Raw genomic sequence first — 57,671 nt, forward strand, 5'->3', positions numbered from 1 at the left:
ATTTCCCCCTGAGCCGGCATTTGCAACTGGCTGTTCATAAAAGTTAACATTCACTGCATCACTGTCCAAACAACCATTACTAACCTCTGTCCAGGTAAATTCATAAGTATCGTAGGCATCAACTGTTGCTGTTGCATTTGGTGAATTAACATTTGGTGAAAAAACTGCATTGCCTGAACCTCCTGTCTTTGTCCAGGTTCCTGTTCCAATACTTGGTGTTGCCGATAAAGTGAAATTCAAATCACATTCATCGCCTCCTGAACCTGCATTTGCAACTGGTTGCTCATAAAAATTAACAACTACATCATCAAAATCGGAACAGGTTCCATTTACTTCTGTCCATCTCAATGTAAAAGTTCCGTAAGTATCTGAGGTTACTACCGCATTGGGATCATTGGCATTAGGAGCGAAACTAAGACTCCCTGTACCTGATTGTTTTGTCCACGTTCCTGTTCCCATGCTTGGCGTTGCAGAAAGAGAAAAATTCAAGTCACATTCATTTCCTCCTGAACCTGCATCAGCTATTGGTTGTTCGTAAAAGTTAACATTCACTGCATCATTATCTGAACAACCGTTACTAACCTCTGTCCAGGTAAATTGATAAGTATCGTAGGCATCAACTGTTGCTGTTGCATTTGGTGAATTAACATTTGGTGAAAAAACAGCATTGCCTGAACCTCCTGTCTTTGTCCACGTTCCTGTTCCAAGACTCGGAACTGCAGATAAAGAAAAATTCAAATCACATTCGTCGCCTCCTGAACCTGCATTTGCAACTGGTTGCTCATAAAAATTAACAACTACATCATCAAAATCGGAACAGGTTCCATTTACTTCAGTCCATCTCAATGTAAAAGTTCCATATGTATCTGAGGTTATTATTGCATTGGGATCATTGGCATTAGGAACAAAACTAAGACTCCCTGTACCTGATTGTTTTGTCCACGTTCCTGTTCCCATGCTTGGCGTTGCAGAAAGAGAAAAATTCAAGTCGCATTCATTTCCCCCTGAGCCGGCATTTGCAACTGGCTGTTCATAAAAGTTAACATTCACTGCATCACTGTCCAAACAACCATTACTAACCTCTGTCCAGGTAAATTGATAAGTATCGTAGGCATCAACTGTTACTGTTGCATTTGGAGAATTAACATTTGGTAAAAAAACAGCATTGCCTGAACCACCTGTCTTTGTCCATGTTCCTGTTCCAAGACTCGGAACTGCAGATAAAGAAAAATTCAAATCACATTCATCGCCTCCTGTACCCGCATCAGCAATTGGAGGATCGAAATATGTAACTGTTAAAGTTGCAGCACTCGCAGTACAAGGTCCATTACTTATTTTCCACTGATATTCATATGTGCCATATGCATTAACTGTTGCAGTTGAACTCCCAGAGTTGATATCACTAAAAACAACAGTTCCAGGGCCTGAAATCTTAGACCAAACACCTGTTCCAACTGTAGGCGTATTTCCACCAAGAGGATCACTTGTTAATGTTCCGCAATTACTAATATCTCCGACAATACCTGCTTTTGTTGGTTCTTCATAGAAACCAATCGTTAAATCATCTGAAGCAGAACAAGTTCCATTAATAACTGTTAGTGTGAATACATAAACACCATACTCGCTAACATTTACATTTGAAGAAAAGGAGTTTGGAGTAACTATATCAGCAATACCTGGACCCGAAGTTTGTTTCCATTCAGGATTTCCAACACTCGCACTTAGCACTGTTAGTGTGCTGCTTAAAGTATTACAGAGATCTTTGTCATCCTCTGGGGCCGAAAAAACGGGCTGACTAAAAATAACATCTATCAAATCAGCATCAGAACAAGTTCCACTATCAACAGTCCATGCAAATCTATAGGTGCCAGGTGCCGTTACAGAAACAATAGTGGCAGGATCAGCAGCATTGGAATAACTCGCGGAGCCTGGACCTGAAACAATAGACCAGGTACCTGTTCCATTGATTGGTGCAGTACCACTAAATTTAAAATTTAAATCACAGGATTCCCCTCCTAAACCTGCATCAGCAATAATATCACCACATGGACCAGAAGCACAAATTTGAAAATTACCTATAGTATTTTCTTGATCGTATACCCTAATGTAAAGAATTTCTCCTGCTGCTCTACCAGAAAGTACAGCAGTTGTAATATACAAGCCTGAACTGGTTGGAGTATAACAGCCTATTTCAGTTAAACCTGTACATGATCCGCTATATACTGCAAAATTTACTTTGTCAAGCCACCCTGATGTTCTGTCAGAATATGTTAAAATTACCATTTCACCGGAACTTGGAACGACAGCAGTAAACCAAACATCGCTGCCAATATAACTTCCGCATGAAGGAACAGGTATCGTATTATCGGTAACCCAACTATCAGTAGCATCAATATTATTATATTGAGCTAATGAACAAGCTGAACTAACAGAAAGAGGTGTTGCATTACAGGGCAAATCATTCGTTGGCGAAGGAGGTGCCGGAAGTTCCCCCCAAAAGTCATCTTTTAAATTTCCACCAGCCGATAACCGGCTGAATGTTCCTATTACAACCGATACAAATAATAATAAAAAAAGTACTACAAAGAGTAAAGGTCTTTTCATTTATTAATTATTTGAATTTATTATCAATATTCCTTCGTAAGTGTAAAACTACAAAAATTACATATAATAAAGTAGGTACTATCAACCATTCAAATATTATATTTAATTATTTAATTCGATGTAAAGGCAATATAACTCCCTGATGTGAAGTACAATAACACCTTAGGTTTGTATGAGTTGACAAAGGAAAAGTTCTCCGAATGTTATTATTGATTCCACGAATCCTTACTATTCTTCCACTAAAAATAATGAAACATCCTTAATGTCAAGCTTTCAGGAGGCATTGGTCAAGAAAATAGCTTCTATAATTAAAATTACAGAAGCTATTTTACGAATGAAAGTAAAGCCCTTCAATTATTCATCGCGGATTGCGTCGATCGGACGAATCTCCATTGCCCGTTTAGCTGGAATTATCCCGGCAAAAATTCCAGCGAGAATTAAAATTCCCAGAGCAATTATTGCCACATTAAAATCTACCTCTGGATTTGTAAACATGGAATTATCGCCACCACCACTTTGAATGGCTTTATTTATAAGTTCCAAAATAATCACCCCAAAAACAAGTCCAAACCATCCGGCAATTGCGGTTAAAACAACCGACTCAGTTAAAATAGAGCTAATAATTACCGATGGAGAAGCTCCTAAAGCCCTTTGAATTCCTATTTCTTTTGTACGCTTCTTCACAATAAAAAGCATAATATTACTGACTCCAATTATCCCGGCAATAAGTGTTCCTATACCTACAATCCAAATTAATCCTGCTATACCAATAAATAGATTATTAATTTTAATAAATTCCTTTTCTATATTCTCGCTGCCTATTGCACGATCATCATCCGGGTGAACTGAGTGACGCCTTTTTAGTAAAGCCTTAACTTTCTCTTCAACATAGGTTGCGGTATATTCACTTTTAGATGTAATGGAATAATGGCCTACTCTATTCCCGTAATTATATGTTTTTTGAAGCGTTGAAAAGGGGATAAAAATGCATTGATTCTGCCATTCTCCCCATCCTTGATTGTGCATAGATTTAAAAGTGCCAACCACCTGAAAATAAACACCATTAAGCTTAATATATTCGCCTATTGGATTTTCATCTTTTTCAAACAATACCTCAATCACCCTTTCTCCAATTACCGCAATTTTTCGGGTATCATTAATATCAACCTGATTCAAAAATCGGCCATCGGTTATGATTACCGGATCAATTAAGTTCACTTCAGGGACATCACCAAGAATACTAAAAGCGCCGGTTTTTAAACCTCTGATGACATTATTATCACCATCACCGCCACGTGCCTGAATTCTGGGCGCCAACAGTTTTACTTCAGGGATATTATCCAGAATCGCTTTAGTGTCCTGATTCGTAAAATGATACCTGCGTCCCTGCTTATATCCTTTATAGGGTTTGCTTGTTGGTTGGGTCCAGATAAAAACTGAATTTGTAGCAAAATCCCCCATTCCATAATACACACCATTTTCAAGTCCTTTCCCGGAACCCAGCATAATAATAAGCATGAAAATTCCCCAAAAAACACCGAATGCAGTTAAAAAGGTTCTTAATTTATTGCTTTTAAGAGCCATATATACTTCAGTCCATCTATCTCGATCAAACATTCTGTTATTATTTTCAGATTAGTATTTTTATTCGTGAGCCAAAGCTTCTATTGGTCTAACATTAGCAGCTTTCCATGCCGGAAAAAAACCAGCCAGCAAGCCGGCAAAAACGAGTACTAAAGTTGCCTGTATGCCAACGCTTAAGTCGACTGACGGATTCATAAAAAACTCTATTTGAGTATGTGGTGCCAGTACTTCCAGTAGTATTACCCCTAGAACCAAGCCAATATATCCGGCAGCACTGGTAATTAAAACTGATTCGAGTAACACCAAACCAACTATTGAATTTGGAGTAGCTCCCAATGCTTTACGGATTCCTATTTCCTTGGTGCGTTCACGCACAACAATTATCATGATGTTGCTGACTCCTACAATTCCTGCAATAATTGTAAATATGCCTATTATCCAAACAAAAATTCGAATTCCGGAAAACAGAGCCATTGTCCGTTGATAGTTTTCCATATTGTTATTGATCCACATCGCTCTTCTGTCTGTCACATCAAATTTATGCCGGGTTGCAAATGATTTTCTTAAATACTGCTCCATGGCCTGAAGTGATTCAATATCCGGAGTATTTGTTGTGAAAGACATATTTGATATTCGATTGGCTCCGTTGAATACTTTTTGAGCCGTAGATATGGGAACATAAACGCGCTGCAAATCCCTTTCTGAGTAATCTGTAAAAGTTCCTATAACCTGAAATGGAATTCCGTTTATTTTTACGTATTTACCAATAGGATTTTCTCTTTTAAACAAGGCTTCTTCAACTACAGTGCTAATGGCTACTACTTTTCTGAAATTTTTAACATCTATATCATTTAAGAAGCGCCCTTTTATATTCGAAGTGCTCTCTAAAGTCTCTGTATCCGGGTGAACTGCAATAATATTGTAATTGACAAACTCTGTTTTGTAAGAAATTAAATTGTTCCTGAAAATGGAATACCTGGAACTTATTTTATCAATATCCAAGCCGGAATCTTTTGTTTTTTGATAATCATCATTGGTAAATTGAATTCTTCGGCCAGCCTTCATGCCGCTAAATGGAAGACTGGTTCTCCCACTGTAAATCCAGAGGCTATTCACAGCGTCTTGTTTGAATTGATCCAAAACACCATTTTGCAGACCATTACCCGATCCCAGTAAAATAATTAACATGAAAATACCCCAGGATACACTGAAACCGGTAAGAATAGTTCGGAGTTTGTTTTTTCGAATGGTTTCAAAAATTTCCTGCCACTTATCCAGATCAAACATGATTTCTAATTTAGAATTTCACAATACTTAAGTATAGACGCGCGAAGCATGCTATACGTTACAATTGTGATGTCCTGAAATTTTGGTGGTATTTAATAACGGAAGGTTTTCTTACTTGCAAGTTATAGAAAGATTTGAAAAAAATCAAAAAAAATAGTAACCCAAGCTATATATTGCGAATTGGCAGATAGGATTCTATCGCGGATACAGTATTCTTTTAATCTTATTTAACGTTCCTTAGCAGCTATTAACCATGCTATGCTTTATCTTTGGTGCATAGGTTTAGAAATAAGAATAAGTAGTTTTATCATAGATTGAGATTAAGGTTAAATTTTAGTTTAAAAGGATCAGTTGGTTGCTGATCCTTTTTTTTGTTAAAATTCCTTTTATCTAAGCCAGATATTCTGCAAACAGTTCGTTGAAAACTTCTCCTTTCGAGAGACGGCCCTTTACCAGACAGATTGTATATACTTTCCCCTTTGCACAAAGTTTGTTGTCAGATAAACGATAGATATCTTCATTAAAGACCAACTTCACTCCTTCCCGTTCAATGTTTAAGCGTACTTCGAATTCGTCGCCGCTGGTTAGTGAAGTTTTGTAGTCAATCTCAATTCTCGAAACCATAGCATCTGTTCCCTGTTCATGCAATGCTTTAAAATTAGTTCCTATGGATTCTAAAAACTCATGTCGTGCATGTTCCAAGTAATTCTGATAAACAGAGTTGTTTACAACTCCCTGAATGTCACACTCGTAATCGCGTACTTTAAACTTTAGATTGTATATGTAATTCACCATTAAATTGTTTTTTTATTGAAAGGCTAAATCTAGTAATATTTGAAGAAACCGCAATTAAAATAAGTGTTTCAACTTCTTATTACAATAGGAATATATAAAAAAAGAACTGCTGAGCGGGAATCTCAGCAGTTCAAGATTATAAAGCATATCAATTTATTACTTTACGATTAATTTTTTTGTCCAGCTTTTGCCATCAGCATCTACCTGTACCATATATATTCCGGTACTCAAACTACTCACATCAATTTCTTTTGATCCATCGGTATTGAATGTTCGAATTACATTTCCTGTAAGGCCAATAATCTTTACTTTCATTGTGCTTGAAATGCCGTTTAGTTCTATTTTAAAAAAATCACGGGTTGGGTTTGGATAGAGGCTGATTGTTACATTGTCAGCAATCGCCCGTTCTCTTTCACTCCTGCTATCCTGTACTTGTACTCCATAATCTTCTATTTCGCCATAGCTTGCATTTCCACAAGCCAAGGGCGTTGCATTATAGGTAACACGAATCCTCATTCGTGTTGTTCCTAAACTTGCATCATCTGGAACCGAAACGGCACCTACTGCCTGGCCTAGTCCACCACTAATACTAAAACTTAACGCATATTCTTCATCTGCATCCTCAAAATCACCATCCCGGTTCCAATCGAACCAAACGGTTACGTAATTGCGTGTATCCGGACGACCAATATTAACAGTCACGGCATAAGTCCCGCCTGGCTCAACAGATGCCAGTTGCGATGTGTAATCGGAATATTGATTACAGACTGAATTATTATTGATTGTTTCGAATACCACACCCGAAATATATTCATATGAACTGCATCCGTTTGTTGTTGCTTCGCAGTAATCTTGCTGAATTGGAGTACTTACTGTAATCAGATCAGTGACTGTTTTTGTATCTGTACTACCTGTTTTAGACGCAGTTAATGAAACAGAATAGGTTCCCTCTGTATCGTAGCTTACAGTTGGGTTTTGAGAGCTGCTTACAGTTGGAGTTCCTCCTGTAAAAGACCAGTTCCATGCCGTTGGATTGTTTGATGACAAATCAGTAAAACTAATGCTTTCTCCTTCATAAATGGAGGTTTTGTTTGCCGTAAAATTGGCAATTACATCGGTATCTCCCGATCCTGAAATATTTATGCTTGCCACATAAGGCATTTTATTATAGGCACTTACTGTAATTTTCACTGTTCCGCTTGCAGGTAAGGGACTGAAAGAGACTGTTGCCGTTCCGTTGCTGGTTTTTGCTGTCCCCAAAATTTCGCCGTTTAAGGTCAGGGAAACCCATGCGTCTTCGGTTGCACAAGTAACTGCTAATTGATTGCTGTTGGGAGCAATGGTGCCTGCATGACTTACTTGCAGACTGCCGGGAGTTTTGGTTCTAACCTGTAAAGATGGATCTCCGAATATGGTCCATGTATCCAACATGGTTTCTCCACCCGATCCGTAAACATCAACCATTTTAAACATTCCATTCAAAGCCAAACCGGCAAAGGTTCTACGAATATTGTTGGCGTAACTCTCCACTAAAATATCATTCATCTCAGTTTGGGCTATCATAGGCGGCACCCACGATTGATTAATGGTAGAAGCACAAATTGCAATAGCTCCTGCAGGCACACCATTGTTTGTGGCTCTTAACCATGCTTCGGCAAAGCAGGTGATTGATTTAAAGTTTCCATTCACACAAGCCACATCGAAAATAAAGGGAAGCTTGTTATTGTTGGTCAGGCTATTTACATTGGTGCTTGTGTATACCATACTCGCAAAACTGGTATTGGAACCATGACCTACATAATTGATTAAACTTTTGCCGGAATTCAGCAAACTGGTCAATTGGCTTGCACTTCCTCCATCCTGATAGCAGCGGGAGATACTATATCCGTACCCTTCCAATTTGTTTTCGATGGTATTCATGTGTTCAGCATCAGAAGGATTGGAACCTTCGTTCGAGGCAATTCCTACTCCTGAAGACAGCCATGTGTCGGCGGTAGTAACATCTCTCTCGTAATGAATCGTTCTATCAACCTGAGTTGTTACCTGACTTGCGTTTTCGGCAGAAAACCGCCCCACAAAGATGTCGATATAGTGATCATTACCAACAATAAAGCCATAATTATTATCCGAATCGCCGGCACTGGTATATGATGTAGGAACCTGCGGAGCATCGCCTACCAATAAAAGATAGGTCAATCCATGAGTGTTGTAGTAGTTGCTTACATAGGTTTTAATTGCCGAAGCATTACCAATTGTACTTACAGCAATCATTTCAACTGATATTCCTTTTTGTTTTTTCCAAGCCACAAAATCAGCCATCTCGTCCATGAAATCATCATAACAGATAATCAACATGTTTCCCGGAGCATCATTAAGAGCCGTGTATTTGGTGCTGTTACTGGTATAATTTAAAAAATGGTTTTGATATACTTTTTCGAAACCATTATCTGCAGTAGTTGATTTTGTACCTGACATTGCATTTTTTGTTGATATTCTTCCGCTTGGACTCACCTTCATCTCAATGTGAGTATAAATCCTGAGCTTTTTCTGAACAGGATTGTAAGCGATTGGCTGAACAACAACTGCCTGGCCACGAACGCTTCGCAATATATACGGTTCATTCATCGAAGCTAATACTGATGGATAAAATGCATCAGTCTGATAAATTTCTCCGTATTGATAGGGAATTGTTTTAGGATCGATATCTCTGGTAAGATTCCCTTTTGAAGGGATAATTTTAATATCGGTCAGTTCTATAAACTCTGAAGAAACAATCTCGACCTGCATATCGGCACTGGCAGGAATCATTATGGACCGGGCGAAACGAGGCAGTGCCGGATTTCCTTTTTCAAGAATATCACCCATACCATTTGCTTCAACCTTATAGGCATTTTCTGCTTCAATCCATTTAAGATCGTAAGAGTTCAACGTAAAATCAAGCACATAATCGTTGCCAACTGATGATTTCAGTGTCATCTCGTTTTTGTCGCTTCGATTATTCGGATCGATCTTAATGTGTTCCCGCTTTTGAGATAAAGCGTTAAATGTTGAAACCAGGGTAAGAGCAATGGCACATACCCAAAAAGAGTAAAATTTTGTTTTCATAAGTAAATTTTTAAATAGTTATCACTTGATAATAGATCGAATAAATTTTGAATGAATATTTAGTCTTAATACTCACTGTTTTCAAAATAACAAATCAATTACTACCCCTTTATTCCCCATAAAGCCAAAAGGTAACCCAAAAAAGCAATAAACTTTATTAGTTATTATCTCTCATAAGCATTTGTATATTCATCAAAGTACTATATTCATTAGCATTGAACTATATTAAATATATACTTTTTTTTATATAAAAATATATGCCTTATAATACAAATGATTGATTCAATTTGCAAAACACAACTACCCTATTATTTAAAATATATATAAGATAAATATCTTACACAGTTATGTTTGTTTTTTATTATCAGTAAGCAATACCAAATACATTTTGAATTGAACTTACTTTATTTCAGCTTCTGTATTGCAATTTCAAAAGGGCATACAAGCGTTTTTGTAATCCATATAAATTAAAATTTAGCATATTAATATTATATAGTTTGTTCATAATGTAATTATAATGTACATTCAAAAAATATTTTAAAAATAAAAACCAATACTTTATTAAGATGATTGAATATTATTTGCACTTAAATGCATTAACAGATGCTCCGGACGACTGCATTGCCAAACCTTCGCCAATTGGTGTTTTAACCCGCGAAGATTTAATTAAAGAATGTTTGTGCCGAAGGCACTGGAATTACCCCATACGAAGCTGAGAGTATGTTTAAGCGTATTGAAACTGTGGTAACAGAGAATTTGGAAAAAGGCTATTCCATCAATACGCCGTTACTAAATATTTCACCAAGTATTACCGGAGTGTTCACTAATTGGGATGACAGCTTTGATGGATCCCGTCACAAACTGCGTTTTAAATCATCACCGGGCGTATTGTTGAAGGCCGTTGCTGACTCGAGTAAACTTCACAAAATTGATCGTAAGAAAACCATCATAGATATCTATAGCTTTACGGATCATTCCATTGGTCAGGAAACAAACAGTCTTCTGCCTAATGGTGTGGGTGAATTAAAGGGAAAACGATTAAAAATGGATACTTCGGACGAAAATCAAGGAATATTCCTGATTGCTGAAGATGGCACAGAATATCGGGTTGCGGTATATGTAACCAACACCGACAGCACTCAAATTTTTCAAATTCCTGAATTAACTGCCGGCAATTACGAATTACAGGTAAGGTGTATTGCCAAAAACAACAAAAAGCTTACCATTGGGTATCACGACAAAACTCTTAGCGTAAAATAGTACATAGAAAGCCGGTTGATCCGGCTTTTATTTTACTTATTAAGCTCCTCCTATTTCATCAGGATAGTTTCCCTTGCACTGCTCCAAACTTTTCCCTTGCACCAGACAATACCTTTCCCTTGTGCAAGGGAAAGACCTTCCCTATAGGTAGGGAAATTCTTATTTCATTGTAAGGGATGCATCAACACAAAAGCCCCGACAGGTTTTAAAAACTGCCGGGGCTAAAATAATATAAAGTATTACAATGCTATCAGGTTTGCAAATTGCCGAAAAGCAATAAGCTTTTAAAAGAATTGATACCCTCACTTAGAGTGAGAGTACCAAAAGTTATATTTTACCACTCCTGCTTTTGATCTACGTAATCGCTGAAACTGTCAATTCCTAAATCTTCTATCGATTTTTTGCAGAATGAATAGATAAAGGCTGAAGCCAAACGCGCGTTGGTGATTAATGGTATGTTTAAGTCGATGGCAGTTCTTCTGATCAGGTAATCGTTATTCAACTCCGATTTGCTTAAGTTTTTGGGGATGTTAATCACCAAATCAACTTTGCGTTCTTTTATCAAATTCTGAGCTGTTATTTCAACATCTTCATCGGGCCAACCTACACTTTCGATGGTAATTCCGTTCTCTTCCAGGAATTTTGCGGTACCTCTTGTTCCATATAATTTGTGTCCTTTCTCTTCAAGCATCTTCGCACTTTTTAAAAGTTCCACTTTCGAGCGAATAGGACCACTGCTGATTAGGATTGCACTCTTCGGTATGCGGTAACCAACTGATAACATTGCTTTTAATATTGCATCGTAGTAATCAGCTCCTATACAGCCAACTTCACCGGTTGATGACATATCTACACCCAAAACCGGATCTGCTTTTGACAATCTTGAAAAGGAAAACTGAGAGGCTTTTATCCCAATATGCTCCAATTCGAACATCGAAGGTAAATTGTTTGGAATAGGAACATCTAACATTGCCTGAGTGGCAGTTTCGATAAAATTAAAGTTCATTACCTTCGAAACAAAAGGAAAACTTCTACTTGCACGCAGGTTGCACTCGATAACCTTAATGTCATTATCCTTTGCCAGTAACTGCATATTAAAAGGTCCGGTAATGTTCAGCGATTTTGCAATTTTACCAGCAATTTTACGAATTCTGCGAATGGTTTCGAAATACAGTTTTTGCGGTGGAAATACTAAAGTAGCATCTCCCGAATGTACTCCGGCAAACTCAACATGTTCCGAAATGGCATCAATAATAATTTCACCATTTTTGGCTACTCCGTCAAACTCGATCTCTTTTGCTTCCTGAATAAATTCACTAACAACAACCGGATACTGTTTCGATACCTGCGCAGCTAAATCCAGAAAATGGCCTAATTCATCCTTGTTCGAAACCACATTCATTGCAGCACCGGAAAGCACATAACTTGGTCTGATTAATACAGGAAAACCTACTTCATCAATAAAGTCATTAATCGCTTCCTTGCTGGTTAATTCATTCCATCTAGGCTGATCAATTTTCAATTCATCAAGCATAGCTGAAAATGTCTGTCGGTTTTCGGCTCTGTCAATCGATTCAGGAGATGTTCCCAAGACTTTTACACCTGCCTTGTGCAAACGCATTGATAGGTTCTGAGGAATCTGCCCTCCAACCGATACAATTACACCGCGGGGTGATTCCAAATCGATAATATCCAATACTCTTTCGAAAGAAAGTTCATCAAAGTACAACCGATCACACACATCGTAATCGGTACTTACCGTTTCGGGATTGTAATTGATCATTACCGATCGTAATCCTTCTTTGTTTACCGCGTTCAGCGCATTCACACTACACCAGTCAAACTCTACCGATGATCCAATTCTGTATGCACCTGAACCCAACACAATAACGGATTGATTATCGTCTGCATAAGTAATGTCATTTTCATCACCACTGTAAGTCAAATAAACGTAGTTGGTTTGTGCAGGGTACTCTGCTGCAAGTGTGTCAATTTGTTTAACAACCGGAACAATTCCTTTTGCTTTACGGTGTTTCCTCACCTCTAAAAGCTCCGATTCCATATCAGTTCTCTCTGGTTTCAAAACAAAGCGTGCTAACTGGAAATCGGAAAAACCGTATACTTTTGCTGCTTTTAGTAAAGTGTCAGGTAATTCCTGTAAGTTATTGTATTTCTGAAGATCCCATTTCAATTTTGTGATGTGTTCCAGTTTGCTAAGGAACCATTTATCAATTTTGGTAAGATCATGTATTTTGTCAATGGAATATCCTTTTTCAAAAGCTTGTGCGATAGAGAAAATACGCATATCAGTTGGATGCGTTAATTCCTGATCAACATCGTCGAACTTCGAATGAACATTCCCAACAAATCCGTGCATTCCCTGTCCAATCATACGCAAACCTTTTTGAACGGCTTCCTCGAAATTACGACCAACGGCCATTACTTCCCCTACACTCTTCATGCTGGAACCAATCTCTTTGGTTACGCCTTCAAACTTATTTAAATCCCAACGTGGAATTTTGCAAACTACATAATCTAATGCAGGTTCGAAACAAGCTGTTGTTGTTTTTGTTACAGCATTTTTAAGCTCGTGCAAGGCATAACCCAAACCAAGTTTGGCTGCAACAAAGGCCAAAGGATAACCGGTAGCTTTCGAAGCCAATGCAGATGATCTTGATAAACGGGCATTTACTTCAATTACACGGTAATCTTCCGAATTAGGATCAAGAGCATACTGAACGTTACACTCTCCCACAACGCCAAAGTGACGAATAATTTTAATGGCTAATGATCTTAGTTTGTGATACTCCGAATTGGTCAGCGTTTGCGATGGTGCAATAACGATACTCTCACCTGTATGAATTCCCAGCGGATCGAAATTTTCCATATTACAAACTGTAATACAGTTGTCATACGCATCCCTAACCACTTCATATTCTACTTCTTTCCATCCTTTTAATGATTCCTCAACCAATATCTGACTTGAATAGGACAAAGCATTTTCAGCCAACTTCTCCAATTCAGCCATATTCGAACAGAATCCGCTTCCTTGTCCACCTAAAGTAAAGGCTGCACGAACTATAATTGGAAAACCTAGTTTTTCTGCCGCTTTTAATGCTTCAGGAATGGATTCAACGGCGAAAGACTGTGGGGTTTTTACATCGATTCCTCGAAGCTCGTTGGCAAATATCTCTCTGTCTTCAGTTTTAATAATGGTCTCGATTGGAGTCCCTAAAACCTGAAGATTGTATTTCTTTAGCAATCCGGCATTGAAAAGCTGAATACCACAGTTTAATGCAGTTTGTCCTCCAAAAGCCAAAAGGATTCCATCAGGCTTTTCTTTTAAGATAACCTGTTCTACAAAATAAGGTGTAACCGGCAAAAAATAAATTTGATCGGCAATTCCTTTTGACGTTTGTACAGTTGCAATATTGGGATTGATAAGTACAGTATGAATACCTTCTTCCTTCATTGCTTTTAATGCCTGTGATCCAGAATAGTCAAACTCCCCTGCTTCACCAATTTTAAGTGCTCCGGAACCTAATACCAGTACTTTCTTTATGTTGTCTTTTATCATTTTTCTTAAGCTGAGAGCCATTAGCTTATCGCTTTTGGCTGTTAATTGATAATTGTTTTTCTTTAAAAATACCCTCCTCTGTTCTTCGGACATCTCCCCTGAAAGGGAGAATAAGAATAATGAGGCTTTTTTCAACTTTAAACTTTCTCTTTTTAACTTTTACCTTTATGATCTTCCATCATTTTAATGAAATCATCGAACAGAAATTCGGTATCTGTAGGGCCACTGGAAGCTTCGGGGTGAAACTGAGACGCAAAAAATGGTTTGTTTGTGTGCTTTAATCCTTCGCATGTGCCATCATTGGCATTAACAAACAATGGCTCCCACTCTTTTGGTAAGGTATCCATATTAATGGCGTACCCGTGATTTTGCGAAGTGATAAAACAACGCTTGCTTCCTTTCAGTACAACCGGCTGATTGTGACTACGGTGTCCGTACTTCAGCTTATAAGTATCAGCACCTGCAGCAAGAGCCATTAATTGTGTTCCCAGACAAATCCCCATAATTGGTGTATCCTGACCGAAAACTGTTTTTAGATTGGCGATTGCTTTTGTATTTTGTTTTGGATCACCAGGACCATTGGATATGAATAATCCATCGTATTCCTCCTGAGTAAAATCGTAATCGTGTGGAACTCTGATTACTGTGGTATCTCTTTTTAATAAACAACGGATAATGTTGTTTTTCACACCACAATCCAACAAAACTACTTTGTGTTTTCCATTTCCGTAAACAATTTTTTCCGGTGTGCTTACCTGAGCTACAAGATTCTCCAGATTTGGATCTTTCCATTCTGGTTCTTTGCCTTCAAAAACAATTTTGGCAAGCATACTGCCTTGCTCCCGAAGCTTTTTGGTTAATGCTCGGGTGTCAACACCGTAAATTCCTGGTATTTTGTGTTGTTTCATCCAGTCTCCAAGGCTTAAACTCGCATTCCAATGACTGAATTCCTCGGTATAATCGGACACAATAAATGCAGACACCTGAATTTTTTCCGACTCATAAAAGCGAAACAAATCATCTTCCTGCAATGTCCCCGGCACTCCATAATTTCCAATCAGAGGAAATGTACTAACCAGAATTTGTCCGCGGTACGAAGGATCGGTTAAACTCTCCGGATATCCGGTCATTGCAGTATTAAACACCATTTCTCCGGAAATGGATTCCTGGTAACCAAATGATGTACCGATATACTCCGATCCATCCTGTAAAATTAATTTAGCTTTTGTCTCTCCTGACATAAAAGTTCTATAAAATGGTTAAATATAAATTTCTTTTAAACTGGTCTAAATTCTATTCAATAAGTTCATGTAAGCCTCTTTGGTTTTGTTGAAATTAAAACCAACGAAAATCTCATTCATCTTATCTACAATTTTATCATTGCATAAATTGCCGATACTGCCTTCGTGAACATGATTCACTTTACCTTCGTATTTGAAAGTACCTTCTTCCACGATTTGTCCGATCTTTTTATAAGCATCGCGAAAAGGAACACCGTTAAGTACCATCTGGTTCACTTCTTCCACTGTAAACATGTACTTATAACGTTCATCCTTTAAAACATCTTTATTGATTTTCACTTCGGAAAGCATTATTCGTGTCATTTCCAAACAAGCAATCATTTTATCGAAAGCAGGCATAAAGAACTCTTTTGTAAGCTGATAGTCTCTATGATATCCGGAAGGAAGGTTTGACGTTACTGCCTGAATTTGTGCCGGCAACATCTGCAATGCATTTGCATGAGCCCGAATCAACTCAAAAACATCAGGATTCTTTTTATGAGGCATGATACTGCTTCCTGTTGTTAATTCATCAGGAAAACTTAAAAAGTTAAAATTCTGACAGTTATACAAACAGGCATCCATAGCTAATTTTCCAATTGTCATAGCCATATTTGCCAAGGCTGAAAGAACCGTAAATTCCATCTTTCCACGCCCCATTTGTGCATAAACTACATTGTAACTTAAATCTCTAAATCCTAGTAAGTCAGTAGTCATTTGCCGGTTTAATGGAAAAGAAGATCCGTAACCGGCTCCTGATCCTAACGGATTCTGATTAACCACTTTATAAGCAGCCTGCAACACCATCATATCATCTGATAAGCTTTCGGCATAGGCTCCAAACCACAAGCCAAATGAGGATGGCATAGCTACTTGCAGGTGAGTATAACCAGGAATTAAGACATCCTTATTCTCATTACTCTTTGCAATCAACTCATCAAAAAGTAATCTTCCTTCCCGAACAATTTCTTCCAGTTTGTTTCTTGTAAAAAGCTTTAAATCTAAAAGAACCTGATCGTTTCTTGATCGGCCGCTATGAATCTTTTTTCCAATATCACCTAAAGCTAAAGTCAACTGATATTCAATTTGAGAATGAACATCCTCTGTTCCATCATCAATCACAAAATCATTGTTTTTTATCGAGGAATAAATTTTCCGTAATTCTTCCTGAATCAATTTCAATTCTGTTTTTTCCAATAATCCGATGGATTCGAGCATTTCAATGTGTGCAAGCGATCCCAGCACATCAAACGCAGCAAGTTGCAAGTCCAATTCGCGATCCATTCCAACAGTGAATTGTTCAATTTTTTTATCAACTTTTACGCCTTTATCCCAAAGTTTCATAGTAATTCTCTTTAAAGTTAGGTGTTCGTGTTTAATCCGTTTTTTACTTCTTGTTAACTTAGCTGAGGTTATATTTTCAAACCGTTCAACAAGTTATAATATTTTTCAATTCCTTTTTCAATTTCGTCAATGTAGATGAACTCATCAGCGGTATGAGATCTGGCAGAATCTCCCGGACCCAATTTTAAGGTTGGAAATCCCTTCATAATAGCCTGATCAGATGTGGTTGGAGAACCGTAATATTTCATGCCTAAGTTCAATCCTGTCTGAATTAACGGGTGCTCCAATGGTATTCCTGAAGAATTCATTCTAAAGGATCGGGCTGTAACATTACTTTCCAACTTTTCTTTGATGATTGCAAATGCCTTTTCGTTAGAATAATGCTCATTCGTGCGAACATCAACTACAAATTTGCAGGATGATGGAATTACATTGTGCTGTTTCCCTGCATTGATCTGTGTTACTGTCATTTTTACTGCTCCCAGTATCTCAGATTCCAAAGCAAATTTATAAGAATGAAGCCATTCTATATCTCTCATTGCAATAGTTATTGAGTTAACACCCTCGTTACGGGCCGCATGTCCGGGAACACCAATTGCATCGCAATCCAGCACCATCAATCCTTTTTCTGCAATGGCCATTTCCATAAGTGTCGGCTCGCCTACAATTCCAACATCAATTCGTCCTATTTCTTCCTGCACCAGCTCAAAACCTCCGGTTCCTGATATTTCCTCTTCTGCAGATGCTACAAAAACACGGTTATAAGCCTGATTTGTTCCCTCTAATGCCAGAAAGCTTGCGAAAAGAGAAACCAGACAGCCACCCGCATCATTGCTCCCCAGTCCGTACAATTTGCCGTCGGACACCTCCGGATTGAAAGGATCTTTGGTATACTTTTCAGAAGGTTTTACGGTGTCTAAATGAGAATTTAGTAGCAAAACCGGCTTTTTATCATCAAAATCCTTATTGAAAGCCCATACATTATTTCCTTTACGGTGTACCTGATATCCAAAATCAGTTAGTTTCTGCTCCATTACATCTGCAACTTGATTTTCTTCTTTGCTGTATGATTGAATAGAAATCAATTGCTTAAGTGTGGTCAAGGCTATTTCAGTATACTTTTTTAAATCCATATGCATAAGCTAAGAATTAATAATTTGTGTTCCTGAGGAATGATTTGTCTCCATCGAAACAAAATTCCCGATTACAACCTCTTCCACTCCTTTTGATAAGGCATAAAATGCATTTTGTGTTTTGGGCAGCATTCCTGTATTAATCTTACCTAATTTCACCATTTCGGAGCATTTTACGTCAGAAAGAACAGGCATTACACTACTGTCATCCTCCGCATTCATTAATACTCCAAGTTTTTCGAAACTATAAATCAATTTCACCTTATAGAAACGACTTAAAGCAACGGCTACTTCTGTTGCTACTGTATCGGCATTGGTGTTGAATAATTGTCCCTTGCCATCATGAGTAATCGGAGCAATAACCAAAACCGAATTGCATTCAATTTGCTTGCATAAAGCCAGGGTATTCACTGCTGTAACATCACCAACAAAACCAAAATCGACCTTTGTATTGCTTCTTTTTTCAGCCCTGATCAAATCCAAATCGGCACCACACATTCCCATTGCATTTACTCCACGAGCCTGCAAAGCAGCAACAATATTCTTATTAATTAGTCCTGCATAAACCATGGTAACCAACTTCAGGTTTTCGGCATCAGTTATGCGTCTTCCATCCACCATTTTGGTTTGAACTCCAAGTTTGCCTGCTAAATCGGATGCTAGTTTTCCACCTCCGTGAACCAATACAATCTTGCCGTTTAAATTTGAAAATGCATCGAGAAAATCATTTAGTTTTTCGGTATCGTCAATTACGTTACCACCAATTTTTACAACAGTTAAATCTATCATGTCAATACAATTTGGGTTAGTTTTTGAAATGCTTGAATGAATTGATCCACCTCTTTTTTGGTAATTGAAAGTGGTGGCAGTAAACGAAGTGTTGTACTACCTGATGATCCTGTGAAAATTCCATATTCCTCAAGAAGTTGTTTCCTGATTTTAGGCATATCCTCAAGATCAATACCAATCATTAATCCTTTCCCCCTTATTGCTTTTATTGCTTTATTATCTTTTAATTCAGAGATTAAATAATCTCCTAATCTGTCTGCATTATCGATTAACTGTTCTTCTTCGATAGCCTCTAAAACAGCCATTCCTGCAGCACATGCCAAATGATTTCCCCCAAAGGTTGTTCCTAACATTCCGCTCCATGCTTTTATTGCAGGTGAGATAATTACTCCGGCAATTGGAAATCCATTTCCCATTCCTTTCGCTGTAGTTATAATATCTGCCTTAACACCTGCATGCTGATGTGCGAAAAATTTCCCTGTTCTTCCATAGCCTGACTGAATCTCATCCAAAATAAGCATTGCTTTGTGAGTTTTACACAAACTTTCGGCAGATTTTAAGAATTCAACCGATGGTTCAACAACTCCATTCACACCTTGTATTCCTTCAATAATCACTGCTGCAACGTCATTTTCCCCAAGAGTTTTTTCCAGTGCGGGGATGTCATTCATCTCTATAAAAACAACATCGTGTTTTACATTAAATTCTGATGATAATGCGGGATTATCTGTTATTGCTAAAACACCACTGCTTCTTCCGTGAAAAGCTCCTTTAATTGCAACAATTTTCGATTTACCTGTGTGAAAAGATGCCACTTTCAAGGCATTTTCGTTGGCTTCGGCTCCTGAGTTACACAAAAATAAATTGTAATCATCATATCCTGAAAGTGTACCCAATTTGCTGGCTAATTTCTCCTGCATATCATTTCTTACTGCATTCGAATAAAAGCCTAAACAATGAAGTTGGTGCTCCATTCTGAAAATATAGTGAGGATGACTGTGACCAATTGAAATCACACCATGTCCACCATAAAAATCTAAATATTTATTTCCTTTATCGTCAGATATGCTTGATCCTTTCCCATTAACCAGGTTTATATCGTAACAATTATATACGTTAAATAATTCCATTTCTTTCTTTTTTTAAAATCCAACCGGTTTTAAGCCCAATCCCAATATTTCCGGCATTCCGAATAATAAATTCATATTCTGAACTGCCTGACCAGAAGCCCCTTTCAATAAATTATCAATCACTGAAATAATCATCAGCTTGCTACCATGTTTTTCAAGATACAATACACATTTATTTGTGTTTACAACTTGCTTTACATCGGGCGATATGTTTGATATTGAAACGAATGGATGATTTTTATAATATGTTTTGTACTTCTCAACAGCTTCTTCAGCAGACCAATCACAATCGGTATAGATTGTGGCCATTATTCCCCGGCTAAAGTTTCCTCTAACGGGAATAAAATTGATTTCTTTATCGAAATTGGGTTGAAGTTGCAAAACCGTTTCTGTTATCTCAGCCAAATGCTGATGAGTAAATGCTTTGTATACGGAAACATTGTTGTTTTTCCAGCTAAAATGTGAAGTTGATGTTGGATTCTGTCCTGCACCAGTTGATCCTGTTATTGCAGTAACATGAACCTCCTCCTTCAATTTACTTTCATTAGCTAAAGGCAATAATCCCAATTCTATACATGTAGCAAAACATCCCGGATTGGCTATTTTATCAGCATTTGCAATTTTGGCTTTATTAATTTCGGGCAATCCGTAAACAAAACCTTTTTCATTTGCTTTTGGTCTGAAATCAGTACTTAAATCGATAATTTTGACAGCCTCAGGTAAATTATTCTCTTCCAAAAACAATTTGGTTTTCCCATGTCCCGAACAGATAAATAAAACATCAATTGCCTTATAATCAGCTTCGGAAAATGACAAATCTGTATCTCCTAACAAATCCCTATGGACATCTGATACCGGATGTCCCATATGACTTGTACTCTGCACGAAACTGATATTTGCCTGTGGATGCCAAATTAAAATCCGCAACAATTCTCCCGCCGTATACCCTGCTCCACCTATAATTCCTACATTCACCATAACTACTGTTTATTTACGGTGTAATAGATCTTCAATGAATTAGCCAGAATATTGGTAAATCCTTTTGCATCATCTGCTGTCCATCCTTTACTGCTTTCGCCGTACTGACCAAATAAATCAGTCATTAAGTCGTTAGGTGAAGTAATACCTTCTACAAAGAAATATTTTGGATTCAAATTTAAAATGGCTGTTCCTGTTACCTTTTTTTGAGTGTCAAGAAGGAAAGTCTCCATGTTTCTCATTACCGGCTCTAAGTACTGAGCTTCGTGCAACAACATTCCATAAAAATTGGCAATTTGCTCTTTCCAATGCATTTGCCATTTGGTAAGCGTGTGTTTTTCAAGAGTTTGATGAGCCTTAATAATCATTAAAGGCGCAGCAGCTTCAAATGCAACCCTTCCTTTTGTTCCAATAATTGTGTCACCAATGTGCATGTCTCTTCCAATGCCAAATTGAGAACCAATTGCTTCAATTTTTTTAATTGCATCCAAAGGATGTTGTACTTTTTCTCCATTCACACTAACCAATTCTCCCTTTTCGAATCCTATGGTCAGTTTCTCCGATTCGGTTTTAACAACCTGTTTTGGATAGGCATCTTCAGGAAGAGGTTGATCTGAAGTAAGTGTTTCTTTTCCACCGATACTTGTACCCCAGATTCCTGCATTAATGGAATATTTCATTTTTTCGAAATTGGCTGAAATGCCATTTTCTTTCAGGTAATTGATTTCTGTTTCCCTGCTCAACTGCATATCTCTGGTTGGAGTAATAATTTCGGCATTGGGAGCCATTATTTTAAAAATAAGATCAAATCTTATCTGATCGTTACCAGCTCCGGTACTTCCGTGAGCGATATAATCAGCATCAATGGAATGGGCATATTGAGCAATTGCCATGGCTTGAAATGCTCTTTCTGAGCTTACAGACAATGGATATGTATTGTTTTTTAAAACATTTCCCATTATCATGTATTTAATGCATTTATCGTAGTATTCTTCGGTAATATCAAGTGAGGCATGCTGAACAACTCCCAGTTGTTTTGTCCTGTTCTCTATTTCAGCTAATTCTTCATTGCTGAAACCACCTGTATTCCCCAATACTGTGTACACATCCATGTTTAACTCCTTAGACAAATAAAGTGCACAGTATGTTGTATCTAAACCTCCGCTATATGCTAATACTACTTTTTTCTTAGTTGATGTCATTATATTGTTATTTGTAGATTTTCAAAATCTTGTTGATAAATTGATTAAATTGCTTTCCTTTCAGAATAATTACTTTTTATCCTTTTTATTGGGATCATACAGCATACCTGTACACAAACACATTTTCCGATTGGTTCGCTGCAATATGTCATAATTCACACAACCACTGCATCCTTTCCAAAATGTATCATCTGTAGTCAGCTCCGAAAAGGTAACTGGTCTGTATCCTAATTCTGAATTGATTTTCATTACAGGAAGACTGGTGGTGAGTCCAAATATTTTGGCCTCAGGATAACGTTTTCTGGATAACTCGAATGCTTTAGCTTTAATCATTTTAGCTAAACCTACAGCTCTGTAATCAGGATCAACAATTAGTCCCGAATTAGCTACATACTTGCCGTGTTCCCAAGTTTCTATATAACAGAAACCAATCACTTTATCCTGATCAAAGGCAATAATTGCCTTTCCTTCCTGAATTTTTTGTACGATGTACAAAGCTTCTCTTTTAGCAATTCCGGTACCGCGGATTTTCGCAGCACTCTCAATCATATCACAAATTTCCTGGGCATATTCGTAATGCCTTAAACCTGCTATAATGACACTTAATTTTTGCTCAATTTCCATTGAAGTATCTATCATTTTATTCTAAATAATCTAAATTTCCCAAAAAAGTGCTACTGCTGTTAAGCACAACCACCTGTTATTTAATTCTACAAAAAAATCCGCTCTTGCGGTCTGGTTGTTTTGTTCCCGAAAACAGCGTCTTCGAAAGTCTAAGGAGTTGAAAAAATTCATTTTTTTTAGTTTTTAGTTTATACAAAAAAAGCTTACCGTCCGAAAACAGTAAGCTTGTTAATTATGATATTTCAATAACAGAAATAGCAAGCTCATCCGTTCCCCCTGGGTAACAGTTACTACGCAAATGGCGTCGGCTTTGTGTATAGATAATTTGCTTCATTTCTATTTGTGATTATATAGTTTCAAAAAAAAGGCTTACCGATAAAAACGGTAAGCCTTTTAAATATTGCTGCTAATCATTGATTACAAGACAATACGACACCAACCGCTTTTCCTAAAGGAGCGCTCTGTCTTCGTCGTTGTATGTTGTAAAATAAAATCATTTGATGTTTTTTTCTGTTGTTTCAAATTCAAAAAAAATGCTTCCCGATATGGAAAGCTTGGAAAATTAAATATGCCAGAGCTTACACCTTATCGTTTGGATAAAGATCTAATAAAGCGTCGTCGAATAATTTGTAAATTTTCCATACCTGTTCTTATTTGTTGTCTACAAAGATAAATGCAAAAAACAGTAATATCCTAATAAAACCATCTTTTTTTTAGTTCATCCTTATTTAAAACCTTTGCGTATAAATTTCATTGTGTTTTTAATGAAATACCATCAATAATCAGCACTCATCTTTCTGAAATTTCATGTTTTTTAGTAAAGATGACGGATGGAATTCAATCAAACAATTTAGATGAAATCATATCTTTTAGTCTAAATAATAGTGTATTATAGTTTTTTAACAGTTCTAAATTCATTTTTTTAGCAACCATTTATAAATTGCGCCGTAGAATTGCTTTAGTATCTAAATTTAAAAAGATTTGAAATTATCATGGAGTTAAAAAAAATTGTTGGATTTGTGTTGTTGGGCTTAGCTGTTGTTACTTTCTTCCTTTATCTCTCCTTACCTTTTATTCTATCGGGTTCTAATAAAATCATTCTGTTAACGGCATCCGTTTACCTTTTGAATAAAGTTTTCTTTTATTCTTCAATTTATATTTTAGGAAAACAATTCATTTCCAAGTTTGGAAAATATTTACCCAAATGGATTGAAAGACGATTGTTAAAATTATTAAAAGTTCAACCTGTTGTTGAAACAAACAATAAGTAATCTTCTTTTTAGCATTAAACATAAATTTCAAAAGACAATTCCTTCGCTTTCTTTTCAGACAAATGTCTCTTATTTTTATAAATGCCTGAATATCATGCAAACCTTTGCAATGATAATTATCATGTTTTTTTTACTTTTCAAACGTTTCCGCCCATATACTTAACAATAATAATTGCATATATAGATTTAATTGTGTTATATTTGCTCAACGGATTAGACAAGCAAAAAATTGATCACCTCCATCTTTGGGTGTTTCTTGAATTAAGGCAACGACTCTCGGATTTATAAAAGTCGTTACTAAATGATATGGAATGGGGATTTCTATTCATTTCTTAAGGTCCTTAAGTTTAAAAGATAAAATCATTTCCTGGCTTCGCACTAAAAATTGCCTATGCGAAACCTTAGACCAAAACAGCAGGGTCTTTACGACCCTCAGAACGAACATGACAATTGTGGGATTGGCTTTGTAGCCAACATTAAAGGAAAAAAATCTTTCGAGATTATTACCCGTGGACTGGAGGTGCTTTGCAATATGGAACACCGCGGCGCGCGTGGTGCTGATAATGTAAGTGGTGATGGTGCCGGTATTTTAATGCAATTGCCTCACAGTTTCTACAAAAAAATTGGAATCAAGCTTCCTTTAGCAGGAAGATATGGTACCGGTTTAATTTTCTTACCAAAAGACGAAACCGAAGAAAAGTTCTGTCTTGAAGTTCTTATTCAGATTCTGGAAGAAGAAGGATTGGAATTTCTTCAATTACGTGATGTCCCAACGGACACCAATGCAATTGGTGAAATTGCAAGACAATCAGAACCAGTGATCAAACAAATCTTTGTTGGTGGAAATTACGAACAGGATGAATTGGAACGACGACTCTATTTAGCTAGAAAACAATCTGAAAGTTATATTCGCGCAACTAAAATGAAGGAAAAGGAGATGTTTTACATTCCTAGTCTTTCGTCTAAAGTTTTGGTATATAAGGGAATGTTTGCAAGCGACCAACTGGGGAAATATTATAGTGATCTTCAGGATTCCCGTATGGAAAGCGCTATTGCAATGGTTCACTCACGTTTTAGTACCAACACATTCCCTTCCTGGGATTTAGCTCAGCCATTTCGTATTGTAGCTCACAATGGTGAAATCAATACAATAAAAGGAAACCGTTTGTGGATGCAAGCCCGTGAATCTCTTTTAAAATCGGAGATGTTTGGTGATGACATCAAAAAACTATTCCCGGTTGTTGAACCAAACAAGAGTGATTCTGCCTCTTTCGATAATGTGCTTGAATTTTTATTCTTAACTGGAAGAAGTCTGCCGCATGCCTTGAGTATGATGGTGCCGGAATCGTGGAATGAAAAAAATCCTATCCCTGATAGTTTAAAAGCATTTTACGAATATCATTCCACTTTTATGGAGCCTTGGGATGGACCAGCTTCGTTGGTGTTTTCTGATGGCCGTTATATTGGCGGCACATTGGATAGAAATGGATTGCGCCCTTCCCGTTATGTGATTACTCAGGATGACATGATTGTAATGGGTTCTGAAGTGGGTATTCAACAATTTAAAGCCGAAGAAATCAAAGAAAAGGGTCGTCTAAGACCTGGTAAGCTATTGCTTGTTGATACTCAGTTAGGAATCATCATTCCTGACCAGGAGGTAAAATCACAACTGACTTATCGTAATCCTTATCAAAACTGGCTAAAAGAGAATCGTTTGGATTTAAAGGCTATTCCTGTTGAAAAAAGGGTTCCTTCAGATATTGGAGATCATTTTAACATTTGCCAGAAGACCTTTAACTATTGCAAAGAAGATTTTGAAAGAGTTCTTCTTCCAATGGCAACGGGTGCACAAGAGCCTGTGGGATCGATGGGTAACGATGCTCCGATACCGGTATTGTCGCCAAAACCTCAATTGTTTTTCAATTACTTCCGTCAATTATTTGCTCAGGTAACCAATCCTCCAATTGATTCAATTCGGGAGAATCTGGTGATGGATCTGACCAATTATATAGGATCAGTTCAGAAAAATTTATTGGATGAAACAGCTCAGCATTGTAAGTTAATTCGATTCAAAAGTCCGTTAATTACTAATACTGATCTTGGCAAGATAAAGAAACTTAAGCATGAAGAATTCAGACATCAATCCATTGATATACTGTTTAAAGCATCTCAAAATGGTGCTGGCTTGGAAAGTGCTCTGGATTCTATTTGTCTGTTAGCCGAAAAGGCTGTTGATGAACAGAAAAATTACATTATTCTTACGGATCGGAATATGTCCGAATCAATGGCTCCAATTCCTGTTCTTTTAGCTGTAGCAGCGGTTCATCATCATCTTATAAAGAAGAGAAAGAGGATGCAGATTGGTCTCGTTGTGGAAACGGGTGAGGCTCGTGAAGTAAATCATATTGCCTTACTGATTGCATACGGGGCTAGTGTTATTAATCCATACATGAGTTATGCGGTTATTGACAAATTGGTGAAAGATGGAAGAACCAATCTTGAGTATAAAACGGCTCGTAAAAACTATATAAAAGCCGTTGATAAGGGATTGCTAAAAGTGATGTCTAAAATGGGAATATCAACCATTGGCAGTTATCTTGGTGCCCAAATTTACGAGGCTTTAGGTGTGAGTAAAGATGTTATTGACAAATACTTCACAGGTACAATTTCCAGGATTGAGGGAATTGGATTAAAAGAGATTTCAGAAGAAATTCTTTGTCATCACAAGAAAGCTTATTCAGAAGAGGATCCTTTCAATAATCAGGATTTGCTCACCAATAATGGAAATATTCACTACAGAAAAAATGGTGAGCCTCATAGCTGGAACCCTGAAACAATAGGATTGCTGCAATGGGCAACCAGAACAAATGATTTCAAAAAATTTAAGGAATACAGCACAATTGTAAATAAAGAAACTGCTTCTCCCAATTTTTTAAGAGGCTTCTTTGATTATAAAAAGAATCCTATTGATATCAGTGAAGTAGAACCGGTTGAAAACATCATGAAAAGATTTTGTACTGGTGCCATGTCTTATGGTTCCATTTCAAAAGAGGCTCATGAAGCTCTGGCTATTGCAATGAATAAAATTGGCGGCAGAAGTAATACCGGTGAAGGAGGAGAAAGTTCAAAACGCTTCTATTCAAGTGCAAGAAGTTCAATTAAGCAAATTGCTTCAGGTCGATTTGGTGTAAATGCTGAATATCTTGTAAATGCTGATGAATTACAAATTAAGGTAGCTCAAGGTGCAAAACCGGGAGAAGGAGGTCAATTACCTGGATTTAAAGTTGATAATATCATAGCTAAGCTTAGGAATTCAACTCCGGGGATTACACTGATCTCTCCGCCTCCACATCATGATATTTATTCAATTGAAGATTTAGCACAATTAATTTTCGATCTGAAAAATATAAATCCAACAGCTTGTGTAAGTGTAAAGCTGGTTTCAGAAAATGGTGTTGGAACTGTTGCTGCGGGTGTTGCCAAAGCAAACGCTGATCTTATTGTGATTGCAGGCTGCGAAGGTGGAACAGGCGCAAGTCCGTTGAGTTCAATTAAACATACAGGATTACCTGTTGAACTTGGATTAGCTGAGGCGCAACAAACACTTGTAATGAACGATTTGCGTGGTCGTATCAAATTACAAACCGATGGACAATTAAAAACCGGAAGAGATATTATTTCAATGGCCCTGCTTGGAGCTGAGGAGTTTGGATTTGCTACAAGCGCCTTGGTGGTGTTGGGTTGCGTAATGATGCGTAAATGTCACCTAAACACATGTCCTGTTGGAATCGCAACTCAAAACAAGGAGCTTAGAGAAAAATTCCTTGGTCGTTCAGAATGGCTGATTAACTATTTTACTTTCTTAGGAGAAGAGTGCCGTGAATTGATGGCGGAACTTGGAATTCGAAAATTTGATGATTTGGTTGGTCGATCTGATTTACTGGAAAAACGCAAAAACATCGAAAATTGGAAAGCAAAAACAGTTAGTATAGACAACTTAATTCATCTTCCAAACACTGATGGACACACCATATGTGGTGCAAACGCTAAAATAAAATCCATTGGTGAGGTTCTTGATCATGAGCTGATTAAACAATCTGCGAAAGCGTTGCATGATGGAGAAAAAGTTTGGATTGATCAGAAAATCAACAATACTGACAGAACCACAGGAGCTATGCTTTCTGGTAAAGTTGCTTTACTAAAACCAAAAAGAGTTTTAGACGAGGATACAATTCATTGCATATTTAGAGGATCTGCAGGACAAAGTTTTGGAGCTTTTCTTGAACAAGGAATTACTTTCCGTTTGATTGGGGACTCTAATGACTATTTTGGAAAGGGCTTATCGGGAGGAAAGCTGGTTGTTTATCCTTCGGAGAAAAGCAAATTTAAACCTGAAGAACAAATTATTATTGGAAATACCGCGCTTTATGGTGCAACCAGCGGATCGGCATATATAAGAGGAATGGCGGGAGAACGTTTTTGTGTTCGTAATTCCGGTGGAATCGCTGTTATTGAAGGTGTTGGTGATCATGGTTGCGAATACATGACTGGAGGTAGAGTTGTAATTCTAGGTAAAACAGGTAGAAACTTTGCGGCTGGTATGAGTGGTGGAATTGCTTACGTTCTTAATATGGAAGGACGATTGGATTATTTTTGCAACAAAAGTCTTGTTTCCCTTGAACCGGTTGAAAATATGCAGGATATTCATGAGCTTCAGGGAATGATCCACGAACATTTGTTATTAACACAGAGTAGTGTGGCTTCTAAAGTACTTACTCATTGGGAAGAATATCTACCACATTTTGTGAAAGTTATTCCTTATGAGTATAAAAAAGTTCTTGAGGAGAAAAAACTGAAGAAGATTCACCGAAAGTTAAAAGCGGCTCAATCACAAACAGAAGTTCACGAGTAATTAAATTTTAAGGAAGGGTGAAAACAGGATTCGATCCTTTCCTTTAATTACTGCACTATTCATTAACAAACAGAACGATTATGGGAAATCCGAAAGGTTTTTTAGAAATAAAAAGAAAAGAAGCCGGCTACCGTCCGGTAAGAGATAGAATTGGGGATTTTGGAGAAGTTGAACAGACATTGAATCTTGATGACAGAATAGATCAAGCAGCCAGATGTATGGATTGCGGTGTACCTTTCTGTCACTGGGCCTGTCCTACAGCCAGCAAAATTCCCGAATGGCAGGATGCTGTTTACAGAGAAAATTGGGAGGAGGCAAGCCAAATTTTACATTCAACGAACAGCTTTCCCGAATTTACAGGAAGAATTTGTCCGGCTCCATGCGAGAAATCCTGTGTGCTGGCGTTGCAGAAATCGCCTGTAACCATACGCGAAAATGAGGCTGCTGTTATCGAAAAAGCTTTTGAGTACGGCTATATCAAGGCTCGGCCCCCTAAAAAGCGTACTGGTAAAAAGATCGCTGTAATTGGTTCAGGACCAGCAGGATTATCTGTTGCAGATCTGCTAAACAGAGCTGGTCATAATGTGACTGTATTTGAAAAAGATGATGCGATTGGCGGATTACTTCGTTACGGAATACCTGATTTTAAATTGGATAAAGGCGTTATTGATCGACGTTTGGAACTTTTTGTTGAGGAAGGTATCGAATTTAAAACCAATCAGGATGTAGGTGGAAATGTTTCATTTACTGAATTGGAAGCGGAATATGATGCCATTTGCCTCGCAATTGGTGCAATGAAACCACGCGATTTGCCAATTAAAGGCCGTGAACTGGAAGGTGTACATTTTGCTATGGATTTTCTCAAGCAACAAAATAAACTGATACGTGGCGACGAATTCACCAAGCAGGAAAGAATATCTGCTAAAGGTAAAAACGTTGTTGTTATTGGAGGTGGCGATACTGGTTCCGATTGTGTTGGGACTTCAATTCGTCAAAAGGCAAAATCTGTTTTGCAGATAGAATTGCTGCCAAAACCACCTGAAGAAAGAAAAGAGACCAATCCTTGGCCTTACTGGCCGGAAACTTTAAGAACTTCCAGTTCTCACCTTGAGGGGTGTGAGAGAAGATGGTCTCTTAGTTCTAAAGAGATTTTAGGTGAAGATGGCAGCGTGAAAAAACTTACTATCACACAAATTGAATGGACTAAGGATGAAAAGGGACAATTCAAAATGAATGAGGTTCCAGGAACTGAAGAAACCATTGATGCTGATTTAATATTATTAGCTATGGGATTTGTTCATCCCGTGCATGAAGGATTAGTTAATGAATTAGGACTTGAATTGGATGGCAGAGGAAATATTAAAACTGATGCGAAAGGTCAAACTTCAAATTCGAAAATCTTCTGCTCAGGTGATGCAACATCCGGTGCAAGCCTGGTTGTTCGTGCATTGGATCATGGACGCAAAACAGCTCACGCAATTCACAAATACTTAGGAGCTTAAAAAATGCAATAAGTTACACTAAACATAGGCAGTTAAGTGGTTAGAACCGATAGTTTAATCTCGACAAAGATAGCTGTCGGTTCTTTGTATATAAACAAATAAGGAATGCTCAAAATGAACATTCCTTATCATGCTCTTAATAAAATCTAATTCACTTCCGCAATTTACAACCACACAAATTACGAATACTTTCCAGATTTTATCATTATTAAAGTTGACTCAACCTTTAAAACAAAATCAACTTAAAATTTTTAGAAGTAGCTGTCTTTAGAAATATAAAGACAGCTAAAATATTTTAATTATGGATTTAAACTGGAATTAGTTTGATCTACTGTTGCACTATTTCCATTACCATACTGCATTACTACACTTGAATGTCCAAAACCTGACTGATATACATCAGCAGCATTGCCGGATCCATCCTGTGAAATTCCAGAATAATTGTAATCTCCAACCTGAGTAACTATTGCAAAATTATTGTCCCCGTTGTATTGAAGAACAACAGATTCGTTTAATTCACCATCCTGAAAAATATCAGCAACAGAATTTGTTACATTTTCTTGTAGGATACCTGAATAGTTACCATAACCAGATTGCTCTATAATTGCAAGGTTCTCACCACCACCAAACTGATAAGTTTCGGTATAATTCATTGCTCCATCCTGCAATACAGAAATAGTATTGTTCTCACCACCAACCTGTTTTGTATAGGAAAAGTTATCATCACCAATCTGGTAAACTTCTGCCAAATTTCCTTCGCCGCGAATTTGTTTCATTATTACAGTATTTCCATCACCTGCCTGCTCTGCGTACGCTTCGTTATCAATACCTTTTCTTTGAATAGCAGTGGCTTTATTGAAATCACCATTTTGAACCAAACCGGCCCAATTAGATTCTCCCTTAATTTGCTTAATAGAAGCATCATTAGCATAACCAATCTGTGCGATACCTGCATAGTTATCCTCTCCTTTTACTTGTGTAATTTTACCGAAGTTCCAGTCTCCCAACTGACCAACATAAGCACGATTCATAACACCGCCATACTGATTTACTACTGCAGTATTACTATTCTCATATTGTTCAACTTCGATAGAATTGCCTTCGCCACCCATTTGAGTTGTAAATGCCCAATTATCTTCACCTTCTTGTGTAACGTAAGAAGAATTACCAATTCCATTGGCCTGATATACATCGGCTAAATTGAACGATCCTGTTTGAATAACACCTGCCCAATTGCTATCATTACCATATTGACGTATTCTTGCTTGATTTGCAAAACCATCTTGAATAATGCCGGCAAAATCACGATAACCATCAGCCTGATCAACTTTAGCCCAATTAGAATCTCCAAATTGATTTATTAAAGCTTCTGACCAGAAATTGTTCACTTGCTCAACATACGAAATATTAAAATTACCATCTTGAAGTACATTTGCAATATCCCAATCACTACTTTGATATACAGAAGAGAAATTCAAGAATCCGTATTGCTCAACGTAAGCTTCTACCCAAACACTATTAATCTGATTAATAAAAGAAGAATTTAAATCGCCTAACTGAGTAGCTGAAGCAACATTTAATTCTCCGGATTGATTTATTTGACTGTAATTCCAAACACCTACCTGATCAACTGTTGCTTCTTGATCTGTTCCAAGTTGTTGAATTTCGGAAACATTTTGTTGAGCAAAAGATGCTGCTGCAGTAACAACTACAGCGACCATAATTAACATTACTTTTTTCATTGTTGAATTTTTTAAGGTTTAAATGAATATTTCGATGAAGTTAACGATTGAATAAATATGGTTGTGGTTTGAAAATATCCAGAACTTCATCAGGTTTATATAGTTTACTTTTAATCAATTAACACAAAAAATAAATAATTCGTTCTTGCTTCCAATTACACACATTCCAATTAATAGATGGTATTTTTGCACCTAATAAGTTTTTTACTGACATAGTGGAAATACGATGAACAGCAGTTGCAAAAGAAAAAAATGAAGAACACGCTGTTTTGTCTCTTTGAATTAGAGATGGCATTATATGATATAGATGAATACCACAATTGACAAGGAATAATATCAAAAAATTATGTACGTGATTCACAGTCAAATTTTAAGGTTCATTTAAAATTGTTAAATAGAAACGAGAGCTTCTTACTGGTATTGGGACAAATCAAAATTTTAAAACAATAAAATCATAATTATATACCTATCTCCTCCATCTAATCAACAAAATAAATTTACTGAAGTCATATTACATGATCTAAAGCTTTTACACAAAACACATTAAAATAACCACGAAAATACCTAAATTGAAGATTAAAATATAAATGACACTATAGTTAGCTTGCTGTTGTTAATTTTAATTAAACAAATAATTACAATTTTAAATATTCATCATAAGCCGAAAATAAAATTCACTAAAACAATTAGTCTGTTTTGGAAAGCAATAAAACTTCTGTACCACTTATAAAAAGGATAATTTTATTAGTAAATTTGCATCTAAGCAATAACATTTAATTTTTAGTAAAATACATGAGCAAAAAAGACTTAAAAGAATACCTGCAGCAACTGAACAAAAAGCAGCTTCAGGAACAAATTACCGATCTTTATACCAGATTTAAAGATGTTAAGGAGTTTTACGATTTCGCATTTAATCCTCAGGAGAATAAATTGCTGGAAGAATGTAAATTCAAAATTTCGAAAGAATACTTTCCTGTATCGGGCCGTAAAGCGAAAATGAGACGTTCTGTAGCTCAAAAATTTATTCGCCATTTTAAAAAGCTTGGTGTGGAACCAAACTTGATTGCAGATGTAATGCTTTATCAGATTGAAATAGCAATTACATACACTTCTGAAAAATACATTAAACAGGAAGCCTTTTATAAGAGCATGCTTAAATCGTTTGCCGAAGCGGTTACATACATCAATGAAAATGCGATAAGAAATGATTTTAACGATCGGCTAATTCGAATTGCAGATGATGTGGCAGAGCAAAATTGGATTGGTTGGCGGGGATTCGAAAAACTTATAAAATGATCTGTTTTGATCATGAAGAAATAACTTGCCTACTCTATTAAGGATTTTCGGCAACCTCCTTTCGTTAGAATTTCTGATTAGACGTTCATGCCAATTATGGCTGCTAAGCTTGCAGCAACTACAAGTAACACCACAATGCCAATTAAGCTAATAACTAAACCTGCAATGGCCAGTCCTTTACCAACTCCAACTTTATTAGCTTTACTTAATCCAAGAGCACTAAAAATAAGCCCTAACAGCCAAGTAACCCATCCAACAAAAGGAATCCAACCAAAAAATACGGTAATAAGGGCCAAAACGAAACCCGCAGTTGCCATTCCGTTGCTTTTCTTCTCGACTATTTGAATAACTTGTTCACTCATTGTTATTTTGTTTTTTTACTACCTACTTCTATTTTAAGGTTAATTCGGCTTATTCCACCTTTAGTTTTATTATTGAAGCAATAAAAAATGCACTCATGTAATTATTACATAATAAAAGTAGTATTTCATATTGATTAATTAAAATAATTAGGTAATAATAATTATTATTACTGATATTTTTTGAATAAAGCGGAATACTGTGCACTAGATAATTCTTTACCTGCAACCATGAAAAGGTTAATTATCAGCTTGGATTAAGCCAGATAAAACATCTTTGACAGAGCGAATGCTTTTAACACTTTCAATGCTTGGACCTGCGCACCACACATTCTGATAACTTGCTTTAAATGCAGATTTTTTTACTTTACTCATTCCTTGCCAGGCTAAAATCAGCTTTGCATATTTTTTAAGAATGGAACTATTATTAATTAACCACTCCCAAAAGTTTGCCTTAGTTCCAATTCTCTTTACATATGCTGTGTTGATTACTGTGAGTGCTGAGCCGGTTAATTTTGTTGATTTTATGATATCTTTTGAGCCGTATTGAATCATTGCCTGCTTGTACTCCTTTGAAACATCGGATTCGTAAGTGGCAATAAAAATAGTACCAACAGAAACACCGGATGCTCCCCACTCCATCATTTGCTTCACATCCAAATTATTACGAATTCCGCCCGCAGATACAATTGGTAAGTTTGTAAACTGAAGTAATTTAGAAATTAATTCCTTTGCCGGTAAATGGCCGCAGTGTCCGCCAGCCTGCGAGTTGACAGCAATAATTGCATCCGCACCCAATTGCTCCACTTTTTGAGCATATTCCACATCCGTAACATCACAAAAAACTTTGATTCCCAGAGGTTGACACGATGCAATAACATCTTTAGGATTCCCCAGGGAGGTAATTATAAAATCCACTTTAAGATCAAGCAAAGTCTTTAATTGAGACTTATATTTAAGATTGGATTTATTCACAATTAGATTAAAACCAAATGGTTTTGATATCGCCCTCCTGATTTCCAATATGGCCTCGTGCAATTCCTTTTCTGATCGGTAATTAAGAGCAGGAATGGCTGCAGTACAGCCACAGCTCAGAGCCTCAATAACCATTTTGGTGTTGGATATTAAAAACATAGGAGCCAGCAGTATTGAATGTTCAATTCCCAGAAGTTGACTTAAAGTGCATCGTTGCTTCATAATAAAATAATTGGTTTGAAGAAGATACAAAGAAAATCCAGAATTGAACATTTAGATTTGGAGCAAAAAAAAAGACCGACACTTTCGTATCGATCTTTTTGTGCGGATGAAGGGACTCGAACCCCCACGCCTCTCGGCACTAGATCCTAAGTCTAGCGCGGCTACCAATTACGCCACATCCGCGTTTCATTTGATTGCGATGCAAAGATGGGGATTTTTTCTTATCCTCCAAATCTTTTTGCAATAAAAAAATCACTACACCTCTTTATTAATAGGCATTACAGGACTAAACGTTCTGAATTACAAGTTTATCGCATCATTAAAAAAAATAAAAATTTTATGAATAATTCATTGACTAAATAAAAAGAGAAGGCCGAAACATATGCTTCGGCCCTCAAAAAATTAACTAAACTATGAAAACATTTATTTCGTTGATTGATTACCGAATAATTTTAAGATGAAAAAACCTATCAAACCCGACATAATTGAAGCTATTAGCACAGCAATTTTTGCCTGATTTAAAATTAACAAATCAGAAAAGGCAAGTTGCGAGACAAAGAAAGACATGGTAAAACCAATTCCTCCCAAAAAGCCAATTCCAATAATTTGTGACCAACATATTTTTTGAGGTTTTTGAGCAATGCCCATTTTTACGCCTAAATAGGAAAACAGAAAAATGCCCAGTGGTTTCCCTATAAACAGACCTAAAATTATACCTAGGGAGATTGGATCAAAAGCTTTGCTCATTAAATCTCCATTTACAATTACACCTGCATTGGAAAAAGCAAATAAGGGAACTATTAAATAGGCTACCCATGGATGAAATAAATGTTCTAACCTTTGCAATGGTGATATTACCTCAACACAATTAGCAACTATGGAAGTGATTGAGGCTTGTACATTTTTCTCCTTTGACTTTTTATCTTTAGCAAGAGTAGTTCCCAATTGTTTTAATAGTATGGTATTGGATCGAATGAATTCGAAAACATTTCGGTTTGCTCTGGCCGGTATTGTGAAGGCTAATAGAATACCTGCAAGTGTTGCATGTATGCCCGATTTTAACAAAGCAAACCAAAGTAAAACACCAAGAAATAAAAAAACAGGAATATTTCTGATTTTTAATAAATTGAGACACCATAAAACAGCATATATACCACCGCCGTAAAGAAGATAAACCCAATCTATTTCACTGGTATAATAAAGAGCAATTACAATTACAGCGCCTATATCATCAACAATTGCAATTGATGTTAACAAGAGCTTAAGTGAAGTCGGTATTCTTTTGCCCAAAAGAAGTAATATTCCTAAGGCGAAAGCAATATCTGTTGCCATTGGGATTCCCCAGCCATGTGTTCCTGATCCTGTTTGATTTAGACCAAAATATATTAATGCAGGCACCAACATACCTCCAATAGCCGCAAAAATTGGTAAACTCGCCTTTTTAACTGATGACAGACCTCCTGTAAGCAATTCCCTTTTTATTTCCAATCCAACTACGAAGAAGAAAACTGCCATTAAGCCGTCATTAATCCAGTGTAAAAGACTCTTGTTTAGCTCCCAATCACCAAAATTAATGCCTAAATATTGTTTCCAGTAAGATAAAAAGGATTCTCCAAATGTGGAATTGGTTAACCCAATGGCTAGAATAGTAAAAAACATCAATACAATTCCTCCAAATGATTCTAACCTTACAAATTCAATTAGAGGATTCTTATTTTTATCAAATATTCTTTTTTCCTTCAAAAATTGTATCATCATTTATTTTTTATTCTCACTCAGCATCAATCCTTACACTACAAATAATAATTAATTAAACACCAAGCATTTATTTGGTTTAATATCCTGCGAAAATAAGCCTGAAAAGAGAATTGAACAATAGGGAAATCCCTACTTCGGAATAAGAACTATAATTAAACAAGACACGTAGATTTATACGATGTTCATTATCTTCATAAATATTTATTGAAACAGATGCACTTCCGGAAAAACAGATTAGAAATTCACAATTTGATGTTTGAAGCTAAAAATCACCAAATTTACAGTATTTAAAACACCTGTCTTTTGAAAAAGGCTGCTCTTGTGTTTCTCCACTGTTTTAGGACTAATAAAGATTTTTTCTGCAATTTCTTTATTCCCAAATCCTTTACAAATTAATTCAAGGATTTCTTTCTCCCGATCCGTAAATACCGGCAATTCCATTTGTTGAACTTTGCGGCTGCGAAGGATATTTAATTTGTCAGAAAGTAATGCGACAATTTCTGCTGAGAAATAGTTTCCTCCTGAATATACTTTCAAAATTGCTTTTTCGAACTCCTCAATATCTGCATTCTTCAACATATAAGCTTCCACACCTGCCATTAACATTTGTTCCAGATAATCATCATCCAGAAAGGTAGTAAGTGCTATGATTTTAAGATCCGGATATTTTTCGAGAGCTCTTTTACTTGCTTCTACACCATCAACATGAGGCATATTTACATCCATGAAAATAATATCAGGAATATTAACCTCAAGTACTTTTAATAATTCTAAACCATTTGAGGCTTCGCAGATCACATCAACATATGGAAAACTCTGCAGCAAAAGACGAAACCCATCTCTAAATATCTTATGATCGTCGACCAAAATAACTTTAATTGTTTCCATATAATTTACTTATCAATTCTTAGTTCAATTGTAATTGCGAATCCATTCCCAGGAGTAGTATCAATTAAAGAATCACCTCCTATGGATTCAATCCGGTCAATTATATTTAACAAACCCATGCCGTTCTTTTCATGCAATGATAACTTTCTGCTATCAAAACCCGAACCGTTATCCTGATAATGAAGAATAATTTTGGTGTTCCCTTTTAGAGTAATGAAGGCTTCTGTTGCATTTGCATGCTTTATGGTGTTATTGATTAACTCACTAATAATACGATAAATAATTACTTCGGTACTCTTATTCATTTCTCCAATAAACTTCTTCGATTCCAGATGGAGTTTAACATTTCCGATACTGTTGACTCGTGCACACAGTCTGTCCAATGATTCAACAAGACCATAACGATTTAAAATTGATGGATTCAGATTATTAATTACTTCAGAAACGGTTTGCAAGGCCTGATTTGACAACAAGGTAATTTGATTTAGTTGACCATGTATCTTTGGATCATCCTTAAATTTTTTCTCCAAAATCTTACTGTAGAGACCCACACTCGATAGCATGGCACCTAAACCATCATGAAGATCCATCGCTATTCTCCTGCGCTCACTCTGCTCCACTTTCATCGTGTTGTGAAGAAGTATGCGGTTGGTTCTAATGAGTGAATTCATTAATCGAACAATTAAAACCAAACTAATAATCAGTATCGTAAATATGCTGGTAAGGAGAATAAACAGCTCACGTTTTAAACGATAATTATTTTCGCTGATAAAAGCGTGCAAAGTTTTACCATATTCATCAAACTTTAGCATAAATTCGAGGTATGATCCGGCCAAATTTGAATCGACACTATTCACATTCTTGTTTATCTTAGTACGTACAATTTCTTTAATCTGATGAATTAAAAGTCTTAGTTCTGAAAGTTGATACAGAAAATGATTTTCCTTATCTAATTTGATTTTTTTAGTTTTCGAAATTATTTGTTCGATATCTGATATATATTTTTCGGCTCTATCAAAACGTTCAAAAACAGAACTGTTTGTAATGGTTTTATAACCACTTAGAAGTTCATCCATTTTAATTCTCCCATTGAAAACTTCAATTTCTACTTTTTCCGAGAATTCAACCAGTCGGATATGCTGAGAATCGAGCACAGCACTGTTACTAAAGGTGTAGATGATTCCTCCAAAAGCAAATAAACTAAAGAGTAATAAAACAAATATTACTTTTTGTTTAATGAACAGACTCTTTTTTATTTTCATATGAGTATAATTTGTTTTCATTTGCCATATGGAACTCCCAAATTACACTTATCATCCTGCATGTAACACTATTGTATAGGGGCGTTTCATTCCAAAAACGTTTCAGGTACCATTCTGCAAAGTGGAACAAATTTACAAATAATTGCAAAGCTTTTACTTCCGGGGTTTAGTTGACTGAATTTTGCCAAATAGAATTTCAAAAATTACAATCCATACCAACGAAAACATCATACACCAACTGTTTTTAATTCTTATTGCGAATATTCTAAAACCATTAATTTATAAAGCTAAGTTCTATAAAGATATTTCATCGCAAATTGTATTGCGTCCCAATTCCCGTCAGAAAAATCTGCAAGAATTAAAATATTCTCTCTGGTTCGGTATGTTTCACTCACTAATTGCATGTTTCTAATTTTTATAACAAAAGTATAGATGATGGCAATGATGTGAAACAGGGCTGTTCCTACTTCGTGTAGGGAAATACCCTACTTTTAAATGCATAAAAAGAAACAGTACTGCTTTGCGTTGGATTTTTTATACATTTGCGTAACAAATATAAAATCATGAAAAATCTATCAGTTTTACTGATATTCTTATCGCTGCTATTGCTTGTGATACCGATCATACAACAAATGATTAAGGTAAATCAAGAAAATAAACCTGCGTTGGCAGCCGGTTTGATAAGCGGAACAGATGTAACTTCTTCGGAATATGATGATACTGATATAGAAGATCTGGATGTGTGTTTTGACAGCAAAACAGAGTTATATTTGTATGATAATGACAGTTCTAAGAATTCAAATACAGCAATAAGTAATTCTAGCAGACTAGAACTGGAATCTCCGCCTCCCAAGGCCTAAGTCTTCTTTTCTTTAGTAAATCTCTGCAATTACAAATTTGCTTCAAAAAATATTTAACCATCGATATTGAGCTGATTTGTAAAACACGCATCACTATTACATTCATGTTTCATAGTTTATCTATCCAACAGATACAAATATGTAATCAGATTCAAAATAATTCCCAGAGATGCTTTTCAAAATTCAATTTCCCGATTAAACAGATTAATACTTAATGAAAACAAATATTGTGCGAAAAAATCGCAAACCAAAAATACAACTTCTGCATCAATATTACTCATATACAGGATTCTACCAATTTATTGGGGCAACTCTAAAAAAGGTTGCTGTTCCTTTTGCTGTGCTTGTTGGTCTCATTCTTTTTCTGGAATATTATGTACTTGATTTTCATAGTTTGTTTCATGAAACCACAAAAGATTATTCTCCAATCAGTGTTTTTATGATCTTTTTTACTTCAGAATCCATATTAGGCTTAATTCCCCCCGAACTATTTATTGCATGGGTAAAAACTCTGCCCGATCCAATGCTTCAGCTTTCTTTACTGGCTCTACTCTCGTATCTGGGAGGTTGTGTATCCTATTTTATTGGGAAAACGATACTTAGCATTCCTTCTGTTAAAAAGACGGTAGAAAACAAAATGAAAAAACACATAACAAACCTAAAAAAATGGGGTGGCTTACTTATTGTTGTAGGAGCACTGCTGCCATTGCCATTTTCTATGGTGAGCATGGCATCGGGGATTATCAATTTTAGTTTTAAAAGATATCTATTGTTTGGATTGTTTCGTTTTTTGCGATTTTATCTGTTCGCCCTGGCTATTTTTAACATCATGAATTAAAGAGTGTTACAAAAACCAAAGCGTTTCAACAAAATAAAAAAGATCGGCGCACGAGCATCGATCTTTTTTATGCAAATCATTGAAATAAATCCTATTGCAACTCAATAAATTCCATTACAAACACACCAAAACAATCATGGTCATCGTAACTGTGACCCACTATCTGATTATTAGCGTTTAAAATTCCTTCCCAGGTATCCAGATGGTATTCAAACTGATTTTCAACATCCAGCAATTCAACTTTTGTTCCAGTCACTTTAAAATTAACACCATCAAAATTCCCTTCAACCTCCTGCTGAACTCTGAATGGAGTTTCATCATCAATTCTTTCGGTATAAACCACCACTCCTGTTATTGAATCACCTTCCTGAGTAAATTCTGCAAAGCCTTCGTCCTTGCCAAAGCCAAAATCTTCGTTAAATGTCCAACGACCCGTTATATTTTTCATATGATTATAATTGTGTGTTTTTGCCAATGAAACTCCCAAATTACGCTTATTCTCCTTTGTGCAGCATTTTTACCAGAGGCGTTTCATAGTATCAGATTTATTTGCAGACAAAAATAGCAAAAGAAAAAAGCTGACGTGTTGAAAAGCTAAAAAAATAGTGCCGGCTGCAAAGATCCGGATTAAGTTCATTTCAACATTTATAATTAGCAATTCTCTTCTATCTTTGTAGTTCATTATTTACAATTGGAACAACTATGATTGATCAATCTACTATATGTGCAATTTCAACAGCTCCTGGCAATGGAGCCATTGCAATTGTGCGCCTTTCGGGAGCTGATGCTCTTACAATCTGCGATAAAGTATTTACAGCAGCAAGCAAAAAACTCATTGCTGATCAAAAAGCAAACACGGTTCATTTTGGAACAATTCAGGATGGCGAAGAAATTATCGACGAGGTTTTAGTGAGTGTTTTTAAAGCTCCTCACTCTTACACGGGCGAAAACAGCATTGAAATTGCTTGTCATGGTGCTCCCTTTATTCAATATCGAATTCTTCAGGTTCTGCTAAAAAATGGTGCCCGAAGCGCCAATCCCGGTGAATATACACAACGTGCCTTTTTAAACGGCAAAATGGATCTTTCACAAGCCGAAGCTGTCGCCGATTTAATCGCATCGAGTTCGGCAGCTGCTCATAAAGTGGCATTGCAGCAAATGCGTGGTGGTTTTTCGAACGAAATTGCCAACTTACGCGGACGATTATTGAATTTTATATCGCTGATTGAATTGGAACTCGATTTTGGTGAAGAAGATGTTGAATTTGCCGATCGTACACAGCTAACTAATTTGGTAAACGAAATACAAAGTCTGATTCAGAAACTGGTCAACTCTTTTGAGTTGGGGAATGTGATTAAAAACGGTGTCCCCGTTGCCATTGTGGGAAACACAAATGTGGGTAAATCAACACTGCTGAATGCTCTTTTAAACGAAGATCGTGCTATTGTTTCGGATATTGCGGGTACAACACGTGATGTAATTGAAGACACCATTAACCTTGGCGGAATAACTTTCCGCTTTATCGATACGGCAGGAATTCGAACCACTCTTGACCGAATTGAAAGTATGGGTATTGAACGTACCTACAGCAAAATGAAACAGGCTCAAATCGTTCTTTTACTGATTGATGCCGACCGGGATATGGAAAACATAAATGATTCTATCTCGAAAGTAAATCAGACCATAGACCGCGAGACTCAACACCTAGTGGTTTGCATCAATAAAATTGATTTGATTCCTGATCCTCAGGGGCTGGCAAAACGATTAACCGGACTGGATGTAGAAGACAAAATCATTTTTATCTCGGCCAAACAAAAGCAAAACATCGACTCCTTAACCAACGAACTGCTGAAAACAGTAAACATGGGTGCTGTTAACGAGCAAGATGTAATTGTAACCAACATCCGCCATTTCGAAGCTCTTAAAAACGCATTGGGAAGTATTGACAGGGTTAATAGCGGTCTGGAAGCAAATATCCCTACAGATTTTTTAGCTCAGGACATTCGCGAATGTCTTCATTTCCTTGGCGAGATAACCGGAGACATTTCAACTGATGAAGTTTTGGGAAATATCTTTAAGAATTTCTGCATCGGGAAGTAAACAATTCTATCATTACACAAAAGGCCTTTCTGGAAGTTCATCCACAAGGCCTTTTGGTATCAAATTACATTCGTTTACTGTACTTTTGCAAAATCCTGATAACTGTTTGTTTCTTCATCAATTAAGATGAGTACCTTATCAGAGAACTCCATTTTTCTTACTATGGTTTCACCATCTATGGTAATGCTAAGCTTATCTCCCGATACTTCAAACTCAAAATCGGTTTCTTCATCTTCCATTACAATATCATTATATGTACCAATCACTTTCTCAACACCTGTCATGTCCTCTTTAAAGGTCAACACCTCTTCGTATACCGAAAGACCCGAAACCGAGGTATAAAACCAACTTCCAATTAGCTTCTTAATATTAGCCTGATCCTCCTCTTCTTTTCTTTTTTCCTCTTCTAATGCTGCAAGCTCTTGCTTTGTTAACCTAGTATACTCTCTTTTATAAGTATCTCCATTTACTTTGGCCTCAATGGTTAGAATTTGGCCATCAACATAAGCAGTTGTGGTTCTGTTGATATCGGCTGAATTGATCGTCAGGCTCGATCCATCGAACTTATAGGTAAAGTCGTATGCATCCGAAGTGGTAGTCATATCACCAATACTAACCTGAGTGGTCATAAATCCGGTATTATCGGCATTGAACTCCATAATTTCTGTCACTGTACTAGTAACACCCCATTGAGTACTTTTCGAAACCAGTTTCCATACCCCTGTGATTTCCAATCCATCCGAATCGTCTTTCGAACAAGAAGCAAAAAAACTCGATAATCCCAATGAAAGGAACAATAGTATTAATGTAAAATTTTTCATTCTAATAGATTTTGAATTAATATTATTTTGTGATAAAATTTATTTCTTAAAAGTGACTCATTTCAAAAAGTTAAAACTTAGGTTTTTACAGTGTTCTATTCTACACATTATATTTTTTTCGTTAATAAATTATAAATATAATACTTAAATTATAAATACAATCCTGTCAAATTTGCCAAGTTAAATCATCTCTTAAATTGGCATCAAACAAACAAGACACAGGACCTTAATTTACAATACTTTGTAGTTCGTATCAGCAAGATCGATTTGATTGAGAATCCTCAAGAGATTGCCAAAAATTTAATTGGTATGGAAGACGTAGACAAATTGTTGTTCATTTCGTCCAAACAGAAGCAAAATATCGATGCCATTACTGCCAAATTGCTTAAATCTGTGAGTATGAGTAAGGTGAACGAACAAGATGTAATTGTAACCAACATCCGCCATTTCGAAGCCCTTAAAAACGCATTGGGAAGCATTGACAGGGTTAATAGCGGTCTGGAAGAAATATCCCTACAGATTTTTTAGCTCAGGACATTCGCGAATGTCTTCATTTCCTTGGCGAGATAACCGGAGACATCTCAACTGATGAAGTTTTGGGAAATATTTTCAAGAATTTCTGCATCGGGAAGTAATTTAAAAATGGACTTATTTCAATAATGAAAGCGCATGATAGCCGGCAGATCTTCCGGGATATTTTCAATTTGATTTTCCATTAAATTCAGCTCGGTGAGTTGATGGCTTTTAAGCAGATGAAAGGGAAATGACTTTATGCAATTGTTTTCCAAATAAATGTTGGTGATGGATGCTGAGTGCAAAAGCTGTTCCAGTCCTTCAGAAATTTCATTGTTCGTAAAATCAATTAGTTCCAGTTTAGGACAGGTACTAAGAGCCGAAGGCACAACAGTAAAGCTATTGTTACCCAAATATAATTTTTGAAGATTTGGCATTTCAGTAATTGACTGAGGCAGTGAACTGATCTGGTTCCGACGAATATCCAGACATCGTAAACTCTTTAAGTCTGCGATTTCCTCCGGAATTGATTCAAGCCCATTTTCCTGAATGTCTAAAAATTCCAGGTGTTTCAATTTAAAAAGTGCAGCAGGCCACTTGCCTTTCAAATTCTTTTTCGAAATATTTAAACGGGTAACCTGAGCCAATTCATTCAACTGATAGCCTTTTATCAACCAAGTAACTTTCTCTACTTGTTTTATTTTCCACTTTAGCTGAGCATTCAACTCTTCAATTATAAGTAAGTCTCCCATCGATAATATTTCTTACTGTTTATTTGTGCTGCACAAGCAACGTAAACTTACTATTTATACCAAACAAAAAGAAATGCGCCAATGTCTTGTTTCACCAGCTCCCAACACTTTTTTCCTGCAATAAAAAAAATCCCCCAATACATGGAGGATTTGTCTGTTAGATAGATATCGGCTTACAAATTAAATTAAGCTATAATAAATATTTCCAAAAATGATTGTATTTTTAGAAACAAGCCGGGGCCCTCAATTCCCATTTTAAACTTTAGGCGGTTTACAGGAGAATTTAAGGAGCCTCTGCTTTTTTTATTAAGCCTCTGTTACTTCTGCAGCATTCGCATTTTTGGTTTTTCTTGAGCGGGCCACTGTCAGGTATTTTTGATTGCATTCGTTAATGAACTTTGCTATCGCATTGTATTTTTCGTTCGGAGCAATACGATTAAGCACCTCTATGGCCTCAAACAACTCTTCGCAGGCAAGTCGTGCACTTTTATATATTTCCTGCGTGTCGTAATCTATTTCCTCATTTTTTGCAATGCTCTTTTCCTCGCTTTGTTGATTAAAGGCATTGTTGTCCTCCAGCATTTCACTGTACCATGAAGCCGCTTCCAATTGAAGTATCAATGCCTGATTTTCGGACTGATTCAACTCCTTAAGCAAACTTGCCATTTTTGCAGACTGAATTTTATAACCTCTGCTGTACAAACTCCAATTGTGAGTTCTAATAATTCTGCAGATTTGTTCCGCCGCATTTGCAATGGCTTCGTCCCTGCGATGCGTCGATGCCTCCATAAAATTTCTAAAAGCGACGAATGATTCATCTCTTCTGTTATCCAATTGACGGATGCGTTCGGTAAACCCGCTGGCCGTGGTTCTATTGGCTGCGGCAAGCGCCTCTCCTACCTTGTTGTTTAGCTTTTCTACCGGACTGGTGATTTGCAAACCTTCCAGATCTGCACCTATTAGGTAAGTGATAATTTCGTTGAAATAGCCTAACAATTCGTTAAGCCGCAACAAACTAAAATACATTTTTTTTATCATTTCTTAATTTTTACATGAATAAAACAGCGATATCTATTTAACTGAAGCATAAATATATGCTATTTTATTTTAGTAAGCATAAAAAAAATTACTTTTTAACAAAAATTCACTAAACACCTCTCCTAACTCTCCATTATTTGCCTATCTGCACGAGCCCACACTCCCTTTTAATGACTGAATGACAGGCTGCACAAACTCAGATGCTGTTTTTGCGGCCAAATTGCCACCTGTATGAATGCGGACAGCCTTTTTATGGCTCAAAGGCCAGCTGCAGCGGTTTGCAGCCTTGTTTTACCACTAAAAACGATACTGTAGTTCCGCAGGTACCTGTTTTGCCGCTAAAAGGCTGTCTGCAGCTTTTCAGAAGCCCTCTTTGCACATGAACGGGAGTCTGCACGCATCCTGTTCCTTACGGAACAGCCTGTTTGCAGGGATTTGGAGGTGAGTGCCGGTAAAGTGAGACCAGACAGGTCTGATCAACTGATTGTATTTCGCTTTGGGTTGGGTGATAGGATAAAGAATGCTGAACTCCCTGCCCTCAGATTATAAATCTACGGAGCTGGTTTGTATCTAAGTTGAAGAAATCGACATTTCGAGTGACCTCACGAGTGCCTTCGGTTTGAACTGTCCGGAAATTCCGGATAGTTGCACCTTCCTGCAACTCATCAGCTTTAAATATATTTTTAAGAGGTTCGTTGACTGTACGCACTTAAAATACTTTAATATTGGTGTTTGGGCTTAATTGTTTGAAAATTTGCGCCACATTGGTTTTTACATCATTGGTGACAAATACTTTTGTTAATCATCATACTTATAAAAACTGCCCGAACCATAGGCATTGATTTCAATAATACCTTCGTCCCCATATCCAGCATAGCCATAATAGGAAGTGAAAGTCAGATAATAATCTGTTCCATTGATTTCATATAAATCACCGGGTCCGTCTGAGATCGTAATTTCGTATCTGCCAGCCTTTAAAGAAGATTTTGTGAAAATACAATCAATTGATTGACCTTGTTCATCCAAAGTTCCATAATCTAAATCAATTTTTTGATATATATCATCAATGCTATACTCATCCATTTTGGTCTTATTAGAAGATGGTAGAGTAGATCCTGTAAATAGGAATAGTATTGATACGGAAAAAACAAGTAATCTTAAAGTTTTCATTTTTGCTTTAATCTAAATTTTTAAAACGAATTATTCCATTACCAAGGTTTTCGAAAAGATGATGATATCGCCCCTTGCTTAGCATTGTTCTTAATTCTATTTGTTCTACTAGTGTAATGTTTCCTTCTCGGATAGGGAAAAGATTCCGCTTCTCAATAAACTCTGCGATTTCATCGAAAGAAGCTTGCCGGCCAGGAAAAGAAATTAAAGCTACTACCATGGTTTCGTGAAGTGACAAGAGGTTCTTTCTGTTCATTTTTGTAGTTTCTGAAACGCTGTCAGGGCAAGCGGAGCTTGACTCTGACAGGTTTTTGTTTATTGGTTTGTTTTGTATTCCCCGGCTGGCTCTGCGACCATAGCCAAGTTACTCAGTTTAGCCTCTGCCTCTTTTACAGTAACCTGACCATTCATTAACATGGGTAAAAGCCAATCGCGTAACCCAACTAATTCTTTATTCTGAAAAGCATTGATATTTATCTTTTCGTACGTAGGGTTTGCCAACTCATAGTATTTATCAAGAATCTCCTTAGAAGGTAAAATCATTAAGGTTTTATCAACAGTTTGCTTGTTAATATGAGGTTGCTGAGCACCCGTTCTCAATGACATATATTTGGGAACCTCATTACAAATAAGTGGATAGCTATAACTGCTTTTAATTTTTTCAGTTTCATATACACCAACAACAGATTGGTTGGCACATGCATCAATTGCCAATATTGAGGGACGAATGTGTCGTGTAATGGATAATGTAACAGTACCTTTAGGCATCAACTTAGTTGCAGAATTTATGATTGCGTCCTTAGTAATTTTCAACTCTGAAGTAATAATTGGGAAATTTGCAATTTCGCCTGAATTTAACCATTGAAATTCTCCATTTTCCCAGTATTGCTTATTCTTAGTTGACGGTGTACCACCAAGTGATGTTTTCAAAATACTACCTAAAAATCCAACCTCCCATCCCACAGGAATTTCTCGTTTGAGATCTTGATTAAAAACCATTTTACCACCTGATGATTTGTAGGGTTTTCCGTTTTCATCGGGGAAATCGAACTGTACAAACCAATAGTCGTAAAGCAATTTTGCCATGCTCTCTAATTCGGTGTTGATGCGGTTGTTGAGTTCGATTTTAGAGTTAATTAAATCTATAAGATTTGCTTTTTTTCTATGATTTTCAACAAAGCTAATTAGCAGTTTTTGAATTGCTTCTTTGGTTAATGCATTTCTTGTTCCACCGACTTTGCAGATGGTTAATAAATGTTTCTTTAAAAACTGTAAATAACAAAGTACATAGTATGCATCCTTTTTATCTTCACATCTTATAATAGCAACATGTTGATTTACTCTAGCAGGCAAAATCTCTTCAGGAACCATACAAGCTCTTGCAATTGAATCACCTGTAATATTTAAAAGGATGTCATTTTCTTGTACAGTTACATTATTAAGTAGTTCTGCTTGATCATTATCAATGAATGCAAGACCTTTCTTTAAAAATTTAAAATCATGTACATTTTGACTTCTTATTAAAGAAATACCTTCGGTTTTATATGCTTTATTGCCTCCCCTAGGAGTGGCACCACTTCCAATTTTAACAGTAACATCTACTAATGATTCAACTCTACTCATACCTTACCCCCTCCAAATTCTTTTGAATTGCTGATTCCAAATCTTTAGACTCTACAAACAAGCTATTCAAATTTGTTTTGTAGCTATCCATTTTAACTTCGAACTCATCATGGGTGATATCGGTGTATTCGATTTTCACTTCGAAGTATTGACCAGCACTAAAGGAGTAGTTTTTTGACTTAATATCCTCGTAAGAGAGTACCACCGAAAAGTCGTCGATTGCTTGTTTGCTATTGAAAGCGTTGATAATTCGTTGTTCCTCTTTTCCAGATAAAAGCGTTTTTTGGTTTTTGCCTTCCTTTACGGTTGTGCCTAGTTTTGAGGCATCGATGAGTACAATCTCCTCTTTGTTCTGTTTGTCTATAAAGAGAATGGATACGTTGGTGCCGGTAGTTGCAAAAATATTGCTGGGCATGGAAACGACACCTGCCAGCATTTTGCTGTCGACCAATTTCTGGCGTATCTGCTTATCGATACCCGATTGTGCGGTGATGAATCCTGTTGGCACTACAATAGCAGCCTTTCCCTTTTTGGTGAGCGAGTGCATGATGTGCTGAATGAACAAGAGGTAAATTGCCATTTTGTCTTTTGCAGCTTTAGGCACATTGGGCAAACCGGCAAAAAAGCGTTCGGTGTTTTCCTTGCAATCGAGCTCGTCGCGGTAATCACTAAAGTCCAATTTAAAAGGGGGATTGGAAACAATATAATCGAAGTTTTGCAAACTGCCATTCTCCTGCTTGTGGTAGGGATGCAATATGGTATTTCCCTCGATGATGTTTTGAATGGAATGCACCAGATTGTTCAAGATCAGGTTTAATCGTAATAAATTCGACGATTTTTGAGAGATATCCTGAGAGTAAATGGTGCATTTGTCCTCGCCAATGGCGTGGGCCAAATTCATTAAGAGGGTTCCCGAACCTGCTGAAGGATCGTAACGGGTCACGTTCTGTACTTCTTCATCAACTAAAATAGCGGCCATTATTTTTGCTACAGCATGGGGGGTGTAGTACTCGGCATATTTTCCGCCCGAGTCGTTGTTGTAGTCTTTAATCAAGTATTCGAAAATGGTGGCGAAAAAATCGTATTTCTCATCGAAAATGCGTTCGAAGCTGAAGTTGATGAGCTTGTTGATGATTGCCTTGCAGAAATCATTGCGTTTGGACTCATCGTTGATGTACTCGCTGAACTGGCCAAATAGTTTTACTTTGGCTCCGCCTTCGGTTTTTACCGAGAAAATATCGTTGTTGGTGATGGCGATATCGCGCAGGGTATCGTCGAAGGTTTTGGCAAAATCGTTCTCGTTCTGTTTTCCGAACAGGTGAGAGACAAAATGATGCGGTTTTAGTTGTGCTGTATCGGCTCCCAAATGCATTAAGAGCATTTCGTAATCATTTTCGGAATAGGCTTTCAGGGCTTCCTGCCAATTGTCGGCTTTTGCTAATGTTTCATCGATCTGTTTGGCTTGCCAGGCGAACTTGTCGTTCATGAATTTGTAGAGAAAAACCTGTGTGATGATTTTAAACTCATTTCCATCGTTCCCCAATCCGTAATTGGCACATATTGCTTTCAGCTCATCGATGAGTTGTTTGGTTTTTGCTTCAAATTCTGATGTCGTCATTTTTGTTTTTATTGTTTTAAACGCTGTCAGGTTTTGGAAGTTTGGCTTTCTTATTAACAGATTGCCGCGTTCCCGAATCATCGGGACAGGCTGTACTTCCTCGCAATGACAGGTTGTTTTTAATTTTATTGTAATAAATTGGCGCTTCGCCCAAACCAGACTTCATTTTTTGGCTTAATCCAAAAAACGAAGCAAAAAAGATCAAGGCTGAGGCACTCAGTGACCCATTACCTTTTGAAGTCTGAAAAAAATAATTATCTCCCTCGTTCCTCGTCCGAAGAAATTTTTTCCTTTACGACTTCTTCAAGTATGGGTTCCCCACTTGCGTTGCCAATGCCGGTGGGAGCAATGTTTTGCATTCTTTTTATTTATTTAACGCTGTCAGGTCTGAAAAAGACGCTGACAGGTTATTTTGATTGTTTATTAATGAGCTGTTCGGCCGTGGAATTCGTCCATGTATTCCTTTACCACCAAATGGTTGATGTATTTGGCGCCTTCGGCATCTAATGTGATCTTGTTCTTCTTCATAAACTGATCTAATAACAATTTGACCATCATTGAATTGAAATAGTTTTCGTTGTTGAGCAGTTTTGTGTTTTGCAATACAAAATTGTCGGCATCGGTTTTTACTCCATTGAGTGCTTCGAAAATTTGGCTTTCACGTTTGGTGAGGTTTCCTTTTTCGACTAAACGCTTGTGAATTCGTGCATATTTTTCATCATTGTTGTATTTGGCTTTCAATAGGTTATTTTGTCTGTTGAGCTCAGCTATTTTGGCGAAAATCTTATTTAAATCGCCAATGTTTGCCTGCATTTCTTCCTGTGTAATTTCATTTAAGTTCCTTTTCTTAAACAAACGTTCCAGTTCCTCTTTCAGGCTGACAAATTTAGCATCTTTTTTGTCGAAATTACCTGCCAATGCCTCTCTTGTTTTACGAAGAGTGTCTTTTAATTCATCGGCTAATTTTAATTCATCCTGAGAAATTTTTGTAAAGGCGAAGATTACGTCCTCTAAGGCAATGTTTAGAAGGTTGGTAGTTTCACCGCTGTTTTCAATGGCCTCTTTCTGGTTGATAAGTGCCAAATGATTGCTGGCTTCGCGAGCCAGTATGTTGATTTTCTTAAAATCGAGCTGTTCGAGGATTTCGTAATGTCCTGTTAACCGGATGAGATTGTACAATTCCCGGGCATTGTTTAGGGCTTTTGTTATCCCGAGCATCGTTTTTCGATCCTGAATTTTGCTGATCTGTTGAGAGAAAATTTCGGCATTTTGAGTATCGAATTTAAACAGGGTTTCTTTGATGTTCAGGATTTCTTCCTCTATTTCCTCTTTGGATTTAAAGAGATCGGAATAGTGCTGCATTTCGTCGCCCAATTCTTCCTGCAGTTCATCGAAATAGGCTTTGTTGGTGGCGTCGAATTCGCTTTTTATATCGGCAAAATCGACCACGTATCCGTACTTGAAGTTTTTGTAGGTTCGGTTGACACGCGTTAGGGTTTGCAAGAGGTTATGACGTTTTATCACACGACCTAAATACATTTTTTTCAGTCGTTTGGCATCGAACCCTGTTAACAGCATGTTGTAGACAAAAAGGAAATCAAATTTCCCCTCTTTGAATTCTTCCACCTGAGTTTTGCGTTCATCTTTGGTTCCTATATCGTGCAATATCAGCGCTGCAGTTTTTACTTTCTCTTTCTGTTTTTTCTTTGTTGCATAGGTAACGATTGATTCTGCCGCCATGTCGAATTCTTCAATTCTTTCATCCGCTTGAGCGTATTTACTGTTGAAAATCTCAAACATCATTTTTGCCTGATCGGAAGAATCACAAACCACCATACCACCTATGGTTGGATCATCGAAAGTGTGCCGTGCTTTTTCGAAATCGCTGATGATGTAATCGAGCATAGGCTCTACAAAACGATGATGGGCATAAATTTCCTTTTTAGGAATATCGCCTTCCAGTACTTCAATTTTTTTCAGAGTCTCTTCCAACAGCAATTTATAGCGGGTTTCAATCTCTTCGCGAATGAGGCGCAGGGTGTACCCATCGGCAATGGATGCGTTGTAATAGTATTTGTGTATGTAGTTGCCAAAAAGGGCTTTGGAGTTGTAATCATCGCCCAATAGGGGTGTGCCTGTTAATCCTATTTTAATTGCCTTTTCGTCGGAGTCCTTCAGGTTTGCCAAGAAACTTCCTTTAGGGTTATAGCTTCGGTGCACCTCGTCGAGGAAGTAAATGCGCTGTACGTTTACGTTGTAATCGCTGTTGCGGACTACTGCCGGATCATCTTTGAACTTTTGAATGTTGACCACCGTAATTTCAGCTTTTCCCGAGTTGTTGTGAATGACTGCGGTTGATTTGATGTCGCGGGCAAATTCTTCTCTGGAATTTACATTGTGAACAATTAAACCTCTGCTTCGGAATTCGAGGCCAGCTTGAATCAGCAAATCGAGACGATCGACAATAAAATAGAACTTGGGAACAATTCCTTTCTTTTGATAATAATCAGTCAAATGCTTCACATTGTAAAAAGCCAAAGCCGTTTTTCCACTTCCCTGTGTGTGCCAAATGATTCCTTTTCGAATGCCATCGTTCAATTTGTTTTCGATGGCTTTGGTCGCAAAGATTTGAGGATAGCGCATGATGTGCTTTTCCAATCCTGTTTTTTCTTTTACGTAGGTAATGGCATATTTTAAAATAAAGGCCAGACGATCGTGACTAAAAAGTGAAGTACAGATACGATTGGTTGGTGCGCCTGAATCTTTATTGGTTATAAATTCAGGAGAATGCTTTATAATCGCCAGGTTGTTATCCTTTAGAACGAAATTTTCCAATTCATCCTCTTCCTCTTTTAAAAGTTGGCTTAGATCCAGTTGTTCTTCTTCCCGGAAATAATTGAATATGGGATTGTGATAGGAAGCTGAAGCATAAAAGGCTCCTTCGATGGGTTCCGGTGAAAAATCATCGTACTCCATGTTGTTGGAGAAGACCATCAATTGAGTGATGTTGACAAATTTTCGAAATTTCTTGTTTTGGAATCGAGTATTAATTCGATCCCGTTCGGCTATTATCCCATCTCTATTATTCGGCTTTTTCACCTCGATGAATGCTAAAGGCATTCCGTTGATCAGCAAAATAATATCGGGACGGAATTCTTCATCGCCATTTTTATAGGTTAACTCGGTAAGAACATGAAAGGAGTTGTTGTCGAAATTCTCAAAATCGATGAGTTTGGTTCCCGATTTCGCAATCAGCTTCTCATAAAAAGCATTCCCCAAATCTTCATTATCGAGCGTTAAAAGGGTATCCTGATAAAATCGATTGACTTCCTCTTCCTCCAAGTCAGGATTGATACGTTGTATGCTTTCCTTAAATATATCGGTAAAAACATTGGTGCTGTCATCGTATTTTGCTCCTTTCAGGGAAAGGTATTGATATCCTAATCTACACAAGTGCAGTATAGTAGGGATTTTCACCCGAGAGTCTTCGTTGAACTTCATATGATTATAAATTGCTTTTAAGTTGCCAGATGAAACTTAGCTTGCAGGAATCATCATTTCCCAGTATTTTAAAATCACTTTGGTATGGCCGTTTCATATATTGTTTCTGTTGTTTTATTACTTTCTCTTTAACTCATCCAAAGTTTTTCCCTGTTTGTCCTTCCATTCAGTCCAGCCATTGGCATTACGAGCTAAAACCTGAGCTGCTGCAGAACTTGGAGAACTAAATATTTCATTCTCCTGAAAAACATAAATATCACCATCTTCAATCAAAATTTTACGCTCAATAAGATTTCCCCTTAACCGACGGATGGTAGTATTACAACCAGGAGCTAAATCCTTGTTTGCTTTGGATCCTTTAAAAACGACAAATCCATCTTCTTTGTATTCTCCTTCTGCAAGAGCTTCTTTCCCTTTACAGAAAAGTAGTTCTTTGGATTTCTCCTCTTTAGCAATAATATCAAATAGGGGAAAACCAAGGGTTGAAAGCAAAATTTTAATGGTATCGAAATTATCCAACAAGTCGGCTTCCATTGTTTCGGGCACTTTAAACTTGCGCGGATTGACTGCGTTGTCCAATGCATAGCGATTTGCTTCGTATGCTTTTGTAATGGCTAACTCTTCCAGGTATTCAATATGAGTTTGGGTAAAACTTTCGGTTTTTGAAATGATCAAAACCGCATAGTTCCAAAAATCTTTCTTTTGGTCGTGGGTTTTAATTCGATCTAAACAGTTACGGGATTGTCCAATATAAACCATGGACTTTGCATCTTCGCCATTCTTTCCAAATAAAAAATAGATCCCCGGCCGGGATACTTCTGTTCTATTATTGGCCTCATTCATCTTAGAGCGAGGAATGAAAATGGCCTGTTCAATGTTACTGGTTATTTCGGCCAATTTAATCCCACGGGGGGAACCATCTGTTAGGAAGACCTGAATTGTTTTGCCTCTCATTTATTTAATTGTTTGTCTCGTTTTACAAAGTAGGGTTACCAAAGCTAAGTAAAACTAAATAGCCATGCTGCAATTAATCCTTAAATTTAGTCAGCAAGTATTATTTTAAGCGATTCTTAAGAATCACCACTTATTAAATTTTCAATGATATGAAGAGCCTGAGCAAATATTTCAGAACATTATTCATACATCAATAAACGAATTAAACCTACCCAACACTCTTCACTTTCACAACTCCCTTTCGGTAAGCATCGAGCAGTCGGTTCAGATCGAGAATTTGCTGGCGCAGATTGGCTCCAATATAGGTATCTCCCACTCTGATTCGTTTGGTTGCATGCTCAATCATGCTTCGGGTTGAAACAATATCAACTTCATCGTGTATGGCTTTGTGTTTCGATTCGAAAGAGGTATGCTCGGCAAGTATTAAACTGTAAGAATCATAAATTAAGGTATATCCGGCAATACCGGTCACTTTTTGATAGGGCTTCGACATTCCTCCATCAATAACAAAGAGTTTTCCCTCTGCTTTTACCGGACTTTCTCCTTTTCCCACTTTTACCGGCACATGCCCATTAACAATGTGCGATACTTCCGGATCAAGTCCAAATTCTTTTAAAATCCGACAGCAGGAATCTTTATCATCCCTCAACTTGTAATACATATTGCTTTCTTCGCGCTGAACTTCTTTATCGTTCAGAAAATATCGTTCGAAAGTGGCCATCTTCTTTTTGCCAAAAAGCGGCGAATAAGCCCCGCTCCACAGATACCACATGTAATCGCGGTCTTTGTTCCTTGTTTCGGGATGTTCGCGGTTAAAATAAGCCCGTCGGGAAATTAAATCGAACTGATCGCACAAGGCCTTCCCTTTGTATTTTTCACCCAGTAAAGTAAGTTCTTTAAAATCTCCCTTTTCATCGAGGGGGATACAGCCATGAAACAGCAAATTTGAATTGTAGGAAAGATAAGTACCTCCTTTTGAGAATAATGTTTTAATGTGTCGCTGCAGTTTGTCGCAATACAAAAAGGAAATTTGAAGTTTTTCGGCCAACTCCTTCTCCTCTTCTGTTAGTTGATAAGGATTTTTAGGATCGATAGTGGGAAATGATTTGTCGTTCAACACCAGTTCCCGTCCATCAATTATCACAGTACCTTTTTCATAATCGATTTTGTCGAGCAGCAAACGGTCGCCCATTTCCATTTCGGGGTTTCGCTGAATGATCTCTCCTGCCAGTTTCATTTCAATCACCATAATGGCTTTGTGCATTTTACTGGTCAGTTTAATCTGAGTCGATCCAATGTTTTCTACCGGTGTATTCTTAGGAATAAAAGCCTCACATGGATCTCCCTCGTAGGCTTTCATAGCGAAGGTTGCCAGTGGCATCAAATTAATCCCGTAGGCATCTTCCAGCGTGTCCAAATTGTTGTATCGGGCACTCAAACGAATTACGGCAGCTATACTGGCACGTATTCCTGTTGCGGCAGCCATCCATACAATGTCGTGGTTTCCCCACTGAATATCTACCGAATAATGATCCTGTATCACATCCATCACCTTATCGGCATAGGGACCTCTGTCATATATATCACCAATAATGTGCAGCCTATCAATCAACAAGCGTTGTATAAACTTACTGATCGCGACAATAAACTGGTTGGCCCGATCTACATCAATAATGGATTGTATGATGCATTCGAAATATTTTTCCTTTTTCGCGTTAGGTTCATTCAGCAATTCATCAATTACATAGGCAAAATCAGCCGGCATGGCCTTTCTTACTTTCGATTGTGTATACTTATCGGCCGAAACACGGGCTACGTCAATCAGTCTGCGAAGTGTTACCGCAAACCATTCATTCAGATTATCCTGTTCTTTTGTGATGAGTTTGAGTTTATCCTCAGGGTAATAAATGAGTGTTGACAGCTGATTCTTCTCTTTTTCGCTGATTGTGTTCCCGTAGACTATATCAATTTTCTTTCGTACCATGCCCGATGCATTTCGCAGCACATGACTAAAGGTCTCGTATTCTCCATGAATATCCGTAAGGAAATGCTCCGTGCCTTTGGGCAGATTCATGATTGATTCAAGATTAATGATTTCGGTACAGGCGGCTTGAACTGTGGGGAATTTCTCAGCAAGAAGGTTCAGAAATCTTAATTCGTCTTCGCTGTAATTGTGTTTTAACAATTGATCTTTATTGTAGTTGGGAACCATTTATCTTTGTATCAGTTAATTTGATAGTTACTTTTGCTAACCCGCAAACCCTAAGGACTGCTTATCGTAAGATTATGTTTATTATTCTGTACAGACGCGGTGTTTCGTGTCTCATAAATTATTATCCTTTTCTGATGCCATGAATGGTATCCTTTAATTTCATTTGCAATTCAGACGCCATGCATGGCGTCTTTACCATTCATACATTTCGTCATTTTTCCAGTTGCCTGGATTATTTTGTATGTATTGTTCTATTCTGTGGCAGGAATCAAAATCGCGCACAATATGATCGTGAAACCGGGTTTGCCATGCGAAATTGGAATTGATTTTTCGGGCATTGATGGTCACGGATGATTTGAATCCGCGAATGATTGATGCCAAATTTTTGGATTGTGATCCAAACGCAGAGACGCGATGCATCGCGTCTGTACCGGTATTGTAATTATTTTTGCCAATGGTGATTAGGGCATGAAAATGATTTGGCATGATTACAAATTCGCCCAATTCCAAATTCATATCGGGTCTGATTTCGGGTGTTTTTATCCATTCACATTGCGCCAATTCCCCAATTTCATTCAATATCATTTTTCCATTGGTAATTTCCCCAAAATAATGTTCGCGTTGGTGGGTGCAGATGGTTACAAAATAAATGGCATTCGATCCGTAATCCCAATCTTTTAATCGGGCGGATGGTATGCGGTATTTATTTTGAAATTTATCGGCCATTTTCTAAATTTTATTTATGATGTACAGACGCGGTGTTTCGCGTCTCATAAATTATTATCCTTTTCT

At 37.1% G+C, this 57,671-nt stretch carries 44 protein-coding genes and 1 tRNA gene; 11 read left to right on the forward strand and 34 right to left on the reverse strand.

Annotated features, from left to right (window positions below; genetic code table 11):
- The 5 genes from GQR60_RS14390 to GQR60_RS14410 form a co-directional block, all read right to left on the reverse strand.
- The coding region (locus tag GQR60_RS14390; RefSeq protein WP_148096540.1) for a hypothetical protein at positions 1 to 2,604 on the reverse strand (2,604 nt) is incomplete at its 3' end.
- 354 nt (positions 2,605 to 2,958) lie between these two features.
- Positions 2,959 to 4,221 (reverse strand): ABC transporter permease, encoded by a 1,263-nt coding sequence (locus GQR60_RS14395; protein ID WP_124993603.1) that lies wholly within the window; start codon positions 4,219 to 4,221, stop codon positions 2,959 to 2,961.
- A gap of 27 nt (positions 4,222 to 4,248) precedes the next feature.
- On the reverse strand, positions 4,249 to 5,475 hold the full coding sequence (locus tag GQR60_RS14400; RefSeq protein WP_124993604.1) for an ABC transporter permease: 1,227 nt from the start codon (positions 5,473 to 5,475) through the stop codon (positions 4,249 to 4,251).
- A gap of 390 nt (positions 5,476 to 5,865) precedes the next feature.
- Entirely contained in the window at positions 5,866 to 6,270 is a 405-nt protein-coding gene (locus GQR60_RS14405) for an acyl-CoA thioesterase (protein WP_191991626.1), read from the reverse strand.
- A 156-nt stretch (positions 6,271 to 6,426) separates the two neighbouring features.
- Positions 6,427 to 9,375 (reverse strand): C25 family cysteine peptidase, encoded by a 2,949-nt coding sequence (locus GQR60_RS14410; RefSeq protein ID WP_124993605.1) that lies wholly within the window; start codon positions 9,373 to 9,375, stop codon positions 6,427 to 6,429.
- Between the two features lie 566 nt (positions 9,376 to 9,941).
- Between GQR60_RS14410 and GQR60_RS14415 the strand changes: the two genes are divergently transcribed.
- Both GQR60_RS14415 and GQR60_RS14420 read left to right on the forward strand, forming a co-directional pair.
- Positions 9,942 to 10,091 carry a hypothetical protein gene (locus GQR60_RS14415; protein ID WP_154675808.1) on the forward strand — a complete coding sequence of 50 codons (150 nt, stop codon included), beginning with the start codon at positions 9,942 to 9,944 and terminating at the stop codon, positions 10,089 to 10,091.
- 4 nt (positions 10,092 to 10,095) lie between these two features.
- Positions 10,096 to 10,635, forward strand: coding sequence for a DUF4469 domain-containing protein (locus GQR60_RS14420; RefSeq protein ID WP_124993606.1), 540 nt, complete (start codon positions 10,096 to 10,098; stop codon positions 10,633 to 10,635).
- A gap of 334 nt (positions 10,636 to 10,969) precedes the next feature.
- Here GQR60_RS14420 and carB read toward each other — a convergent pair whose 3' ends face one another.
- The 9 genes from carB to GQR60_RS14465 all read right to left on the reverse strand — a co-directional run bounded on the left by carB (position 10,970) and on the right by GQR60_RS14465 (position 22,707).
- Positions 10,970 to 14,212: a carbamoyl-phosphate synthase (glutamine-hydrolyzing) large subunit gene (carB, locus tag GQR60_RS14425; protein ID WP_191991627.1), complete on the reverse strand. Its 3,243-nt coding sequence runs from the start codon at positions 14,210 to 14,212 to the stop codon at positions 10,970 to 10,972.
- 152 nt (positions 14,213 to 14,364) lie between these two features.
- Complete coding sequence (gene carA / locus GQR60_RS14430; RefSeq protein WP_124993607.1) at positions 14,365 to 15,453, reverse strand: glutamine-hydrolyzing carbamoyl-phosphate synthase small subunit; 1,089 nt, start codon at positions 15,451 to 15,453, stop codon at positions 14,365 to 14,367.
- A gap of 45 nt (positions 15,454 to 15,498) precedes the next feature.
- Positions 15,499 to 16,836, reverse strand: a complete 1,338-nt coding sequence (argH, locus tag GQR60_RS14435) for an argininosuccinate lyase (RefSeq protein WP_191991628.1) — start codon at positions 16,834 to 16,836, stop codon at positions 15,499 to 15,501.
- A gap of 68 nt (positions 16,837 to 16,904) precedes the next feature.
- Positions 16,905 to 17,975, reverse strand: coding sequence for a M20 family metallo-hydrolase (locus GQR60_RS14440; RefSeq protein WP_225441427.1), 1,071 nt, complete (start codon positions 17,973 to 17,975; stop codon positions 16,905 to 16,907).
- Positions 17,976 to 17,978: 3 nt separating this feature from the next.
- Positions 17,979 to 18,758, reverse strand: a complete 780-nt coding sequence (argB, locus tag GQR60_RS14445) for an acetylglutamate kinase (RefSeq protein WP_124993609.1) — start codon at positions 18,756 to 18,758, stop codon at positions 17,979 to 17,981.
- On the reverse strand, positions 18,755 to 19,888 hold the full coding sequence (locus tag GQR60_RS14450; protein ID WP_124993610.1) for an aspartate aminotransferase family protein: 1,134 nt from the start codon (positions 19,886 to 19,888) through the stop codon (positions 18,755 to 18,757). The genes argB and GQR60_RS14450 overlap by 4 nt, the downstream gene beginning before the upstream one ends.
- Positions 19,889 to 19,900: 12 nt before the next feature.
- Positions 19,901 to 20,866: an N-acetyl-gamma-glutamyl-phosphate reductase gene (argC, locus tag GQR60_RS14455; RefSeq protein ID WP_124993611.1), complete on the reverse strand. Its 966-nt coding sequence runs from the start codon at positions 20,864 to 20,866 to the stop codon at positions 19,901 to 19,903.
- A 2-nt stretch (positions 20,867 to 20,868) separates the two neighbouring features.
- Positions 20,869 to 22,068, reverse strand: a complete 1,200-nt coding sequence (locus GQR60_RS14460) for an argininosuccinate synthase (RefSeq protein ID WP_124993612.1) — start codon at positions 22,066 to 22,068, stop codon at positions 20,869 to 20,871.
- A gap of 69 nt (positions 22,069 to 22,137) precedes the next feature.
- Complete coding sequence (locus GQR60_RS14465) at positions 22,138 to 22,707, reverse strand: GNAT family N-acetyltransferase (protein ID WP_225441428.1); 570 nt, start codon at positions 22,705 to 22,707, stop codon at positions 22,138 to 22,140.
- 977 nt (positions 22,708 to 23,684) lie between these two features.
- Here GQR60_RS14465 and GQR60_RS14470 point away from each other — a divergent pair.
- The 3 genes from GQR60_RS14470 (at position 23,685) to GQR60_RS14480 (ending at position 30,377) form a co-directional block, all read left to right on the forward strand.
- Complete coding sequence (locus GQR60_RS14470) at positions 23,685 to 23,963, forward strand: hypothetical protein (RefSeq protein ID WP_124993613.1); 279 nt, start codon at positions 23,685 to 23,687, stop codon at positions 23,961 to 23,963.
- A 391-nt stretch (positions 23,964 to 24,354) separates the two neighbouring features.
- Positions 24,355 to 28,875 (forward strand): glutamate synthase large subunit, encoded by a 4,521-nt coding sequence (gltB, locus tag GQR60_RS14475; protein WP_124993614.1) that lies wholly within the window; start codon positions 24,355 to 24,357, stop codon positions 28,873 to 28,875.
- A gap of 80 nt (positions 28,876 to 28,955) precedes the next feature.
- Positions 28,956 to 30,377 carry a glutamate synthase subunit beta gene (locus tag GQR60_RS14480; protein WP_124993615.1) on the forward strand — a complete coding sequence of 474 codons (1,422 nt, stop codon included), beginning with the start codon at positions 28,956 to 28,958 and terminating at the stop codon, positions 30,375 to 30,377.
- 299 nt (positions 30,378 to 30,676) lie between these two features.
- On the opposite strand, the gene GQR60_RS14485 is transcribed toward GQR60_RS14480, so the two are convergent.
- Complete coding sequence (locus tag GQR60_RS14485; RefSeq protein ID WP_124993616.1) at positions 30,677 to 32,119, reverse strand: hypothetical protein; 1,443 nt, start codon at positions 32,117 to 32,119, stop codon at positions 30,677 to 30,679.
- A 792-nt stretch (positions 32,120 to 32,911) separates the two neighbouring features.
- On the opposite strand from GQR60_RS14485, the gene GQR60_RS14490 reads away from it, so the two are divergent.
- Positions 32,912 to 33,415, forward strand: coding sequence for a DUF6155 family protein (locus GQR60_RS14490; RefSeq protein WP_124993617.1), 504 nt, complete (start codon positions 32,912 to 32,914; stop codon positions 33,413 to 33,415).
- Positions 33,416 to 33,492: 77 nt separating this feature from the next.
- Here GQR60_RS14490 and GQR60_RS14495 read toward each other — a convergent pair whose 3' ends face one another.
- The 6 genes from GQR60_RS14495 to GQR60_RS14520 all read right to left on the reverse strand — a co-directional run bounded on the left by GQR60_RS14495 (position 33,493) and on the right by GQR60_RS14520 (position 38,879).
- Positions 33,493 to 33,777 (reverse strand): hypothetical protein, encoded by a 285-nt coding sequence (locus GQR60_RS14495; protein WP_124993618.1) that lies wholly within the window; start codon positions 33,775 to 33,777, stop codon positions 33,493 to 33,495.
- Between the two features lie 237 nt (positions 33,778 to 34,014).
- Entirely contained in the window at positions 34,015 to 34,971 is a 957-nt protein-coding gene (locus tag GQR60_RS14500; protein ID WP_124993619.1) for an NAD(P)H-dependent flavin oxidoreductase, read from the reverse strand.
- 101 nt (positions 34,972 to 35,072) lie between these two features.
- Positions 35,073 to 35,154: transfer RNA gene (locus tag GQR60_RS14505), tRNA-Leu, on the reverse strand.
- Between the two features lie 240 nt (positions 35,155 to 35,394).
- Positions 35,395 to 36,726, reverse strand: coding sequence for a Na+/H+ antiporter NhaA (gene nhaA, locus GQR60_RS14510; RefSeq protein ID WP_124993620.1), 1,332 nt, complete (start codon positions 36,724 to 36,726; stop codon positions 35,395 to 35,397).
- A 237-nt stretch (positions 36,727 to 36,963) separates the two neighbouring features.
- Positions 36,964 to 37,617, reverse strand: coding sequence for a response regulator transcription factor (locus tag GQR60_RS14515; protein ID WP_124993621.1), 654 nt, complete (start codon positions 37,615 to 37,617; stop codon positions 36,964 to 36,966).
- Positions 37,618 to 37,622: 5 nt separating this feature from the next.
- Entirely contained in the window at positions 37,623 to 38,879 is a 1,257-nt protein-coding gene (locus GQR60_RS14520) for a sensor histidine kinase (RefSeq protein WP_160463492.1), read from the reverse strand.
- Between the two features lie 563 nt (positions 38,880 to 39,442).
- Here GQR60_RS14520 and GQR60_RS14525 point away from each other — a divergent pair.
- Both GQR60_RS14525 and GQR60_RS14530 read left to right on the forward strand, forming a co-directional pair.
- On the forward strand, positions 39,443 to 39,739 hold the full coding sequence (locus tag GQR60_RS14525) for a hypothetical protein (protein WP_124993623.1): 297 nt from the start codon (positions 39,443 to 39,445) through the stop codon (positions 39,737 to 39,739).
- A gap of 214 nt (positions 39,740 to 39,953) precedes the next feature.
- A complete protein-coding gene (locus tag GQR60_RS14530; protein WP_124993624.1) occupies positions 39,954 to 40,577 on the forward strand; it encodes a YqaA family protein in 624 nt (207 codons plus the stop codon).
- 91 nt (positions 40,578 to 40,668) lie between these two features.
- Here the strand turns inward: GQR60_RS14530 and GQR60_RS14535 are convergent, their stop codons facing one another.
- Positions 40,669 to 41,025, reverse strand: a complete 357-nt coding sequence (locus tag GQR60_RS14535; protein ID WP_124993625.1) for a hypothetical protein — start codon at positions 41,023 to 41,025, stop codon at positions 40,669 to 40,671.
- Between the two features lie 254 nt (positions 41,026 to 41,279).
- Here GQR60_RS14535 and mnmE point away from each other — a divergent pair, with 254 nt between their 5' ends.
- The gene (mnmE, locus tag GQR60_RS14540) at positions 41,280 to 42,677 is read left to right on the forward strand and encodes a tRNA uridine-5-carboxymethylaminomethyl(34) synthesis GTPase MnmE (RefSeq protein ID WP_124993626.1); all 1,398 of its coding nucleotides are present in this window, start codon (positions 41,280 to 41,282) and stop codon (positions 42,675 to 42,677) included.
- Between the two features lie 74 nt (positions 42,678 to 42,751).
- Here the strand turns inward: mnmE and GQR60_RS14545 are convergent, their stop codons facing one another.
- The gene (locus GQR60_RS14545) at positions 42,752 to 43,498 is read right to left on the reverse strand and encodes a hypothetical protein (RefSeq protein WP_124993627.1); all 747 of its coding nucleotides are present in this window, start codon (positions 43,496 to 43,498) and stop codon (positions 42,752 to 42,754) included.
- Positions 43,499 to 43,807: 309 nt separating this feature from the next.
- Here GQR60_RS14545 and GQR60_RS14550 point away from each other — a divergent pair, with 309 nt between their 5' ends.
- Together GQR60_RS14550 and GQR60_RS20420 are read left to right on the forward strand one after the other, a co-directional pair.
- Positions 43,808 to 44,026 carry a hypothetical protein gene (locus GQR60_RS14550; RefSeq protein WP_124993628.1) on the forward strand — a complete coding sequence of 73 codons (219 nt, stop codon included), beginning with the start codon at positions 43,808 to 43,810 and terminating at the stop codon, positions 44,024 to 44,026.
- 8 nt (positions 44,027 to 44,034) lie between these two features.
- Positions 44,035 to 44,133: a hypothetical protein gene (locus GQR60_RS20420; protein ID WP_394367642.1), complete on the forward strand. Its 99-nt coding sequence runs from the start codon at positions 44,035 to 44,037 to the stop codon at positions 44,131 to 44,133.
- An 18-nt stretch (positions 44,134 to 44,151) separates the two neighbouring features.
- On the opposite strand, the gene GQR60_RS14560 is transcribed toward GQR60_RS20420, so the two are convergent.
- The 11 genes from GQR60_RS14560 to GQR60_RS14610 form a co-directional block, all read right to left on the reverse strand.
- Positions 44,152 to 44,763, reverse strand: a complete 612-nt coding sequence (locus tag GQR60_RS14560; RefSeq protein ID WP_124993629.1) for a leucine-rich repeat domain-containing protein — start codon at positions 44,761 to 44,763, stop codon at positions 44,152 to 44,154.
- 306 nt (positions 44,764 to 45,069) lie between these two features.
- Positions 45,070 to 45,801: a DUF6261 family protein gene (locus tag GQR60_RS14565; protein ID WP_124993630.1), complete on the reverse strand. Its 732-nt coding sequence runs from the start codon at positions 45,799 to 45,801 to the stop codon at positions 45,070 to 45,072.
- Between the two features lie 798 nt (positions 45,802 to 46,599).
- Positions 46,600 to 46,971 carry a hypothetical protein gene (locus GQR60_RS14570; RefSeq protein ID WP_124993631.1) on the reverse strand — a complete coding sequence of 124 codons (372 nt, stop codon included), beginning with the start codon at positions 46,969 to 46,971 and terminating at the stop codon, positions 46,600 to 46,602.
- A gap of 7 nt (positions 46,972 to 46,978) precedes the next feature.
- Positions 46,979 to 47,227 carry a hypothetical protein gene (locus GQR60_RS14575; protein WP_124993632.1) on the reverse strand — a complete coding sequence of 83 codons (249 nt, stop codon included), beginning with the start codon at positions 47,225 to 47,227 and terminating at the stop codon, positions 46,979 to 46,981.
- A 59-nt stretch (positions 47,228 to 47,286) separates the two neighbouring features.
- On the reverse strand, positions 47,287 to 48,594 hold the full coding sequence (locus GQR60_RS14580; protein ID WP_124993633.1) for a restriction endonuclease subunit S: 1,308 nt from the start codon (positions 48,592 to 48,594) through the stop codon (positions 47,287 to 47,289).
- On the reverse strand, positions 48,587 to 50,212 hold the full coding sequence (locus GQR60_RS14585) for an HsdM family class I SAM-dependent methyltransferase (RefSeq protein WP_124993634.1): 1,626 nt from the start codon (positions 50,210 to 50,212) through the stop codon (positions 48,587 to 48,589). Before GQR60_RS14585 ends, GQR60_RS14580 begins: the two co-directional genes overlap by 8 nt.
- Before the next feature lie 16 nt (positions 50,213 to 50,228).
- The gene (locus GQR60_RS14590; RefSeq protein ID WP_154675809.1) at positions 50,229 to 50,378 is read right to left on the reverse strand and encodes a hypothetical protein; all 150 of its coding nucleotides are present in this window, start codon (positions 50,376 to 50,378) and stop codon (positions 50,229 to 50,231) included.
- A 257-nt stretch (positions 50,379 to 50,635) separates the two neighbouring features.
- Complete coding sequence (locus tag GQR60_RS14595; RefSeq protein WP_124993635.1) at positions 50,636 to 53,713, reverse strand: type I restriction endonuclease subunit R; 3,078 nt, start codon at positions 53,711 to 53,713, stop codon at positions 50,636 to 50,638.
- 117 nt (positions 53,714 to 53,830) lie between these two features.
- A complete protein-coding gene (locus tag GQR60_RS14600; protein ID WP_124993636.1) occupies positions 53,831 to 54,667 on the reverse strand; it encodes a GIY-YIG nuclease family protein in 837 nt (278 codons plus the stop codon).
- 208 nt (positions 54,668 to 54,875) lie between these two features.
- Entirely contained in the window at positions 54,876 to 56,879 is a 2,004-nt protein-coding gene (locus GQR60_RS14605; RefSeq protein ID WP_124993637.1) for a fructose-1,6-bisphosphatase, read from the reverse strand.
- Positions 56,880 to 57,071: 192 nt separating this feature from the next.
- Positions 57,072 to 57,605: a transposase gene (locus GQR60_RS14610; RefSeq protein WP_124993638.1), complete on the reverse strand. Its 534-nt coding sequence runs from the start codon at positions 57,603 to 57,605 to the stop codon at positions 57,072 to 57,074.
- Positions 57,606 to 57,671: the final 66 nt, after the last annotated feature.

It is taken from the genome of Labilibaculum euxinicum, from assembly GCF_009795715.1.
Taxonomy (GTDB): domain Bacteria; phylum Bacteroidota; class Bacteroidia; order Bacteroidales; family Marinifilaceae; genus Labilibaculum; species Labilibaculum euxinus.

What these genes read in the sequence shown, in the direction of transcription:
- GQR60_RS14395 (WP_124993603.1), bottom strand. Translation starts at nt 4,221, where the DNA reads ATGTTTGATCGAGATAGATGGACTGAAGTATATATGGCTCTTAAAAGC.
- GQR60_RS14400 (WP_124993604.1), bottom strand. Translation starts at nt 5,475, where the DNA reads ATGTTTGATCTGGATAAGTGGCAGGAAATTTTTGAAACCATTCGAAAA.
- GQR60_RS14405 (WP_191991626.1), bottom strand. Translation starts at nt 6,270, where the DNA reads ATGGTGAATTACATATACAATCTAAAGTTTAAAGTACGCGATTACGAG.
- GQR60_RS14410 (WP_124993605.1), bottom strand. Translation starts at nt 9,375, where the DNA reads ATGAAAACAAAATTTTACTCTTTTTGGGTATGTGCCATTGCTCTTACC.
- GQR60_RS14415 (WP_154675808.1), top strand. Translation starts at nt 9,942, where the DNA reads ATGATTGAATATTATTTGCACTTAAATGCATTAACAGATGCTCCGGAC.
- GQR60_RS14420 (WP_124993606.1), top strand. Translation starts at nt 10,096, where the DNA reads ATGTTTAAGCGTATTGAAACTGTGGTAACAGAGAATTTGGAAAAAGGC.
- carB (WP_191991627.1), bottom strand. Translation starts at nt 14,212, where the DNA reads ATGATAAAAGACAACATAAAGAAAGTACTGGTATTAGGTTCCGGAGCA.
- carA (WP_124993607.1), bottom strand. Translation starts at nt 15,453, where the DNA reads ATGTCAGGAGAGACAAAAGCTAAATTAATTTTACAGGATGGATCGGAG.
- argH (WP_191991628.1), bottom strand. Translation starts at nt 16,836, where the DNA reads ATGAAACTTTGGGATAAAGGCGTAAAAGTTGATAAAAAAATTGAACAA.
- GQR60_RS14440 (WP_225441427.1), bottom strand. Translation starts at nt 17,975, where the DNA reads ATGCATATGGATTTAAAAAAGTATACTGAAATAGCCTTGACCACACTT.
- argB (WP_124993609.1), bottom strand. Translation starts at nt 18,758, where the DNA reads ATGATAGATTTAACTGTTGTAAAAATTGGTGGTAACGTAATTGACGAT.
- GQR60_RS14450 (WP_124993610.1), bottom strand. Translation starts at nt 19,888, where the DNA reads ATGGAATTATTTAACGTATATAATTGTTACGATATAAACCTGGTTAAT.
- argC (WP_124993611.1), bottom strand. Translation starts at nt 20,866, where the DNA reads ATGGTGAATGTAGGAATTATAGGTGGAGCAGGGTATACGGCGGGAGAA.
- GQR60_RS14460 (WP_124993612.1), bottom strand. Translation starts at nt 22,068, where the DNA reads ATGACATCAACTAAGAAAAAAGTAGTATTAGCATATAGCGGAGGTTTA.
- GQR60_RS14465 (WP_225441428.1), bottom strand. Translation starts at nt 22,707, where the DNA reads ATGATAGATACTTCAATGGAAATTGAGCAAAAATTAAGTGTCATTATA.
- GQR60_RS14470 (WP_124993613.1), top strand. Translation starts at nt 23,685, where the DNA reads ATGGAGTTAAAAAAAATTGTTGGATTTGTGTTGTTGGGCTTAGCTGTT.
- gltB (WP_124993614.1), top strand. Translation starts at nt 24,355, where the DNA reads ATGCGAAACCTTAGACCAAAACAGCAGGGTCTTTACGACCCTCAGAAC.
- GQR60_RS14480 (WP_124993615.1), top strand. Translation starts at nt 28,956, where the DNA reads ATGGGAAATCCGAAAGGTTTTTTAGAAATAAAAAGAAAAGAAGCCGGC.
- GQR60_RS14485 (WP_124993616.1), bottom strand. Translation starts at nt 32,119, where the DNA reads ATGAAAAAAGTAATGTTAATTATGGTCGCTGTAGTTGTTACTGCAGCA.
- GQR60_RS14490 (WP_124993617.1), top strand. Translation starts at nt 32,912, where the DNA reads ATGAGCAAAAAAGACTTAAAAGAATACCTGCAGCAACTGAACAAAAAG.
- GQR60_RS14495 (WP_124993618.1), bottom strand. Translation starts at nt 33,777, where the DNA reads ATGAGTGAACAAGTTATTCAAATAGTCGAGAAGAAAAGCAACGGAATG.
- GQR60_RS14500 (WP_124993619.1), bottom strand. Translation starts at nt 34,971, where the DNA reads ATGAAGCAACGATGCACTTTAAGTCAACTTCTGGGAATTGAACATTCA.
- nhaA (WP_124993620.1), bottom strand. Translation starts at nt 36,726, where the DNA reads ATGATACAATTTTTGAAGGAAAAAAGAATATTTGATAAAAATAAGAAT.
- GQR60_RS14515 (WP_124993621.1), bottom strand. Translation starts at nt 37,617, where the DNA reads ATGGAAACAATTAAAGTTATTTTGGTCGACGATCATAAGATATTTAGA.
- GQR60_RS14520 (WP_160463492.1), bottom strand. Translation starts at nt 38,879, where the DNA reads ATGAAAATAAAAAAGAGTCTGTTCATTAAACAAAAAGTAATATTTGTT.
- GQR60_RS14525 (WP_124993623.1), top strand. Translation starts at nt 39,443, where the DNA reads ATGAAAAATCTATCAGTTTTACTGATATTCTTATCGCTGCTATTGCTT.
- GQR60_RS14530 (WP_124993624.1), top strand. Translation starts at nt 39,954, where the DNA reads ATGAAAACAAATATTGTGCGAAAAAATCGCAAACCAAAAATACAACTT.
- GQR60_RS14535 (WP_124993625.1), bottom strand. Translation starts at nt 41,025, where the DNA reads ATGAAAAATATAACGGGTCGTTGGACATTTAACGAAGATTTTGGCTTT.
- mnmE (WP_124993626.1), top strand. Translation starts at nt 41,280, where the DNA reads ATGATTGATCAATCTACTATATGTGCAATTTCAACAGCTCCTGGCAAT.
- GQR60_RS14545 (WP_124993627.1), bottom strand. Translation starts at nt 43,498, where the DNA reads ATGAAAAATTTTACATTAATACTATTGTTCCTTTCATTGGGATTATCG.
- GQR60_RS14550 (WP_124993628.1), top strand. Translation starts at nt 43,808, where the DNA reads ATGGAAGACGTAGACAAATTGTTGTTCATTTCGTCCAAACAGAAGCAA.
- GQR60_RS14560 (WP_124993629.1), bottom strand. Translation starts at nt 44,763, where the DNA reads ATGGGAGACTTACTTATAATTGAAGAGTTGAATGCTCAGCTAAAGTGG.
- GQR60_RS14565 (WP_124993630.1), bottom strand. Translation starts at nt 45,801, where the DNA reads ATGATAAAAAAAATGTATTTTAGTTTGTTGCGGCTTAACGAATTGTTA.
- GQR60_RS14570 (WP_124993631.1), bottom strand. Translation starts at nt 46,971, where the DNA reads ATGAAAACTTTAAGATTACTTGTTTTTTCCGTATCAATACTATTCCTA.
- GQR60_RS14575 (WP_124993632.1), bottom strand. Translation starts at nt 47,227, where the DNA reads ATGAACAGAAAGAACCTCTTGTCACTTCACGAAACCATGGTAGTAGCT.
- GQR60_RS14580 (WP_124993633.1), bottom strand. Translation starts at nt 48,594, where the DNA reads ATGAGTAGAGTTGAATCATTAGTAGATGTTACTGTTAAAATTGGAAGT.
- GQR60_RS14585 (WP_124993634.1), bottom strand. Translation starts at nt 50,212, where the DNA reads ATGACGACATCAGAATTTGAAGCAAAAACCAAACAACTCATCGATGAG.
- GQR60_RS14590 (WP_154675809.1), bottom strand. Translation starts at nt 50,378, where the DNA reads ATGAAGTCTGGTTTGGGCGAAGCGCCAATTTATTACAATAAAATTAAA.
- GQR60_RS14595 (WP_124993635.1), bottom strand. Translation starts at nt 53,713, where the DNA reads ATGAAGTTCAACGAAGACTCTCGGGTGAAAATCCCTACTATACTGCAC.
- GQR60_RS14600 (WP_124993636.1), bottom strand. Translation starts at nt 54,667, where the DNA reads ATGAGAGGCAAAACAATTCAGGTCTTCCTAACAGATGGTTCCCCCCGT.
- GQR60_RS14605 (WP_124993637.1), bottom strand. Translation starts at nt 56,879, where the DNA reads ATGGTTCCCAACTACAATAAAGATCAATTGTTAAAACACAATTACAGC.
- GQR60_RS14610 (WP_124993638.1), bottom strand. Translation starts at nt 57,605, where the DNA reads ATGGCCGATAAATTTCAAAATAAATACCGCATACCATCCGCCCGATTA.